The following is a 48,070-nucleotide window of genomic DNA, read 5'->3' on the forward strand; positions in this document are numbered from 1 at the left end:
CTTAAGTTTAGCAGCAGCTATCTTTATTATTATCTATAAAATAAAAAAGAGATAAATTATATTCATAGTGTACAACAAAAGAGGGCCTCATCCGGCTCTCTTTTGTTGTACACTATGAACAGATAAATATATAAGTTGAGCTTATTATGTAATGAACAGAATTCATGCATTCAACTTTTTTATTTATACTTCTCCTTAAGTGCCTGCTCTACAACATCTGGAACGAGACCAGAAATATTCCCCTGGTATTTAGCTGCTTCCTTTACCATGCTTGAGCTTAAGAAAGAATATTTTGTATTTGTCATCATAAATAAGGTTTCCACATCTTCATTTAATTTCCGGTTCATCGAAGTAATCTGCATCTCATATTCAAAATCACTGACTGCACGCAACCCTCTAATAACAGCAGTTGCACCAATTTCTCTCGCATAATCCATCAGTAATCCACTGGAAGAATCAACCCGCACATTCGGGAAATCCTTTAATGTTTCCTCTAATAACTGTTTTCTTTCTTCGACAGTAAAAAGTGGTGATTTAGATTGGTTATTAAACACTGTAACTACTACCTCTTCAAATACTTTTGCACCGCGACTGATAATATCTAAGTGCCCATTTGTAACTGGATCAAAGCTCCCGGGGCATATTGCTAGTTTTCTCATAATTCACGCTTCCTCGCTTTCCTCGATTTGGTAAATAGTAACTTGAACTAAACCGCCATAATCTGCTTGTTTGATTGCTTTTAAAGATTTATACGCATTTGGCAGCATATTAGACTTATCATGCTCACAATACACAATAGCATTCTTTTTAAGCATTTGATTATCGAGAAGGTAATCAAGTAATTTTAAATAGTCTTTATTTTTATACGGCGGGTCCAGAAGTACTAAATCGAATTGCAATTCACGTTTAGAAATTGCCTTTAAAGCGCGCTGTGCATCATTTCGATATACTTCTGCCTGCTGTTCCAGTTTTAGCGTTTTCAAATTCTCTTTAATGGTTTGTACTGCCTTTGGATGCTTGTCTACAAAAATCATCTTAGACATTTCTCTGCTCAACGCTTCAATTCCAAGTGATCCGCTTCCAGCAAATAAATCTAATCCTAATCCGCCTGAAAAAAAAGGACCCATTATTTGAAATACAGCTTCTTTTACTTTATCAGTAGTCGGTCTTGTAGATTCGCCAGCAACACTTTTTAACCCTCTTCCCTTATGTATTCCAGCTATTACACGCACTCCAGGTCACCTCAGCTCTTTTTGGCTCGTCAATAGTCTACCACGATTCTTAGCTTTAGCAAATTATTTTATTTTGATATGTATATTATTTTTTGCATTGTCTATAATAATATAATGATTCAGCTAAACATGATTTAGTTGAAACGGATAAGGCTTATTCTTCCCCATAAGCTCTTCATCCGGTTTCTCCTCTCCCTTTAGCCTTTTATTTTTATTTAAAAATAAAAGCACCTGCAGTAGTTTTCACTGCAGGTTTTTTTCTTTTTATATACAATTTATACAAGTACAGCAGGCTGTAAGACTCCTATTTCTAAAAATAAAGAAACAAGCTGTCCAAACCTGCCTAAATCCCCATTTTATAATCATATTGCTTTGCTTTATCCGGCTTTGCATTCTCATAGTTTGTCGGAATAAATGGCTTTTGGGACCGTTCCACTTTAGAAACGAAAGCAAACTGATTAAACTTTTTCTCAATAGCATCAATATCCTCACGATTAACATAAATAACCGCATATCGATGTTTTTTAGATACATGAATAAGGTGACCATGTTTTTTTAGCTGTCTGACATTTTTCATATGTTGAAACCAGACCACAATTCCCTGCCTTTCTACCATGCTGCCATCCTCCCCCTTTATTTATGATGCACAGCCGCAAGCTCCGCCACTGCCGCAGCCGCACCCGCTATCTGTCAATGCTGCACCGTCTTTAGGAGCTTTAATCTGCTCACTGACACTCTCAGCTACAAACTGGCTAATTTCATCCAAAAGTTTTTGCAGATTTCTTTCCGCAATTTTAAAAGCCGCTACTTTATCATGCATATCCATATCACGCTTTTTGGAACGCACCTGCTTCATAATATCATAATAATCCGGGTGATACCTGCCGAACCGCTGCACATCTTCATAATGCTCTTTGACATCTGCAAATGTTCTAATTAGATTCTGTGCTTCCTTATCTTCATCCAAAGCTTTCTTTGCTGATTGATATTGCTCCATTACATCGGACTGTAAAATCATCCTTCCAACAAGTTCCGATTCATCTAATATATCTACATATTCCATTGTAGCAATCATTTTCACACCTCCGCGAACAAATTAATAAATGTAATAAAAAGAGAGTATCTCTTAAGTAAGGTTTATGCCATTAACTATTAAATTAGATGTTATTCAGCTTAGCTGCATCATTAATTCTTAATAGTTATCCTTTTTATCATACCATTTTATGATTTGAAAGAAAACAGAGGTGACTTTAATCCTTCATTGATTTAGCCATCTCTGCGAACATTCTTACCATTTGTAGTTGATTCGAGAAGGTATTTACTTTTTGGGGAAATGTTTTTCCATAAAATTTCTTTGCTTCTTTTTTTAATTCCGTGAGACGATTAGGATCCCGCATCAAATAACGATACCATATCGGATGATACCGGACAAATTCTGCAATATCTGGATTTTGTTTAAGATAAGTGATTACTTCATTATCCATTTTATCCCCTCTAATCTCTTCTTAATGAAAAAGGAGCCTTGGGTGTTTTAGTAGCAGAAGGCTTTTTAATATCGCCAATCATTTCCTGGACCGTTCCAATAGCTTTACTTAACTGCTCAATTTGTCCCTGTACCTTTTCTGTATCTAAATTTTGTGTGTAATCCATAATCTGCCGGATAAGATCAGAATGATCTGTTTTCTTGCTTTTTTTGCTTTCTTGACTTTTCGGTTGTGTATCCGTATCGGGGTCTTCGGTTTTATATTCTTTCCAAAAAGGATCATCTTCATCTAAAATGGCCCACTTCTCATAAAATTCCTGCCATCCCCTGCCACTTTTTCTGATTTCCTCCAACAACTTAGGATGGCGATTCACAAAATTTTTAAATGCTGCAACACTGGGATGTAATTGATTCATTCTCTCTCACCGTCCTTTTTTTATTACAACTTCCTACAATAACTTATGTAAATTGCTTAAAAATGTGCTTATGGCTCAGAACGAAAAGCATCATTCTCTACATTAATAAAGAAGCCCCCAAAATTGGAGACTTCTTTTACTAATAAGTATATTAGAATGGCTTTCCTAAAAAGTTCTGTGTGTAATAGAATCGATATACTCCAACTCCAAGATAGCTGTATTCATCACTTAATAACGCTTCCCGATGACTTTCACTATTTAACCAGCCCTCCATTGCGGCAGGAGCATCCGGATACTGAGCAGCGATATTTTCTCCAGCTGCTACATAGGCAACCTGTCTTGCCTCCAGCCGTTCTTTCAACCCATCTCCCTCTAAGCTGACATGGGAAAAATAATCATTCTCATACATGTCTCTACTATGATCATATGCAACCACACTGACCTGGTCGTCCCACTCTAAACGAGGCAGATCACGCTGATGACGCATAATATTAGAAATATCAAAAATTTGCTGTTCCATTCCTGTCTGAATCTCCCCCCATTCTTCCTCACTGAATTGAGGCTGTTCAGGCAGTTCGCCCCGATACTCAATTTCATACGGTCTCTGTAATAAAAGTGCGTCTCCAGTAGAAATTCTTACTGAAGAAAGCGTCTCTGTAAATGTATCAAAATAAAATTGAATAAATGTATTATCGCTTATTTTGACCAAAGGTCTCGTCTGAAGATCTTCTGTTGTTAATCGGAAAGTAAACGAAGAATTATTGTCAGAATAGTCTACTTCACTTAAAAAAGGAAATTTATCCGCTATTTCCACATAACTTGCTCCTGATTCTATTGGGGAAATCTCCAAGTCTTCTCCAATAGCATAAACTGATACAATCTCATCTCCTAAAATTCCAAACTGGCCATATTGGCTTTCCGAGTTATTATATACATACCATTCATAATTATATGCACTAACATCAATCCTGTCCGGTTCTCCCAACTCATCCGTAAGCTCTGTTGACGTCTTTCCTATCCATTGATATAAATCTCCTTCTAAATTCATCTGGGGAAGCTCTGCTGCTGTTCCTTTGGATTCTATTGAATCTTCATCTTCAGTCAAATGTGTCGTTACTTCCCTTACAATTTCTTTAGGTGATGAACTTATCTGGTTAATAACAATAAATACAAGGAGTGCAATAATCATGATTATCATAATATTACGAATCATCTTCATGATTTAACCCCCATCCAGCAGACAAATATATCATTGATAATCTACTTATCTACTTTATACCCCATTATTTACTATTGTATACTTTCAAAGCAAATTGCCTGTAACTTAATATATCAATAATTCTTTATATGTACGTATTCAAAAATTTCAATGATTTTCAACCGGGCATTTAATCGCAAATCTCTTCGGTGGGACGAGTAATCGCAGTCCCAGTCCCAATTCGACGCAATAAAAAAACAAGACAACGAGTCTTCTACGGGCACACCGTTACAGGATATTGACTGCTGCCATGTAAAAGGAGTAGTTTTAGTGGTAGTTCGTTTCCTCACCGCTAATCAATTAATCACTTTTTGAACATCATATATAAGCCATTATAAAGCAAAAACACAAATAAATGTATCTAAACTATTTAATTTTAGTATGAACTGGGAATTATAAAATTAAAATGTAAGCTGATGCTTTAGAAAAAAAGAAAAATACCTGATTTATCAATTTCTTTCATGCAGCCATCTTGATAAGTATGCCCTTTCTTTACTATCATCAACGGTTTCTATTGCATCTATTACTGTTTCGTATTATCCTTAAATTAAGCAGAATATTTTTGATGAGGTGAAAGAATAATGAGATTTGAAAACACAGGGATAGAAGACACGATTATTGATGTGCAGGTATTGGATCATGTAACAGCTAATCTGGCATTTATCCGTGCTGGACAATGGGACTATGAACGCGTTACCTATGATTACAAAATTGGCTCCAACGAAAAAAACATTACATACTATATTCGCGTACAAGGATATGCTATCGATGGGGATGTCGATAAACGCAATGCTGTTATCAAATTAATGACTCCTCTACTCGGTAAACATTATTATCCTCATGGAGTAGAATATGGTGAGGAAGAGAACTTTCCTGAAAGCGTTGTAGAAAGGGCAAACACACTGCTTGCCAAACTTAGTGAAGAACTTCAGTATTACAAGAAATAAAAAACAAAATGTATATCATTAACAAAGTCTTAGTAAAAAAAAGATAGGCAAATGTAAAGGGATAACATATTAGCCAGATAAAATATGTTATCCCTTTTCTGCATCCGTTAAGCCTTGCAATTTGCTACAATGCAGAATTAACTGCATTATAAATCGTTAAAGCAAAGAAATTTACTAATTGAAACACAACAGAAAAGAGGATACGATGCTCATTTGTAAGCATTGTATCCACTCTTAATGAAATCTATATCAAGATTACCTCTGCTAATATGCTAAAACCCTAGAATGGCCTTAATCATACTCGTCGTTTCACCCGGGTCGTACATTATATACAGGAAGATATAAACGAGAACTCCCGTAATCGCGGTGAAAAACCAAATAATACTTGTTACGGGGCCGATTTTACGATGCTTCTTAATATTTCTTTTAAATGCTAAAACAAGCGTTACAACTCCAAATACAGCCCCGACAGTTGCTAAAACAATATGGAAAATCAGGAAGATTGTAAAATATGTTTTCACATTTTCAGGTCCTCCAAAGCTTGTATTTCCTATAAATACAGTTCGTGACACATAAATAATAAAGAAAAGCAATGCACTGACAGCAGCTGCTATCATTACTTTTTTATGCTGCTTTTTTTTATTTTTGATAATTAACCCCCAGCCGATTGCTACAAGTATTGCACTTAAAGCAATAAAAAAAGTACTAATTGTTGGTAGTAAATACATTTCTTTATCCTCCAATAATTCTTTAAATATGTATTTAAAAAGACTATGAAAACATTCCCGCACGCAGAAAAAAGCGTTTTTCTTTTTCTGAGGAACGCTTTTTCACTCAGGAAAATTACTCTTCAAGAAAAGTAAGCTGATTAGTTTTACTCATACTAAAATGATTACCCGGCCCGTTTTTTCAAACAGGCCATAAAATCTTTTTCATCCTATTATTTTTTGCAAACCTTTTTTGAATCCTTTTTAATGCGATTCTACTGCAGTTGGCGGCAGCGGATCTATTTTATTACTTTCCCCTCTAAACCAGGAGAAGATAACAGTTGCCAAAATAGCTCCATAAGTAAATTCCTGCATAATCTTCATTATAATACCGCCCAGCTGCTGATCTTCTAATGTGCTAATTGGCGTAAACATTTCTGGTCCAGTTAAACCAGGGGCAAGCCCCTGTAATACATTTCCCGGTACACACAGACTCATCGCCTGCATCCATGCGCCTCCTTGTGTATATGTGGCATATAGCGGTTCAGGAGCAAAAATAATCAATACACATGCCGGGGTTATTAGCACACTGTTTGCGAAAATATAGCCTATCTTCAATAGAGGCTGCATGCGGTCAAATTCCTTCAATGGAGGCAGTAACGGAAATATCATGAAAAAAGCTGCAATAAATAGCACTCCATGTACAAAGAAATGAATGACTGGCGAAGACTTCGCAAACTCAAAGAAAACAGGTACATGATAAACAGAAAATAAGCCATTAAATACTAATAATGATATTAAAGGTTTGGTTCCTATATCTACAATAGGTTTAATGAAAGGCTGATTAATTACTATTCTCCAAATCCAGACTGGTATTCCAATAATTATTAATATTGGAATTACAAGCAAAAAAATTGCCATTTGAATCATATGAGCAGTCAATGTTATATGTGAAAGTAAATCAATTGGTGCACCCTTAACTAAGTATAAACACAGCAATGCAGTATAAAAAGAAAATTGCTGCTTCACAGATGCTCTATCGTGGCCGCCAAACTTATACCGATATGGACCTGTAATTAGAAAATAAGCTAAAGCAACCAGAACTATAAAAATCATAAAGTAGGGACTCCACAAGGCCCGAAACCCAAATATTTGTATATCTAACCACATACATAATCATCTCCACTTTAGTCTGCTCTGTCTATTATACCTTAAAACAAATAAGAATTCTCTAGTAGGATTGTGACGATTTTAAAACATCTATATATATTTCTCTATCATAACTCAACTTTCGCACCTGAGAACAAGCATCTATACCTTTCTATTCCATGATGAATATGTTCTACATTATCCTGCCTGCATGTTGTTAAATCATCCTTCTATTGAAATAGAGATTGTGTATAGTTCCTGCAACCAACCACTACGCTTTCCATGGGGACGGCTTAAGCTAACTTGAAAAGAAAACCGCTTTTCAAGTGGATCTTCAACTCGCCCTGCGATGCACAGGACGTGCAAGTGCAGGCGTTGTGACAGGAGTCACGGGTTTAGCCTGCGAACCACTTAGGAGTCTGCGTGGTTGGTCTGCGCTCAGTTAGGTTTCTACAGCGAATGAAAGGATTCATATCCTGATGGAGCTGGATGAAATAATCCCTTTTTGCTTGATAAAAAGATTATTTTAGTGGTCCAAATGGATGATTTGGCAATTTAAATGATGACACAGCATGGGATAGTAAATATCGGAAATAGCTTTCATGAACAGAAAGTAATCATGGCAGAATATTTTACCGTAAACCAAGAAAAATATTTTATCTGATCTAACTTCTTTTTAGTCAGCTGTTTCAACCTGTATAGAACATCCTGCTAGCGGAGGCGGACCGTTTTGACTCCTGAAGGATTAGCACCATCTGAAGATCCACTTTTGCCAAGTGCTCTTCTTGGCAAAAGTTAGCTGAAGAGCATACCCCTAGGCAGGCTAAGGTCGCAACGTCCTGGGGCCTAAGATTACTCACCCCATCGAAAAGAGTTGTACGTCGAAAGCAAAACGGTCCGACGCAGCGGGTCCTTACACGTTACCTTCTTTCTAGATAGAGTTTATGCTTTATCAAGAGATAGATGGACGGAACAATCAACACCTATCACTATGACCAGCAAGTTACTTTTTTAGATCTATTTCCTTCAATTAAGAATTAATTCAGTAAAATATTATACTTAAAAACGCTATGATGATTTTAAATCATCATAGCGTTTTTTAATTAAAAAGAATTGATTCTTTTGCTTACCACCAAGTAATAACTGTAAATGTTAATGCTACCATTACAGTAATGAAAACTCCTCCATAGATAATCTGGGAAGGTACTTCATGCCCTTTGTCCTTTAAGTGCATAAAGTAGAAAAACTGAAAACCTACCTGAACAAAAGCAAGGAGTAATATTATTGGGATAACATAAGTAGATGGTACCTCCAGCATAACAAGGGCAAATGCAATTAATGTAAAGATGATCATTAAAGCAAAGCTGACTACCATTCTTTGCATCTCTTGTTTATTCTTTTGTTTTTGGAACGAATTAATTTTTCGTGTACTCATTTCGTCTGTCATAAATTAACTCACCATCCCCATCAGATAAACAACTGTAAAGATGAACACCCACACTACATCGATAAAATGCCAATATAGGGCGAATGTATTAAATTTAGGCGCATTATACAGATCCAATCCCCGCTTTGCATTACGCACCATTAACGTGATAATCCATGATAATCCGAATGCAACGTGTCCTCCATGGAAGCCGACTAAAGCATAGAAGGCGGACCCAAATGCTGAAGAACGGAATGTAAATCCGTAACCATGAATATAATGCGCAAATTCATAAATCTCACAAGCAAGGAAACCAATACCTAATAATGCTGTAATTCCCATCCACAGCTGCATCTTTTTAAAGTCATTATTCTTCATGTGATAAATTGCATACACACTCGTTAAAGAGCTTGTTAAAAGCAAAACAGTCATTAAGAATACCAGACCAAGACCATATAATTCCTGAGTTGTCGGCCCGCCGGCATTTGAATTCCTTAAAGCAAGATATGTGCCAAAAAGACAAGCAAATAAGACAGTCTCTCCTCCAAGGAATATCCACAATCCCATAAATTTATGTTTTCCTTCTGTAGTTGCTTTGGAAGGATCTTTTGGCATATTCTTTGGATCAATGGAATGATCATGACTCATATTAATCACCTATCCTTTCTAGTTCTTCTTTAGGGATATGGTGTCCGTGATCATCCTTTAACGAACGGGTCAACATACTGATTAATGCAATGGCCATTCCAGAATACACAGCGATTAACCAGAGTTTATTGCCTGTTTGATAAATAAATCCATAGGAAGCAATAGTCATCCCAATAGTTATAATTAAAGGAAGAATTGATCCATTTGGCATATGAATTTCATCTACTGGCTCTGCCGGGGTCATATTCTTATTTCCTTCCATTTTTTCAATCCATAATGGATCCAATCCACGAACTAATGGCAATTGTTTATAGTTATAATGGACGGGCGGTGATGAAATTGACCATTCAAGTGTACGCCCGCTTCCCCAAGCATCGCGAGGAGCTTTTTTTCCTTTGATGGTTGTTAAGATTATATTAATCAAAAATACAATAACTCCAAATGACATAAAGAAAGCACCAATGGAACTAATTAAATTACCTGTATCCAGACCTTGGTTTTCCAAGAATACCCAGTAACGACGCGGCATACCCATTAAACCTAAGAAATGCTGAATAAAGAATGTTAAATGGAATCCAACAAAGAATGTCCAAAAAGATAGCTGCCCCAGTCCTTCATGCAAATACTTCCCAAACATTTTTGGCCACCAATAATGCAGTCCGGATAATATACCAAAAACTGTTCCACCAACAATAACATAGTGAAAGTGTCCGATAACAAAGTAAGTGTCATGATATTGATAGTCAGCAACCGCTGATGCAAGCATTACACCAGTCATTCCTCCAATAGTAAATGACGGGATGAAGGCTAATGCCCATAGCATTGCTGAATTAATTTTGATGCTTCCTCCCCAAAGGGTGAACAGCCAGTTAAATATTTTAATACCTGTAGGTACAGCAATTGCCATTGTTGCAACTGCAAAGATAGAGTTTGCAACTGGCCCCAATCCGACTGTAAACATATGGTGAGCCCATACCATAAATCCTAAAAATGCAATCAAAAATGTCGCAAATACCATTGCTGTATATCCGAACAAGCGCTTCTTAGCAAATGTTGGGAAAACCTCACTAAATACTCCAAATACCGGTAAAATCAAAATATATACTTCCGGATGTCCAAATATCCAGAATAAATGCTGCCAGATTACAGCATTTCCACCTAATGCAGCATCGAAAAACGCAGAACCAAACATACGATCAAACATCATTAAGAATAATCCAACCGTTAATGCCGGGAAAGCAAATAGTATTAAGATGCTTGCTACAAATGTGGTCCAAGTAAACAGGGGCATTCTCATATAAGTCATACCCGGTGCACGCATAAGCACAATTGTAACAATAAAGTTAATTCCACCCATTAATGTTCCTGCCCCGGATAATTGCAGTCCCATAATATAAAAGTCAATACCGTGACCTGGCGATTGTATTGATAAAGGAGCATAGTTAGTCCAGCCGGCATCAGGTGCACCAGTAAACCAGCTAAGGTTTAATAAAACTCCTCCGAATAAGAATAACCAGAATCCTAAAGAGTTTAGAAATGGAAACGCAACATCACGCGCTCCGATTTGCAGCGGCATAATAAAGTTCATCAATCCTAATAATATTGGCATTGCTGCAAGAAAAATCATGGTTGTGCCATGCATGGTAATCATTTCGTTATAAAGCCCTGCACTAATAAAATTATTCTCTGGTGACATTAATTGAATACGAATAATTACAGCTTCAAGACCACCCATCAGGAAGAAGAATCCTCCTCCTGCCATATATAGAATACCTATCTTTTTATGATCAACTGTAGTCAGCCAATCCCACAAGGTAGCCCCGAAACCCCTTTTTTGAGCACTAGTCATACCCAAATTTTAAACCTCCCTTTTGTAACTGTCTTTCATGTTTTAATCTCCCGCGCTCTCAGGTGTAATTTCTGAAGGCTGCAGCTGCAATAAATATTCTGCAATACTTTCAGCTTCATCCTGACTAAGCTCCGGATACTGACCTGTCATTTTGTTTCCCGGCTTAATAGATTCAGGATCCATAATCCAATCAACCAGGTTTTCTTTGTTATGTTCTAAAATACCTGCAACCCGGGAACGATCTCCAAAGTTGGTCAGGTTCGGTCCAAAAGGTCCATTGTTCTGCGGACCAGCTTCGATACCCGAAGCAGCCGAATCTGTCGCATGGCAATTCATACAGTTATTAGCTTCGAATAGCTCCTGCCCTTCTTGAGCTACAGCGTTTTCAGGCTCTGCATCAGTATCAACATTTTGCATGTCATTAACCCACTCATCATATTCATCTGGTGAAACAGCGATGACTTTAAAGTCCATCAATGAATGTGAAGGACCGCATAACTCAGCACACTTACCCCAGTACACGCCCTCATCATAAGCTTCGATGTACATGGTATTTACGTTCTCTGCATTAACATCCATTTTCCCTGATATTGAAGGGACCCAGAATGAATGGATAACATCAGAGGAGAGCATATGTAAATAAACTCGCTCACCAGTAGGAATATACAGGTCTTGACTTGTTTGGATTTCTTCTCCGGCATACTCAAAATGCCACCAGTATTGATTTCCTTTTACGTTAACATTGATGAGTTCATCTGCCTTAGAGTCATCTGACAAATCAAATGTCGCCAGAACAGTCGGCACAGCAATAACTAATACTAAAATAATTGGAATAACTGTCCATATTACCTCCAGCTTGTGATTGCCTTCCACCTGCTCTGGAATATAGTTTTCCTGTCCTTTTTTCCTTCGAAAACGAACAAGTGTAATCACATAGATCACCATAACCACAATAAACACACCAGTCATAATTAATGTGGTCAGGAGAATTAGATCCATGGATTTTTCTGCCCCATACCCTTTAGGTTCAAGCGCAGTCAGATTTTCGATTCCGCAACCGGCAAGAAATAATGCAAGTAACATGAATACGAAAAATACTTTGGTTTTTCCCATCCAACCTCTCATGTAAGAATACCTCTCTTTCTTCTTGTTCTTTCCTTTTTATATTTAAATTTTAAGGAATAACAAATCATTAATTAAATATCGGCAGTGTGACAATAATCATTAACGGAAATAAAATGGTTAAATAATTCAAAGAAAATATAAATACTAAATTAGCCCATTTCATATCTTTTTCCGTAAATAACCCCATAAAACCTATCACGAGCCAGGCAATATTTAATATTGTTGCCACAATAGTAAATGTCAATCCCAATGCAGGCATTAAGAAAAACGGCAATGGTAAAAGACAGGCAATATATACAGCAATCTGTCTTTTAGTTATTCCCATACCTCTAATAACCGGCAACATTGGTACACCAGCTGCCTTATATTCTTCTTTCTTTTTCACTGCTAATGCAAGAAAATGCGGTGTTTGCCATATAAACATAATAAGAAACATAACAAAAGGAACCACATGAAAAGAAGGATCAACTGCTGCCCATCCAATCAAGGGAGGCATTGCACCGGATAAGCTTCCAATAGCTGTATTTAAAGTATATCTTCTCTTTGACCACATGGTATATAAGACAACGTAGCCAACCCAGCCGATAAAAGCAAATAATGCTGCATACCAGGTAGTAAACATTAATACTGCAAAGCCAAGAAAACTTATAATAATTCCTGTTGTAAGTACTGCCCGCAGCGAAAAGAATCCAGTTACAGTAGGTCTTTTCTTCGTTCGAGACATCTTAGGGTCAATATCTACATCATACCAATTGTTAATAATACATCCGCCGGCAATCACGAATGCACTTCCGATTATCATCAGAAGAAAGGTTCCCCAATAATCACTAAAGGAGGAGTTTGTTAGAGCGATGGCCACTAAAAAACCTGTTATTGCTGTAATTAAGTTTGAATTTACAATTCCGATTTTTATAAGCGCCTTCACTTCTGACAGAAAAACAGTTACTTTTTGTTTGTTTGAAATAGTCGTGTTACCAATTAATTCCGAATAAGTCATATCTACTTTATCCATAATTTCCCCCCTTCGCACCAGTAGGAAGACATAATAATAAACAGAATACACGTACTTCTTTCTATGTACTCCGTTTCCTATCTAATTATAGCATGGATTTCTTTGACAATCTAATGAACTTTTTTATAATATATTACAACAATTTGAACATCCAGCTAAATAAGAAGACCGGAAAATAGATAAAGGCAATAAATTATGTATATTTTCTATCTTTTATAAAACGTTCACTGCTTTTCTGCGTACTCATCCATACTATATTTCTAGCAAACATAAGTGAATTATGCAAGCTTTTTTTATTTGCTGATGAAAACTTTCAGAAAACATGATAGTATTAACAAGGGTCCATTCATTATACTTTTTTGCAGGCTGGATGGAGACTGACTTCATAGCATGGATAAATTCAGAGGTTGTTAGATTTTGTTCAAAATTGGAAAGCGTTTCCCTCAGTATTTTTGGTAGACTGGAGATATTGGATATTTTTACATAGAAGTGAGGTTACATAGATATGTTGAAAAAACTAAAAATACTATCTGTGATAACGACCATAGGAATGCTGCCTCTTCTTCTCGGAGGAGCACTTGTTACAAAAACAGGTTCAGCAGATGGATGCGGAGACAGCTGGCCGCTTTGTGAAGGAGAATTCCTCCCTGCAAACCTGCATTTTGAAATGATAATCGAGTTAAGTCACCGAATGGTCAGCGGCGCAGTTGGTATATTAGTACTTTTACTTGCAATACTATCCTGGAAAGCATATAGAAATCATAAAGAAGTTATTTTCTTGAGTTTTTCCGCTTTATTTTTTATTATTTTACAAGCACTTGTTGGTGCAGCAGCAGTTGTATGGGGGCAATCTGATTTCGTATTAGCTACACACTTTGGGATATCTTTAATTTGTTTCTCTTCCGTTTTTTTACTTATGTTATTATTCTTTGAAATTGATAAAAAGTTACAAACTGAAGATATCCATATTCAGAAGCCTCATAGAATTGAAATCTATGCAATTTCTATTTACACCATGTGTGTAGTATACAGCGGTGCACTGGTACGTCATACAGAATCAAATCTGGTTTGTGCGGACTGGCCATTTTGCTTCAACTCTGTCCCCTTTTCTATTGGAAGCTATACATTTAATCAGTGGGTACAAATGGGACACCGTATTGCAGCTGGAATTTTATTTTTGTGGACTATCTTTTTAGCTGTTCGCATGATAAAGAAATATGGTAATAATAATGTTATGCGCTGGGGCTGGATTATTACCCCCGTACTGATTGCGCTTCAGGTTACATTTGGTGCACTTGTGGTCTTTACACAGCTTAATCTGTTTATTGCATTAATGCATGCCCTGTTTATCACTTGTTATTTTGGAATGCTAAGTTACTTTATACATCTGTCATTCCGAAGCAGCAGAAAAGATAGAGAATAGAATTTAACAAATGCCTTCATTGTAAAAGGAAAGGAAACACTGTTTTGCAGCGTTTCCTTTCCTTTTGTTATAGTGACACAATTATCCACCTAATTAGAACCCGGGGTATTCAATTGCTTTATCAGGAATATACCTTTTTAAACCGCTCGCATGCAACTATTTATTGTACAAAATTCAACCCAAAATTGCTGTGTTCTGTCCTTCATATAATTCTCCTATAACATAACAATTCCCCTGGCAATCTTGCCAGGGGAATTTATTTTGCTTACTCAAATTCGATTAATAAATCATTTACTGCAATAGAGTCTCCCTTCTGTACATGTATTTCTTTAACTACACCATCAAGCGGCGCCTGTACAGAAGTTTCCATTTTCATTGCCTCATTTGTCATTAGATGCTGCCCTTTTTTAACCGAGTCTCCTTTTGCACAATGTACTTCAAGAACGGTTCCAGGCATAGTTGCCCCTAGATGATTTGGATTTGATTTATCTGCTTTCGGGTTCGCCGCAATAGCAGACTCTATATTATTATCACGAACTGTGATCTCCCTGGATTGTCCATTTAATTCAAAATAAACAACACGGGTACCGTCTTCTTTCGGTTCAGAAATAGTAACTAATTTAACAATCAATGTTTTACCTTTTTCAATTTCTACTTCAATCACTTCACCAAGTTTCATTCCATAGAAGAAAGTTGGCGTATCTAATACAGACATATCACCATATGTGTTCAAGAAATCTTGGTAGTCTTTGAATACTTTCGGATAAAGTGCATTAGAAATTAAATCATGGCTGTTAACCGGGCGATTCAATTCATTATACAGTGTATCACGCATCTCTTTAAAATCTACATCCTCTAACAGCTCACCAGGTCTGACCGTAATAGGCTTTCTATCTTTCAGAATCAGTTTTTGCAGTTTTTCCGGGAAGCCCTGATATGGCTGTCCAATGTAACCTTGAGCAAATTCGATTACAGAATCAGGGAAATCAATGGAGTCGCCTTTTTCATAAATTGTCTCCTCATCTAAATCGTTTTGCACCATAAACAGCGCCATATCACCCACAACTTTAGAAGATGGAGTAACTTTTACAATATCTCCAAACATATCATTCACTTTACGGAACATAGCTTTCACTTCATTCCAACGATCACCGAGTCCAACAGCTTTTGCCTGCTGCTGCAGATTACTGTATTGCCCACCCGGCATTTCATGGTGATAGATTTCTGTATGTGGTGACTTCATACCACTTTCAAAATCTTTATAGTACTCCCGGACACCTTCCCAGTACTGTCCAATTTCCTCATATCTCCCGATATTCAGTTCCGGCTGATATTCAGTTCCATCTAATGCATAATATAGTGACTGTGCACTTGGCTGTGAGGTCATTCCAGACATGGAGCCAACAGAAACATCTACTGCATCCACACCTGCTTCAATTGCTCTTGAATAAGCATAAACACCGTTTCCGCTTGTATCATGTGTATGCAAATGAATTGGAATATCCACCGTTTCTTTTAATGTGCTGATCAGCTGGTATGCAGCTTCCGGCTTAAGTAATCCTGCCATATCTTTAATCCCCAGAATATGGGCACCTGCAGTTTCTAATTCTTTTGCCATATTTTTATAATAATCAATATCATATTTCGTTCTGCCGGTATCTAAAATATCACCAGTATAGCAAATAGCAGCCTCCGCAATTTTATCTGTTTTACGCACATTATCAATTGCTACCTGCATGCCTTCTACCCAGTTTAAGCTGTCAAAAATCCGGAATACATCTATACCAGCTTCAGCGCTCTTTTTCACGAATAATTCAATAACGTTATCCGGATAGTTCTTATATCCAACAGCATTGCTGGCACGTAGCAGCATTTGGAATAATACATTCGGCATGCGTTTTCTCAGCTGCAGCAATCTTTCCCAAGGATCTTCTTTTAAAAAACGGTATGCTACATCATACGTTGCCCCGCCCCACATCTCTACAGAAAACAGGTTTGGAAGTAATTTTGCTGTCGGCTCCGCAATGTGTAATAAATCATTTGTACGGACCCGTGTAGCTAATAATGATTGATGCGCATCACGGAATGTCGTATCTGTTAATAATACCCGCTTCTGCTCCTTCAGCCATTTCGCAAGCCCCTCCGGACCACGCTCATCTAAAATTTGCTTCGTTCCGGGCTGTGTTTCTATATTTTCAATATTTGGAATAAATAATTTATCAAAATCCGGTTTTTCTTGTTTTTCGGCACCATCTACCCCATTTAAAGTCGTATTTGCAATATACGTCAGCATTTTGGTTCCGCGGTCACGCCGTACCGGGAAAATAAATAGTTCTGGTGTTTTATCAACAAAAGTCGTATCATATTCTCCTGATAAAAATTGCTCGTGAAGCATAACGTTTTCAAGGAATGGAATATTTGTCTTAATTCCTCTGATACGGAATTCTTTTAAGTTACGCACCATTTTAATGGTTGCCTGCTCAAAATCAAGAGCCCAGGTAGACACTTTAACCAATAATGAATCATAGTGAGGTGAAATAATTGCTCCCTGATATGCGTTTCCTGCATCCAGACGGACACCAAATCCGCCGCCGCTTCGATAGGCATTGATTTTACCTGTATCAGGCATGAAATCATTCAATGGGTCTTCTGAAGTTACGCGGGATTGAATTGCGAAACCTTGCGTTGTAATTTTACTTTGTTCCGGTATGCCGATTTCCTTATCATGCAATCCAAAACCATCCGCAATTTTTATCTGCGTTTGAACAATATCAACACCAGTAATCATCTCAGTGATTGTATGCTCTACTTGAACACGCGGATTCACTTCGATGAAGTAAAAATCGTTGTCAGTTACAAGAAACTCGACTGTACCTGCATTAATGTAATCAACATTTTCCATCAAATCGACAGCTGCCTGGCAAATTGCTTCTCTTAGATCATCATTTAGAGACAGGCTTGGAGCAACCTCAATTAATTTTTGATGACGGCGCTGCACGGAACAGTCTCTCTCATATAAGTGAACAATATTCCCGTGACTGTCACCAATAATCTGTACTTCAATGTGTTTGGGATTCTCTATTAATTTTTCAACATAAATTTCATCATTACCAAAGGCAGCTTTTGCTTCCGATTTTGCGCGGTCATATGCGTTCTCCACTTCATTTGCATCTTGTACAACACGCATTCCTCTTCCGCCGCCGCCAAGCGAAGCTTTAATAATAATCGGGTACCCGAACTCATCTCCAAAAGCTTTTACATCTTCTAAAGATTCAACCGGACCATCAGTACCCGGGATAATCGGCAGGTTGGCAGCCAGTGCCTGTTCTCTGGCTTTTACCTTATCACCGAACATATTCAAATGGTTGCTGTTTGGCCCAATAAAAATAATGCCCTCTTCTTCGCAACGTTTTGCAAAATCAATGTTTTCAGAAAGGAATCCATAACCCGGGTGAATAGCATCAACATTTACTTCTTTCGCTAAAGCTATGATTCCTTCAATATCTAAGTAAGCGTCGATTGGCTTTTTTCCTTCACCGATTAAATATGCTTCATCCGCTTTAAACCGGTGAAAGGAAGAAGAATCTTCGCTGGAGTAAACAGCTACTGTACGGACATTTAACTCCGTACAGGCGCGAAATACACGTATAGCTATTTCTCCTCTGTTTGCAACTAGTACTTTATTAATCTGCTTTAATTCTGTCATGCTTTACCACCTCTGTATGAATTAATAGATTTTCTTTGAAATAAGCCGGGTTTGGGTGCCAGCTCTTCCTTTTCAATTTCTTTCTTATTAACCTGCATAGCGATATTATTAAGAATCCCCATGGCTATCATCATGAACAATAATGAAGATCCTCCATAACTGATAAATGGTAAGGGAACACCAGTAATTGGCAGAACTCCGCTAATAGCGCCTAAATTAATAAAGGTTTGAATTCCTACCATCGATGCAATTCCAAGTGCAAGTAAGGAGCCAAAACTGTCCTGGCACTGTCTTGAAATATAAAGTCCTCTAAAAACAATAGCTGCTAATAGACCTAAAACAATAGCAACACCTACAAAACCAAGTTCTTCTGCAATAATGGCCATAATAAAATCTGTATGACCTTCCACCAGAAAGCCCAGTTTTTGAATACTTTGACCTAAACCCTCTCCAGTTAAACCGCCGTTACCAATTGCTACGTATGATTGAATTAATTGATAACCGTTTAAATCTGGTGAATTGAACGGCTGGTAGGCCCCTGTAAAACGCGATAGCCTTTCCTCCGTCACCATATTTGGAATTGCAAACGCCAGTAGAATAAGTCCAGTGAACACCAAAAGAAATAGATGCCTCCATTTAATACCGGAAGCAAAAATCACAGAACAAGCCATTAAAAAAATAATGGAGGCAGTTCCGATATCAGGCTGCCCTACAATCAATCCAAGAACAACAGCAGTGATAATAAGTGGTGGCAATACACCTTTACTAAATTGGTCTAAGTATGCCTGCTTTTTAGAATAAATAGCAGACAAATAAATAATTAAACCAAGCTTGGCAACCTCTGCAGGCTGCAGACTGAATGGACCAAAACGAAACCATGATCTTGCATTATTGACTGTATCTCCAAAGAAAAGAACGGCTACCAGTAAAACAATACAAGATATAATGATTATCTTCATCAGTCGTTGATAAAGCTGGTAGGGCAAAAAAGATATGACGGCAAAACCGATAAGTGCAATGATAAAGAATATCGATTGCCTTATAAGGTAATAATTGCTGTTAAAACCATCCACAACAGCTACTACCATACTTGCGCTATATACCATTACTACTCCAAAACCAGCTAATAGAATTGGGGCGATCATCAATGTGAAATCGAAGTGTTTCCAATTTTTTAACATTATATTTTTTCTCCTAGCCATTATGTAAGATTAAGAGATTTTTAACAGTATATCATAATATCTATAGAGCTGTTATTATTTATCTCTCTTTTGTCAGTATACATTTTTTAACATATGATAAACAATAGCGAGCTCTAAAAGATTTAAAAAGAGTTTCAAAACTATAGTTTATCAGCTTTAAATCTCTTTTTAGCTTACTATACGTTCTGTATTGCCCCTGTGATACTATAAAAAAACCTTGCCGCTCTTTCAATTGGCAAAGTTTTATTTTAGTACTGTCACAGTTACAGGCAGCTATAATCACAATGTACTTTGTGAAGCCTCGTGTAGTATATTAAGCTTTTTCTCCAGATTTCCTAATAGATTTCGTCCCTCTACTTCTGTAATTAATTCTAGGCGAACGGCAAAATCAATTTCTCTAGATAAGCCAAACATCTGTGTATCCAGTACGTCCTCATATACAGGACATTGTGGCATTGTTAAATTTTCTATCTGAACCTCGATTAAACGAAGTATCTTCTCAGCATCAGCTTTTAAAAGAGCGTGGGCTTTTTCACGGTGATTAATCGTTACATCAGGCATCAATATAATCCCCTCCGCATTTTATCATTCTTGATATAATATTATCGCTACAAGCGCAAAAATGCAAATCTAACTTAAGATTATTATTTATAATTGCTTTGTTTAGCCTCTATATAGTCTCAGTACTTACGCATCAATTTAATTTTAAATTTACGATGCCAGTAATATATGTCAGACGATTTCACCCAAAGCACGTCTTTTTTGCAAAACTACATTGTATGGACTGGTGTACCTAAACCAAATTCCGCAGCTTCCATCGTCATCTCACCCAAAGTTGGATGAGCATGGATAGTCAATGCAATATCTTCTACAGTCATTCCGGCTTCAATAGCCATTCCAATTTCAGTTATCATATCACTTGCACGGGCACCAGCAATTTGTCCTCCAATGATGATACCATCTTCTTTTCTGGAAACCAATTTCACATAGCCTTCTGGCGTATTTAATGATAATGCACGTCCATTTGCAGCAAATGAGAATTTCGATGCTTTTACCTCATAGCCTGCATCTTTTGCATCCCTCTCTGTTAAACCTATAGTAGCCAATTCAGGCTCTGTAAATGCAATTGCAGGGATTACTTTATAATCAATTGCTGATTTTTTCCCGCTAATTGCTTCTGCAGCAATCTTAGCTTCATAAGATGCTTTATGAGCTAAAGCAGGGCCAGGTACGATATCACCCACAGCAAAAATATTGCTTACAGAAGTTCTTCCTTGATTATTGATTTTAATCAAGCCACTGTCTTCTTTTTCAACGCCAATTTGTTCCAAGCCAAGTTCTTCAGTGTTAGGGTGACGGCCTACAGTAACAAGTGCATAATCAGCTTCAACTACTTCTTCTTTTCCTTTCGTTTCATAAGTCACTTTTACACCGTCTTTTGTTTCTTCAACATATCTTGGCATTGCTTGAGTAATTATTTTAGCACCTTTTATCTTCAAATTCTTTTTAACCATCTGTGTCATTTGTTTTTCAAATCCATCAAGTATATCTTTCGCAGCTTCTATGAATGTTACTTCTGTACCAAAATTTGCATAAGCTGTACCTAACTCGGTACCAACATAACCACACCCAATAACAATCAATTTTTCTGGAACTTCGGTTAGGCTCATGACTCCTTCAGAATCCAATACTCTTTCGGAGAATTTGAAAGAAGGAATTTCAATTGATGATGAACCCGTAGCAATAATACAATTGTTAAATTGATAGGTTTGAGTGTTTTTTTCGTCAGTAACTTTTACTGTATGCTCATCAACAAAGTAAGCTTTTCCATTAACAATATCAACTTTATTTCCTTTTAATAGAGCTTGTACACCAGAAGTAAGTTTATTTACAACAGAGCCTTTCCATTCTTGTACTTTAGAAAAATCAAGATCTACTTCTTTTGTTGTGATACCTAAATCCTCAGAGCCTTTTGCATTCTGATATTTGTATCCTGCTTCAACAAGCGCTTTAGAAGGAACACATCCTACATTTAAGCAAACACCACCTAAAGGTCCTTTTTCAACAATAGTAACCTTTTGCCCCAATTGCGCTGCACGAATTGCTGCTACATACCCGCCTGGACCAGCACCAACAATAAGTGTATCTACTTTTACTGGAGAATTTTCTGCTGCCATAACTTACGCCTCCTTCATACCATGAGGACACCTCTTCTACAGTTTGTTTGTCTGGTAGCCAGATTCTACTAGAAAGGTGTCTTTTGTATGTTTTGGTTGAATATTATTGGTTAACCAACACTCGTGTTAAAATTTATTAACTGCATTCACTGATATATGAATGCTGCATCTTTACATTAGTTTTCTTTAGAACAATGATCAGAAATATCCCTAATTGTTTTATTAGTCAATACACCTAATCATCTTTTGAAAACATTTCTTCATATTGTTCAGCAGTCATCAGTTCATCAAGTTCTGACATATTTGCAGGTTCAACAACAATCATCCATGCTTTCTCATAAGGGGATTCATTTACGAACTCAGGACTGTCATCTAGTTCTTCATTAACCTCAACTACTTTACCATTTATAGGAGAATATAATTCGGAAACTGTTTTAATAGATTCAATACTTCCAAACTTTTCACCCGTCTGGACATCATCACCGGTCTCTGGTAATTCGCAAAACACAATATCCCCTAATTCAGATTGGGCAAAATCAGTAACCCCTATTCTTACAAAATCCCCTTCCACTTTCACCCATTCATGTTCACTTGAATAATACAATTCTTCAGGTAGATTCACTGAAAATTCCTCCTTCTTTTGCCAATAGTTCATATATTCAACTACAGAAAAAAATCTCTAAAAAAGCATTCATAAGAGTAGAAACTAAAAAGAGATTGCTACACACATACCTTTTCTTTTAAGGTAATTATTGGATTGGCTCATGTATGTTTACAATCTCTTCCAATTAAAACTTAAGCTTCAACACTTGGGTGAATCTCAACAGATTCTGTAATTTCAATACTGTCGCAGACACTACGCATCATAGGGCAATTCTTATATACTATATCTAATAGTTTTTTTCCTTGCTCTTCGTTAATATCATCACTTTTAATAACAAAATGTACATGAACACCTTCTACTTTATTTCTTTCATCTGGGTTGGTTTTTACTTTTGCAGTTACAGAAATATCATCATATTTTTTTCTTCTTTTCTTTAGAACCATGTTCAATGTTAATGAACTACAGCCTGCAAGAGAAGATGCAAGTAGTTGTGTCGGGTTATAGCCAAGTCCATACTCTTCATCTAACGGTGTTACTACTTGTAATGTTCCAAAGTTTAAATCTGTGCTAAATCCATCTTCCTTCATATAATATTTCATTGTCATCGCAGTCGTACCTCCATGTTTTAAAGTTATTAATTCCTATTCTAAATCAATTTATATATAAAGCTTCCAGTTCTATAACCAGCTTCCGATTTTCTTTCAGCCAATATGTTTCTCAATATGAAAGTCTTCATTATAAGACAATCTATGCTCCATCACCTGACTGAATTTCCATTGTCAGTCTCACGTCAATATTTTTACAAACACTTTGGATGATTGGACTGTGAGAATGTATAGATTCTATAAGCTCTTCCTTTAAACTGTCTTCTATATCATTGCTTTTAATAACAAAGTTAATTTCAATAACTTCAATTCTCTTTCTTTGCTCCGGATTTCTTTCAAACTCTACATTCATTGAAATGTCATCATATTTCTTTCTCATTTTTCTCAGCAGCATTTTTAACGTTAACCCAGCACTTCCAACAACAGAAGATATAAGTAAACTAGATGATTTATAGCCCATTCCATATTCATCATCCAATTGTGTTACTATAGTAAAGTCGCCATGATTAAAGCCTTCCGTGTTTAACCCTACTTCATCCATGTGATATTTTAGTTCCATTATGATCACGCCTCCACTTTTTAAATATTTGGAATTCAATAAGTTCTAATTTTCTATTTGCACTCATCTTGTGATTACCTTTTAAATTTAGTGCATCACCTCCTATAAATTATTGCATCTTTTAAACTAGGCTATTTCAATTTTTTCATTATTTTCATCTTTAACTTTTAAGAAAGATAAAATGAAAATAACTACTGAACCGATAACACCAGATGCTACCAATAAGTATAAACCGGTATCATAATTTCCAAGGCTAATAGCATACCCCATAATCATAGGTGATAATGATGAAAACAATAGTCCTAGGCCAGTTAAAACTCCAGTTGCGGTGCCAACAGTTCTAGCAGGTACGATATCTTGCATTAATACAAATACTACTCCGTTACCCATACCGGAAAAGGCATAACCAAAAGCTATTAACACTGCCGCTACATAATTATTAGGGATAGTTACGGCAACAAAAATTAATCCAGCTGCTAACAGCATACATCCTGATAAAATAATTACAATAGCTCTCCTGCTAGTTTTATCGGTAACCCAACCAGCTATCATTTTAAAGAACATAATAAATATGAATGGCAATGATGCTAAGAATCCCATTTCCGCCCACGAAAAACCACGAGCTTCCTTCAGATAGGTAGGAAGCCATGTTTGTACTCCAAAACTAGTAAAATTCATTAGCATAAACCAAACAACAAGCAACCAATAACGAAATTTACCTCCAAAGCTCAAAAACTTATCTTTAAAAGTATCTTCTTTAGTAATTTCTTTGATTGGCTCCTTAGCCAAACCTTCTTCTATATATTCAAGTTCCTGTTTATTAACTTTTTTGTGATCTTTTGGCTTATCTGTAGTATGAAACCAAAATAGATACATCGGAATCATCGTTGCAATTATAAGAAATACATAACTTTCTCTCCAGCCTCCTATAGCGATAATAAATGCTATAATAGGCGTAGTGACTGCAAGGGCAATAGATTGACCAATTACCCATGTTGTATTGGCCTTACCACGTTCTTGTGGTGGAATCCAATTTTTTATATATACTGCAGACTGCGGATAACTAATACCTTCACCGACCCCCAAAATAATTCTCGAAATAATTATCGTTGTAAAAGTAAACGCAGTAACCCCAAGGACCAAGGATACAAGCCATAATACCATACCAAAAACCATGGCTTTTCGCGGACCCATAAAATTGATAAGAGGGGGACCTATTATACTGGCTACACCATAAGCAATCAAAAAGGTTGTCATAATCATTCCAATTTTAAACGGGTCACCAGCTATACCCATATCATTTAAAAATTTAGAATCTGCTATAAGAACAGAAACATTACTTCTATCCATGTAAGCGACAAAGACGCCAATAAAGATTGTAACCGCTAGGAAAGCTCTTTGTTTTGTCGGTTTTGATTGTTTTGTATCAATCACTTCATTGCTCATTTGGTTTCTTCCTCCTTGTATCTTCAGTCAGAATTCACAACCAACTATTGACTGTTCAACGTCAAGATACTCTATCAAATTTATATAGCCAATTCATCTAGATTTAATTTTATATGAAATCTATATAAAAATTTCGATAAATCAAATGTACCTGTTGTGATTTCATTTAGTGGTAAACATTATTTCTCCATTACTCTAGCAACTTTTGAAAAATAAGATTGCTTTATGAAAAGCAATTTTACCTTTTAAATCAATTTCTTTACAGACTCTAATCTTTAAAGCCAGTTCCATGTTATATATTAATTTTCATCCCAAGTCTGATCCAGAATTTTATATCCTGCATTCTCCAAAGCTTTTGTTACCCAACTCCGATCTGATTTCCCAGCTTTGATAAGCTCCAAATTTTTTGCTTGTTTTTCAGCTAACTCTTTAGTTTCCGCTGCAATAGTTTCCGCATATTGTGGCCTTACTGCTACTACCCCATCTTCATCTCCAACAATAATATCTCCTGGATAGATTACTGTACCGCCTACACTAACAGGCACATTTACTTCACCTGGTCCGTTTCCTTTAGCAGCTCCATTAGGCTGAATCATCTTAGCAAACACTGGAAAGTCTTTACTGTTGACTGCAGCTTTGGAATCTCTGATTGCTCCATCAACTACAAACCCTCTAATTCCTTTTTGACGGGCAATTTCTATCATATTCTCACCGCAAATTCCACGTCCTGTATATCCTTCTCCATCGACTACAATAACATCACCTTCTTTTGCTAAAGAAAGTGCCGCATGAAACATTAAATTATTTCCTCCTGGAACCTTAACCGTAACCGCTGTTCCCAATAGATTTACATCATTGAATGGCCTGATAGAAGAATCTATACATCCCATTTTGTTCATACAATCGGAAATATCCGCTACCTCGAGGTTAGAAAATTGTTCGACAAGCTCTTTTTCCGGGCGATTAACTTTAGAATAAACCCTGTTTCCAAAATTAGACATTTAAACATCACCTTCCGTTTTTATAATTATTTAAAACATAAATCCCTTATACTGTGTGTGGTTCAAAAGTTGCTAAATATTGAAAGTCTAGTTGACGCAACTTCTACGAATGATCTTTTTATGTATTGTGATGACTTCTACAAAGAATGTCACATCATGTGAGTATTCTTTGTAAAAAGTCATTAATTAGCTGCTTCTCACTAGGGACTGTAGTTAGCTATTCCATTAAAACGCTAGAGGATTTCTGAACATCATCACACATATAAACTCAAATTACGACACACAAATTAAACATCAATATCGAATCTTTTAGGACAATTCTGGTTACGCTTACAAATTAGAGAAATTAAAAATTAATAACTTCTATTCTTCAAGTTTATAACCTTTTGATTTTAAAATTTCGTCCACCCAACCATGATTATATGTTCCATTATCGAGTTGCTTCAAACTTGCTTCTTCTTTTTCCATTTTATCCTTTGCCACTTCCAGTATTTCTCTGGACTGTTCAAGTGGAATTGAGATAACTCCATCTCCATCTCCAAGAATAATATCCCCCGGATTTACAATCATTCCATCTATATTAACCGGAACATTAATTTCGCCCGGGCCATCTTTATAAGGGCCAAGATGTGTTACTCCTTTTGCATATACCGTAAATTCACTATCTCTAAAAGCATCCGAGTCGCGAATAGCGCCATTGGTGACTAGACCCTTTATTCCATTTTTAAGAGCCATTTTCAGCATAATTTCGCCTATAAGAGCGTTTGTTGTATCTCCTCCTGCATCGACAATAAGAACATCTCCCGGCGCAGCCAAGTCTAACGCTTTATGAATAAGCAAATTATCTCCCGGCCTTGTCTTTACAGTAAAAGCTGAACCAATAAGTTTTTTTCTCGTTTGAAAAGGGAATGCCAAATTAGGGCAGCCATGCAGTCTTGCCATATTATCGCTAACAATTGACGTTCCGATACCAGTAAACGCTTCTATAAGTTCCTTAGGTGCGCGTTCTTTTATTGGAAGAATCCTCATACCAATACCGCTCATTAATAAAACCTCCAGTTTAAAAGTATTAATATTTTTTAATTTGAATTAAGTTATTTATTCGATTCCCTGTTAATAACTGTGGGTTGTAATCAAACTTAGTATTTTTTGACAAGTTTCAAAAGATAGCTATTTAGTTTAAGAGACTGCTAATCCTAACTAACTAAGAATTTAACGTGTATACTGACTTTCCAAATTCCACACCATTATTAATGGAATCTGAAACCGGACATTTCTTTTCAACCATTTCCATCAGCAATTTTATTCTTTCTTCAGATTCATTACTTTTAATATGAAAATGTTGTCTTATTTTTTGAAATCCTGAACGAACATTCGGGTCAGTTCCTGAAAAACCATTTGAATCCATATCTCCTTCTATCTCTACTCTTATATCCTCAATACTAATTCTATGATGGTCTGCTAAAATAGACGTCGTTAAAGCCTGGCAAGCACCAAGACTGCAGAGCATCAGCTCCACGGGAGTCATCCCTTGGCGTTCACCTTCATCCGCTGTATCCAATACAACTTTAAACCCGCCGGCACTTGCTTCAACGCCACCCCCATTAATCTTCTTAACTATAGCTTTATCTGTTTTCATCGGCATATAAATTCCCTCCTAGTATTTTCCTGAAGTTATTATAATAAATCTCTAATTAATTATTTAAGTTCTGCAATTGAAAATTAAAACTAAAGTAATCTAACAACCTCTCGCATCTCCAACCGGATTTACGTCTCCTTTTGGTATAACGATACAAATAATTTCTAACGCATCTGTTTTAGAAGTATTCCAGAATTGATGTGGTGCACTGCTAGGGACATGCATCCATGAACCATTCTCTATATCATATTCATCTTTCCCTACAACAAATTTGCCTTCTCCTCCAACACAAAGAGCCCAATGTAACCATGGGTGATCATGAAGTGGTACCACTGCTCCAGGCTTCAGAGTTAAATGGCGCATCACATGCGAATCCCAAAAACGATCTGGACCAAATACGATTCTTTTTTCTCCACCTAGAATAAAATTCGAAATATCAACTACCGGCAAATCCTTTATTTTTCCTACATATTGTGTTTTTACTTTTTCTTTTGGCATATAATTTTCTCCTCCTAATTTAGAATAACATTCGTTATACGCAAACCCTTTCAATAAATCAAATTATTTTCATAAGGTTTATTGGTATATTGGTATTACCATTGAAAAATATATTTTTTTAGTTCTAACTTATCCCCTTTAATTCTTACTTTTATGCAATTATATAAGTTGTAACCGGATTCAATTATTTTTATTATATTCTGATTTCCCTTCTGAGAAATGGCTCATATCCATCTGAAAAGATTGTCATATTCTATATTTACATCTGAAATCAAACGGTTTCTAGCAACCTCTCGCATCTCCAACCGGATTTACATCTCCTTTTGGTATAACGATACAAATAATTTCTAACGCATCTGTTTTAGAGGTATTCCAGAATTGGTGCGAAGCGCTGCTAGGAACATGCATCCACGAACCATTCTCTATATCGTATTCATCTTCCCCTACAACAAATTTACCTTCTCCTCCAACACAAAGAGCCCAATGTAACCATGGATGATCATGAAGTGGTACCACCGCTCCAGGCTTCAAAGTTAAATGACGCATCACATGCGAATCCCAAAAACGATCCGGACCAAATACGATCCTTTTCTCTCCGCCTAAAATAAAATTCGAAATATCAACTACCGGCAAATCTTTTATATTTCCTACATATTGTGTTTTCACTTTTTCTTCTGGCATAAAAATACATCTCCTTCTAAATTATTTAACCCCTTTCATTTCTTGCCCTTTCACCCTAATCCTTTTACCTGTAACAAGTTATAATTACATTTTATTTTTATAACTTTAAATTAATTATAATAAATCAAGTATCTATTGTCAAATGGTTGTTTGGTCTTACCATAAATTTTACCCTTACTTTTAATCAACTCCATATAAATTCTGATCCAATCTGCAAATTACATGTAACTCTTTCGGATTTCACTTCATACCCTTTTCCAATTTGGAAAGAAGCGTTTTACTTCGATTACAGTCCTTGAAAGGTTAAATTACTAGATCATGTAAAATGAAGGTAAATTAAATCTACCACAGTGCGGTACACTGCGGTAGAGGCATTTTTTAATTTCTTGTTTTGAAGAAAGAGCTAGTTTGTCAGATCATCTATCATATGCATTAAGCGCATTGACAGAATGAGTGTAAGCAGAACCCGCTTTTAAAGCTGTTGCTACAAAAATGCTTTCTGCTACTTCTTCCAATGTCGCTCCTAGTTTTTTCGCTTTACCTATATGAGCTTCAATACAATAAGGGCAATCTGTTACATGAGTAACAGCTACAGCTATCAGTTCCTTCTCTTTACTGCTTAACAATCCGGATTTCATGGCTGCCGTATCAAATTCCACAAATGCACGGAAAGGTTCTGGACTTAAGTCCGCAAATTCTTTAAATCGCTCTCGAAATGAGTTTTTATAGAGTTCATCATCCTCTATATTATCAAAGGCATTTAACGCATTGACACCATGAGCAATAGAAGAGCCCGCCTTCAGAGCAGTAGCTACCAGAATCGCTTCAGATATTTCTTCTTTGGAAACATCGAGTTTCTTCGCATTACCTACATGAGCTTCAATGCAATAGGGACAACCGGTGACATGAGCAACAGCAACAGCAATTAATTCCTTTAATTTTTTTGAAAGTACACCTTCTGATAATGCGGATTGATTAAATTGATTGAATGCTTGAAATGTTTTTGGAACTAACTTTGATAACTCCTGTAACCGTTTTAGGTTAGACTTTTTATAAAGAATATCACTCATAATAATCCTCCTTGTTTTCATCCATGTTTTCAGAATAATTTGCTTCTGGTAAAATAACGTCTACAGATGTAATAATTAATTTTATAAAACAAAGCTCATACTATAATCTCTGTTGGTTTCTTGTAATTTATTTAAATTATCACTTTAGTATACGATTCGTCATTCTTCTGCTCTTCACCAATATCTATGGTTGACAAATTAGAAGTAATTTTAAAATAAACAACCATTATGAAAAAACATTTTGCTAGCTAGTTTCATTACTTTACTTATTTATTAATATCCACTATAGATTTCAGCGTTGACCCAAAATAGCCAGTTGAAGAGAAAACTTAAATCTACTCTTAATTGCTTGCGATCTCTTTAGAATAAGATTTATACTACAATATTCGGTTGTATTTCAAAGGATTCTGTAATTTCAATACTATCGCAAAGGCTTTGTATCATCGAACAGTTCTTATATACCATATCTAATATTTTTTCACCTTGTTCTTCGTTAATTTCATCACTTTTAATAGTAAAATGTATATGGACACCTTCTACTTTATTTTTCTTATCTGGATCAGTTTTAACCTTAGTAGATGCTGAAATATCATCATATTTTTTTCTTCTTTTCTTTAGTACTATATCCAATGTCAGCATACTACAGGCTGTCAAAGAGGTTGTAAGTAGTTGTGTCGGATAATAGCCCATCCCAAACTCTTCATGAAATGGTGTTACCACACGTATTGTTCCATAATTTAAGTCTGTGCTAAATCCATCTTCATCCATATAATATTTCATTGTCATTAAAATCATGCCCCCATTTTTTAATTTATTAATTTATAATCTTATTTTTTCTATATTTAAACCTTCTATTAGCTATATCAACTTCCAAATTTCTTTTAACTTATACTATTCTCAATATAAAATCTATGTTTATCCGATAACTTATGCTTCATTACCAGACTGGATCTCCATAGTAAGCTTAATATCAATATTATTACAAACACTTTGAATTATCGGACTCTCAGAGTATATAGTTTCAAGAAGCTCTTCCTTTATATCTTCTTCAACATTATTACTTTTAATAACAAAGTTTATTTGAATAACTTCAAATCTTTTATTTTTCTCGGGATTTCTTTCAAAATCTACAAGCATTAAAATATCGTCGTACGATTTTCTCATTTTTTTTAGAATCATTTTCAATGTTAAACCAACATCTCCTACAATAGATGTTACAAGTAAATTCCCTGATTTATGCCCTATTCCATACTGTTCTTCAAACGATACTACTACAGGAAAATCTCCAGATTTAAAACCTTCAGTATTAACTCCTACTTCGTCCATATGATATTTCAATTCCATTATAATCATGCCTCCGTTTTTAAATTTTCAGGAATTTAATTACTTTTTAATCGGTTTCATATATTCTTTTTAATAGTTTCCTTTTAGAGTTAATATTTCACCTCCCTCTATATAATTAAAGTTCCCCTCAATATCAAGAACCAGGCTTTATAAAATAAAATGAAACTATTACTTGTCTTACTGATCAAGAGTTCCTGTGCTAGATTCTATCAAGGGATAGATGGCTGCTTGATGAAAATAAATACTCATATCTAATAATTCAAGAATTGGTGAGGTTATTATTGATGTGTGCATTTATATTTATGTTACTTCAATTTTTTTATCATCTTCACCTTTCACTTTCAAGAAAGATAAAATGAAACTAATTATTGCAGCAATAATATTTGCAACTACTAATAAATATAATCCTGTATCATAATCCCCAAAACTAATAGCATAACCCATAATCATCGGTGATAATGATGAAAAGAAAAATCCAAAACCAGTTAAAACTCCGTGAGCAACTCCAATTGTTCTAGCAGGTACGATATCTTGTAATAAAACAAATATTACTCCATTTGCCATTCCAGAAAAAGCATAACCAAAGGCGATTAATGCAGCTGCCACATAATTATTGGGGATAGATACTGCAAAATAAATAGATCCACCTGCCAACAAAGCACTGAATGAAAGGAAAATAATAATTGCTTTTCTGCTAGTTTTATCAGTCAGCCAGCCAGCCATAATTTTAAAGAATACAAGAAATATGAATGGCAATGATGCTAAGAATCCCATTGCTCCCCATGAAAAGCCACGAGCATCACTTAAATAGGTGGGAAGCCATGTTTGTATTCCAAAACCATTAAAATTCATAAGCATATACCAAATAACAAGCATCCAGAAACGTGTTTTCCCTCCAAAACTCAAAAACTTTTCTTTAAAAGTATCATTTTTAGTAATTTCTTTAATTGGTTCCCTAGCTAACCCTTCTTCAATATATTCAAGTTCTTCTTTATTAACTTTTTTATGATCTTTAGGTTTATCTGTCGTATGAAACCAAAATAGATACATTGGAATAATAGTTGCAATTATAAGAAACACATAGCTTTCCCGCCACCCCCACGCAGCTATAATAAATGCAATGATTGGGGTTGTAGCAGCAAGTGATAAAGACTGACCTACTACCCAAGTTGTATTGGCCTTACCGCGATCCTGTGGAGGAATCCAATTTTTAATATATACAGCAGATTGTGGGTAGCTAACACCTTCACCAATACCCAATATAATTCTGGAAATAATTATGGTTGTAAACGTAAACGCAGTTGCACCTAGAATTGAGGAAACAAACCATAAAATCATTCCGAGAACCATCGCTTTACGTGGCCCCATAAAATTAATAAGTGGAGGCCCCACTAGGCTCGCTATACCAAAAGCCATCAAAAAGCTCGTCATAATCATTCCGATTTTAAATTGGTCACCTGCTATACCAAGATCATTTAAAAATTTAGGATCTGCTACGAGAACGGAAACATTACTCCGGTCCATATAGGCGACAAAGATACCAAGAAATATCGTAGTCATCAACAAAACTCTTTGTTTTGTCGGTTTCGATTGTTTTGTATCAACCATTTTATTACTCATATTATTGCTCATATACTTTTTTCCTCCCTGTACCTTCAGTTAAAACTCCCAACTAATTGTTGACTATTCATCTGCAAGATACTATAAATTATATTGTTTAATTGTTTAATTTCCAGATATGATTTATACATTGACTGCATTAAATCACTTACCTAATAATGATTGCGCTTACAAAATCAAAAACGATCCGAATCGAATATAATTATTTTCCGCCTGAAATATAATTTGAAATATCTGCTATCGGTAAATTTTTTCATGTATATTATGTTTCTATTTTTTTGCTACCATTAAAATACTACTTTGAGATTATAATAATAGCCTTCAAATGAAACCCCTTTCAATACTTTTAACCGATTATTCGAAATTATCTCATATACAGGTGCAAAGGTATGTTGGTATGACCAATAAAATAATATAGGATAAACATTTAATACTCTTTCTAAACTCTGTTCTTTATTAGTAAGGTTATATAAGAAGTAACCTCATTATGATTATTTTTACTGAATTATTTTTCAAAAATTCATGCTCCAAAATAAATTTTCTGAGATCAAGTGTTAGTAAATTTTTATTTTCTTATATTCTTTTTTTCAATTTCATAAAACACACCTCTCTTAAATTATTTAAATGCCTATTCAATACTCGGCTACCTAGTTTCCCTCTTTCATTTATTATCAAAATTATAATATATTCATAACCTTATATAAATTATAATAAATCAAAAAAATATTGTCAATTGGTTTTTTGGTATTACCAATCAACTTATATATATCCTTTATTTTTCGTCCTCAACTAAAGTTGCTATTCCTTATAAAATATCGGGCAAACTTATTTACTTGAAAAAAGCGGTGGTAAAAGCGGTGATTATAAGAGATGATTTAGAGGGGGACTCCACTGTCCCCTTTTTTCTATGTGCAAACATGAATAATTGACTCAAAATTAATCATTTGGTTTCATCCGATTAATAATAAACAGCAGTAAAAAAGATAAACCAATGCTAATTAAAACATAATACCAGGCAAGTGGAATTCTTCCCGTTTCTATAGCTAAATAAATCGCTGTTGGGATCGTTTGGGTTTTTCCAGGTATATTCCCAGCAAACATCAATGTGGCTCCGAATTCTCCAAATCCTCTTGTAAATCCAAGTACTGCACCTGTAGTAAGGGAACGGTACGACAAAGGCAGAATAATCTTTATGAGGGCGGCCCAATCGTTTGCTCCATCCACTTTTGCTGCTCCTATAATATCCTTATCGACCGATAAAAATCCTGTTTTAATAGATTGATAGATCAACGGAAATGAGACAACAACTGCGGCAATGATCGCTGCTGTAGATGTAAACAATATACTCTTGCCGGCTATTCCCTCTATTATTTGACCTATCCAGCTATTTGTACCAAACATAATGATAAGAAAAAAGCCTACGACTGTCGGTGGTAACACCAATGGCAGAAAAAAGACCGTCTCTATAATCGCCTTTCCCTTTCTATTTTTACGAACTATCCAAAAGGCCGCTAAAATAGCTAAAAGAAAAGCAATAACTGTTGCAACTGTTGCCACATAAAATGATAACTGGACAGGATGCCATGACCATTGCATGTTACTCACCTACTTCACAGGCTGGAACCCGTAATTTTCAAATACTTCATTGGCTGTTTCGCTTGATATAAACTGATAATAAGCATCTTTTGCCTGCTGCACTTCTTCCTCCTGATCTTCATTTTGAAGTGTCGCAATATAATATTCAATTGGGGAATGCAGGTTTGAATCAAAGGTTTGGATAACTGTTACACCATCTTCATCTATTACATCACTGGCATACACAAGACCGGCATCAGCAGCATCTTCTTTTACTAACGTAAGCACATGAGTAACATCCTTCGTGTATACTAGCCGGCTCTGTTTATCCAGCTGCTCCCATACTCCTAATTCCTGCAATGCTTCTTTTGCGTAAGAACCTGCCGGAACTGCTTCCGGGGTGCCGACTGCCATTACTTTATCTTCACCAGCCATAAAATCGTCCAGGGATTCTATGTCCTCTTTATTTGATTTGATTAAAACGAGTTGATTTGTAAGTATTGCCTTCCCTTCATCGACCATGTCTTGATCAGCTAATTTGTCATAGTCAATACTTGACGCAGAAAGAAAAATATCAACCGGAGCTCCTTGTTCAATTTGTTGTCGCAATGAACCAGAACCGCCATAATTATAAGAAATATGAATGTTAGGGTGCTCCTCTTCAAACATTTCAGTCAGTTCTGTTAAACTCTCTGTCATACTGGCTGCGGCAGAAATATTTAAGTCCACCTCATCCGCATTATTTTTAGAGCATCCTGCTGCAAATAGAAACAAGATAAAGATACAAATAAACATATAATACTTTTTCATGCTAAACATTCCCTTATTAGTGTTCTAAATCCTTATGAATTTCTCTAACCATATGACCAATTTCCGGCAGAATTATTTTTTCCATTGCTAAAGCTACCGCACCAGTTGACCCGGGAATGGAAAAAATAACGCAATGATTACGGACTCCACAAATTGCTCTTGATAAGATACTGGCTGTCCCAATATCATTTTGAAAGCTCAAATGTCTAAACAGTTCCCCAAAACCGGGAAGCTGTTTTTCAAATAAAGGCTCGATAAATTCAATCGTGACATCTCGACGGGATATTCCTGTCCCGCCATTTACAATAACCGCATCTATTTTTTCGTAGCTAATCGCTTTTTCTGCAGTCCTTCGAATTTGATCTCCATCATCAGGAATGATTTCGTAAAAATTCACTTGATGTTGATGCTTTGTTAATAAATCGATGATTTTCTTCCCGCTCTTATCAGTTTCTTTATTCCTTGTATCGCTGACTGTGATAACAGCACACGATATATGTTTAGCTGCATGTTTTCGATGAGTTGTGAGCATTTTAAAACTCCTCTATTTATTTTCATTTTTTTGATCCACAATCCACCTGTTATAATCCTCCCGCCGATTGACATTATAAAAGCACCTTTCCTCTTCTATAGGGACATATATTACATGTAAATTCTCCAGTAATTGATGTGCGGATAGTAACTCTTTTTGAAGCTGGTCCAAGATAACTTCTTTTACACTGTGATGATAGATTGCAATAAGCGGTTGGATTTCTCCTGAAACAACTGGCACAATCGCAGCAATCCCATCTTTTTTGTAGGATAACAGCGTATGAAAAACAGCCGTATTTATAAATGGCACATCAATTGGAGCCGTCATATACCAATCTGCTGATATATATTTCATCCCCGTACAAATCCCGGCTAATGGGCCAAGTCCTTTAACATTCTTTTGATCTGTTATTATCGTAAAAGTATCTTCTTCCGCATGGAAAGATGCCTTTAATTCAGTATTAGTTACTATAACTATCGAATCCACGATTTCCCTCATCGAATCCACGGAATATTGATAGAAGTACTTTCCATCCATTTGAAGAAATGCTTTAGGACTGCCAAACCTTCTCGATTTTCCCCCAGCCAGAAGAATGCCTGCTATTTTTTCCATACAATGCACCTCATTGAACAATTTTCACAAATTCATAACAAAAGAAAGGAAATTAACAAAAAAATATATACAAGAAAGTAGGCTAATACGTAAACAAGCACGTTATTACAAGCAAAAAACGGGGTGAAGTATTAGTTATTCAAAAATGCTTCTTTTTTTAACTGGCTCTCCAACCACTTACAAATTCCATTCATATCACGTTGTTTAAAAACTGGAAAAGGATAGGCTCTTTCAAGAGGTACTCGGGTGATAACAGCTTTTACGTTTTCAACTTTATCTAATAGTTCGAGATCCTTTTCATTGCTTATGAGTACCACCTTTGGAAAGGAGTAGGCTTTAAAACCCTCAATGATTAGTAAATTTACATGCATAAACTCATAAATTTGAATCATCTCATCCAACGTCCAATTTTCTTTTGTCAGCTGGAATACACCGTCTCCTTCTACTCCAGAAATAAGTGCACCTGCTTGTCTATGTTTTTCACTATCTGTCTCGTATATTCCCTCTGGAACACCGCCATGACCATGATGCTTTAAGGATGCAGTCCGGAACCCTTTTTGGGCTGCATGCTCGATCAGCTTTGCTGCAAGCGTTGTTTTTCCGCTATTTTTATATCCTACAATCTGAATAATATTCATTTATCCACCACTGACTGGGGGAATGAAAGCTACGGTATCTCCAGATTTCACGATATCATCTTCCATTGCGTATTCCTCATTTACTGCTGTCATGACATGATCCATTTCAAATAACTCATATGCTGTTTTGAGCTGCTCTTTTAACACTTTAATCGTTATGGTGTCACATTCATACACCAGACTGCTTTTTCCCAATTTTTCCTGTAAGCCTGCAAAAAGTAAAATACGAATCATTTTTTCACATCCTCCATATCCGGACTTCCTTCAGGGTAAGCAACCTTTTCTAATTGGTCCCCTATCCAGGTCTCTCCATCTTCCCAATGTTCTTTTTTCCAAATAGGTACAATTTGTTTCATTCTTTCTATCGCATATTCATTTGCTTCATAGGCTTCCTTTCGATGTGGAGATGAAACACAGATAACTACAGCGATATCTGAAATATCCAGCTCGCCAATTCGATGGGTAATGGCTGCTTTCAAATTCGGCCATTTCTCTTCCATTTCCTCACCAATCATTTGCAGCATTTTTACGGCCATCGGCTGGTAAGCTTGATATTTTAAATACATTGTCCGTTTACCACTTGTCCACTCGCGTACGGTACCAATAAAAGTAGTAATTGCTCCTGCTTCTCTTCGTTCTACTTTCTTAATGATTTTCTCTACTTCTATCGGCTCCTCAACAATCTCATATAATGGATGATTCATCTTTTCTCTAATCCTTTCTGGAATTGACGTCCCTTTCCATAAATTGTTCCATGGTCAGCCCTTCCTGATCTTCTAATAAAAGGACAGACACATCTCTTCCTGCTTCATATCCTCTGGTTCCTCCTGGCAGCAGAATTAAAATATTAGCTCCTGCTAAGGACGAAACAACATTTGATTTATCCAATCCAACTGGTGTGGCGATTAAACGACCATCTTGATAGCTTATATGCCCTCTTACAAAACGATCAAATGGATTGGATTTTAGAAAATCTGCACCAAGTGTTGCTGTTTCTTTCTTTAAAAATGGATAGCTGCTATGCAAAAATGTCCGGATAGCAGGCCGGGCATACAGTTCAAAACCGACATAGCATGCGGATGGATTTCCGGATAGCCCGTATAATAATTTTCCATTCTTTTCAGCTACCGTTGTCACACTTCCAGGCCTCATTTTGATTTTATTGAATAAAACATGACAACCAAGCTTTGCATAAATATCTGGTAAGTAATCATAATCACCAACAGATACACCGCCAGTAGTAATCAGCATATCGACCTCGTCAATCGCTTCTTTCACTTGGTTATAGCACACTTCCAAATCGTCACTAAACTGTCCAAAGTATAAAGCCTCTCCACCAGCACGAGTAATTTGTGATTGAATCATATAGGCATTGCTGTTTCGAATTTTACCGGCCTCCAAAGCTTGATCCACCTCTAATAATTCGCTGCCGGTTGCAATTACTCCAATTTTGGGCTTCTTTGCTGCCGGTACTTTTTTATAACCAAAGGTTGCAAGAAGTGCTACAATGCCGGGAGTGATATAGGTTCCCTTTTTGGTAAGTATGCTTCCTTTTTGAGTATCCTCTCCCGTAAAGGAAATGTTGGTTCCTGCTTTTATATTTCTTTTTATCTGGATGTATTTTTTTCCGTTTCTTACTAATTCGTTTACCTCTTCCAGCATCACGACAGCATCACATCCATCAGGAATCTGTGCCCCGGTCATGATCCGAACCGCTTCACAAGCTGCTACTGGACGTTCAAAGACGCTCCCCGCACCAATTTCTCCTGCTATCTCCAGTTCGACTGGATGATTACGGGAAGTATAATCCGTATCTGCAGCACGTACAGCAAAACCATCATATGGAGAGCGGTCAAATGGCGGAACATGATGGTCAGCGATTAAATCTTCTCCCAGAAAACGGCCATAGCTTTTTTCAATTGGAATGTATTCCACGCTTCCCGCTTTTGCAAAACGTATCATTCGTGAGATGGCTTCATTTACGTTAATCGGTTTTCTTCTTTCTACCATAGTTAATCACCTTCATCCTGCTAATTGATAATAGATGCTTTTCGCTTTTTCGATTGAATTAGTTCCATGAATCAATGTTCTTCCATCTTGAAAGAAAACCAGACGATAGATCTCATATTCAACGGATATTAAAAAATCATTTGCTTTCATTGTTCCAATTCTTTTTAGCCGTTCCTTCAACAAATGAAAATCAGGCTCTTGGCGGCTTCTGATTTGGACCGTATTTCTGCCGCAAAGCACCTCTGATTTTGTACGGTATGAATCATTTAATGATGGATAGCTTGGATTTTCTCCACATGAAGGACAAGTCCTTTTTTTCGCCCGCTCCACTTTCATCGTATGGTACTGATTATTCCATAAATCAAAAGTTAGAAGTGACGTACGCAGAGCCTCTTTATCTCCAACAAGAATCTTCAGTGCTTCTGTCGTTTGATGAGCAACCACCATCTGTACAGCCGGTGATATAATTCCTGCTGAATCACAGGTTGCACCATGGATAGGAATCGCATCAAGTAAACACCTGAGGCACGGGGATTCATTTGGAAAAATGGTATAACTCATTCCCGTACTTCCAACACAAGACCCGAATATCCATGGTATTCGATTTTTCTGCAATAAATCATTCAGCATAAAACGGGTATCAAAATTATCCGTAGCATCAATCACTAAATCGATGCCTCGTAATAACGGCTTTAAAGCAGCTGCATCAGCATCCAGCACATAGGCTTCTATCTCCACCTCCAAATTGATTTCATGCAATCTTTCTTTTGCTGCAACAGCTTTTGGAATTTGATTTAGGGCATCTGCTTCCGTATAGAGCTGCTGCCTTTGAAGGTTACTCCATTCGACATAGTCCCGATCGACAAGTAACAATTCACCGATACCTGCCCGAGCCAGATTTTCCGCATTTGCTGAACCTAGTGCGCCACAGCCAACAATAAGCACACGTTTATTTGAAATTTCCCGCTGCCCTTCTTCTCCAATTGGAGAAAATAACATTTGACGAGAATATCGCTCCATCTTTATCACTGTCCTTTAACCGCCAATGTAAGACATTTCAATTTTACTTCTGTTTTTTGCGGATTCTTCTGTCCGTTCATCGGAGTAGCGATCTGTTCGATTGCTCCATACGGAAACCACTGCATCTTTTATTTCTTCATCACTCATACCGGAACGTAACATTTCTCTATAATCAAAACCCTTTTCAGCAAATAAACAGGTATACATTTTTCCATCTGCTGCAATCCTTGCTCTGGTACAGGTGGAACAGAAGGACTCTGATACCGATGTAATAAACCCGACCTCTGTATTCGTCCCCCGATAACGATAGCGTTTGGCAACCTCACCAAGGTATGCCGGTTCCACAGACTCCAGATCAAAATGTTGCTTTAGTTCTTCGAAGATTTGTTTTTTGGTGATAACCTTACTAAAATCCCAGCCGTTTGACTGACCAACATCCATAAATTCAATATATCTCAACGCGATTCCCCGCTCTTTAAAATAGGCTGCCATCGGAATAATTTCTTTATCATTCATTCCTTTTTTTACAACCATATTCACTTTCACTTCCAGGCCCGCTTCCTTCGCCTTCTCAATCCCTGTTAAGACACGCTCCGGTTTGATCCCACTATCATTTATTGATTGAAATAATTCTTCATCTAATGCATCTAAACTGACGTTGACACGCTGCAGACCGGCAGCCTTTAACTTTTCTGCCATATGCCCCAATAACGAACCATTTGTCGTTAAACCGATATCTTCTAAACCGTCAATTTCCGTTAATTTCTTTATTAAAGTGGGTAAATCTCTTCTTAAAAGAGGCTCTCCCCCAGTTAATCTTATTTTTCGAACACCTAAATCTACATAAATTTGAGCTAAGCGTTCGATTTCCTCAAAGCTTAATAGCTGCTCCTTCGGCATAAAGATAAAATCCCTGCCAAAAATTTCTTTCGGCATACAATACGTACATCTAAAATTACAACGATCGATCACAGAAATACGAAGATCCTTTAGCGGGCGGCCTAATTTATCTGTTATAACGGACATGTTGGCTCCCTCCTTTTGTCTATCATAGATTCTTGGCATTCGCCGAACTATCTGTTGCTGACAAGTTATGCATTTCCTATATACTAATTTTTACTTTTATCATTAAATCAGATCAGCTTCATTATTTGGATATTTTTCATTTTCCACTCTTTGAATACCCTTTCATTTTATTCTTCATTTATTAGTAGAATTGTAAATATTAATTATACTTTGAAATTTGTTAACACTATAGTTTATCAAAAAATAATTACAAATTGGTATTTTGGTCTTACCATTAATTAATAAAGTTTTTCAACGAAAGTGGTCCAGTGCAAGCTTCTAAAACAAGAAAAAACTAGTAGAGGAATTTGTGTACAACTCCTTAAGCTACTGCATCTTGCTTTCACTAACAGTTCCTACTGCCAAACCTGTATTATTCTTTTATCACTAAGTTCTCTTCCATGCAGTATGCACACAAAATGCTATCTAAAAGTTAAATTTCAAATAGAGTTTTTAAAAATATCCCACATCCCAGTATACACTTGTTCTTTATCGCTTAGTCAGGAGTTCATGAATTTCAGGGGCGTGGCCTTTGTAAGGTTCAATGTCTACCAGACAGCTATGAGCACTAGGCCCTTGGGATAATGAAGATGTACCTTTGTCTACCGTTAAGACATTTGGATTGCCATGATATTCAAGGCTATCTGGTCCATCGAATTCGTTTGGGCAATACCAGGCACCGGTAGGCAATCTTATCACACCTTGCATAATATGATCTGAGAGATGTGCGCCTGCCAGGCAGGCACCACGATCATTAAAAATCCGTACAAGCATTCCGCTAGTGATTCCCCGTATATGTGCATCTTCAGGATTTAAAGTCACCGTTTCCCGACCATTTGTCTTATCCTTACGGCTGAAATCACCGAAATCGAATTGGCTGTGAAGCCTATTGTGCGGTTGCGGAGAAATCATATGTAACGGATAATGTGCTGCGCGCTGCGCTCCAAGCCATTCACTTTTTTCAAACCAGACTGGATGTCCAAGGCAATCGGTATAACCGAACGAATCAATATTGCTTGAAAAAATTTCAATTTTTCCCGATGGTGTTCGCAGCTGATTGCGGTTTGGATCATCAATAAACCTCGCTATAAAATTGTCCCGTTTAGATATCTTCATTTGAGATTCAAGATTAACAGGATCACCCTTCTCCCAAAAATCTTCAAATGTTGGTAGTTTTATCCCTGCTTTTTCCGCGTTATCAAAGCTCTCATGGTAAATTGCTTCTACCCACTCCATTTCATCGCGGCCTTCCGAAAATTCATTTAGAACGCCTAATCGCTCAGACAACCCACAGAAAATTTCATAATCACTGCGTGATTCACCAAAATTCTCCGACACCTGCTTCGATGGTGAAATATAGGAATCGCTGCGGCAAACGATATCGTTGCGTTCAAGAAAAGTATTTGCTGGAAACACAATATCTGCATGACGTGCTGTAGCTGACCAAACTGACTCATTGACAATCACAGTCTCCGGTTCACGCCAAGCTCTACGGAGTTTGTTCAAATCCTGATGATGATGAAACGGATTGCCGCCTGCCCAATACACAAGCTGGATATCAGGATAAGTTCTATTCTCCCCATTGTAAGTGTACGTTCCCCCTGGATTCAGTAGCATATCTGCAATGCGAGCAACAGGAATTGACTCCGAGATTGGATTTTTGCCTTGAGGAAACCTGCCCCATTTAAATGGAACTTTGTGATAGAGACCAACACCATTACTTCCCCATTTAAGTCCGACTCCCCCGCCCGGTTTCCCAATGGAGCCAAGCATCGCAGCAAGCACGACAGCCATCCAAAAAGGCTGTTCGCCATGCTCTGCTCTTTGCAGCGAAGGGCTTATCGTGATTAATGGGCAAACTGCGCTTGTAAGTTTATCTGCCAATCGTTCAATATCACTGGCTGGAATACCTGAAATTGATGCTGCCCAGTCCGCATCCTTCACAACATTGTCTGAATGACCAAGTAGATATTTTTTAAATTCATCATAACCGACCGTATAACGATTAATAAAGTCTTGATCAGCACTATCCGAAGTTTCGAGATGATGGGCAATTGCCAACATAATAGCAACGTCCGTACATGGTTTTGCTGTAATCCATTCCGCTTTAAGATTAGGTGGTGAATCGGGCCTGAACGGGCTAATTGAGATAACTTCCGTACCTGCAATGCTAAGGTTCTCAAAAGTGGTCTTGTCCCGGTGATCCCCTAAACCACCTGACAAAACCTGATTATTAAAATTCCCTATTCCTCCGAAAGAGATGCATAAATCGCAATGCTTGACAATTTCATCATACTTTACAAGATAGTCTCCTGCAGTTGCCAAATCAACACCAAGCACGTGAGGAATAATGACCTCAGCAGCAGCATGTGAATATGTATTCACTGATGCCGTATAGCCCCCAATTCTATTCAGAAATCTGTGAACTTGACTTTGTGCATGATGAAATCTCCCTGCACTACTCCATCCATATGACCCTCCAAAAATTGCTGAATTCCCATATTTTTCTTTAACCTTTTTAATCGAGGAAGATCCCAGGTCAAGGGCCTTATCCCAACTTACTGGAACAAACGAGTCCATCCCCCGGCTCTGTCTATTATTAGAATCACCTTTCAAATATCCTGATCTGACCATTGGCTGACTAATCCGGTAATCAGAATCCTTAGCATCATACAACAAATTTCCAATAGGTGAGGGATTAGAGTCATTTTGCGAAGGCTCCACCCCCACTACAGCACCATCCTCCGTCTCAACCCAGTAAGCTCCCCAATGCGTACCCACAAGCTCTTTTTTACTGTTTTTCATTCATAAAACCCTCCTCTTAAAAACAAACTTATCCTTCTTTTTCCCATAAAGAAAGACAGACTCTTAATTAACTTTTTATTTAATTAGGTTATACAAAAATGTAATCGCATTCAATTGTCTTTATTACAATTTATTTATTCTTCTAGAAAATTTTAATATTTATAGCTTTTTATAAACCAGGAATATTGTCTAACGGTATTTTGGTCTTACCATTTATTAAACATTTCACTTTTATTTTTCTCTATCGACTAAAGTAGATATTCCTTCTGCAAACTCTATATGATTTTTCATTGCCAGCCTTGCTTCTTCTGCATTTTTATTGCTTATCTCTTCAAAAATCATTTTATGTTGTTCTACCATTCTCTGGTGTAATCCTATATCCATTATTTTATTTGTTAACTCAAACATTTGCTTATCAATTAAATTAGATATCATTTCTAGTACATATTTAAAAAAAATATTTTTAGCTGCGCAAGCTATTGTGTAATGAAATTCATAATCATATTTTTTGAATTCCAGTGAATCAGCTGCTTTACTGAGGTTTTCAAGAGTATTTCCAATTGATTTTAAATCTTTTTCATCTCTTCTCAACGCCGCATAATAACACATTTCCGTTTCTATTGATTTTCGAATTTCCAATAACTGGCTTGTTTCAGAAGGAGATGTAACCATTACCATTGATAATGTTTGAAAAATTTGTTCAGGATTAACTTGCTGGATGATTGTTCCTGTTTTCGGAGAATTTTTAATTACTCCTAAGACTTGTAATATACGTAAAGCTTCACGCAATGACGGTCGACTAACACCAAGTTGTTCTGCCAATTCCCTCTCCGGTGGCAACGAATCACCAGGCACAAGTTTTCCGTCTACAATTCTTTTTATTATTTGTTCTAGCACATTTTCATATACTTTTTTTGTTTCTATCTTATCAAACAACAATTATCCGCCTCTTCTCTTTCTAAAAATTTCTGATACTTAGTTTAGATTACTTTTCATTTTTTGCTTATCTGTTAATAATATTATCTATATTTGCTTCTTTAATTAATTATAAAGAATCTAATTATTAAAGTCAATTCAATGTCTACGATGGGTTGAGACAAACACTTGTCAGAGTTTTTAAGTTCCTTATTTTTTATTGTTAAGTTCCTTGTTTTAAAATGATTTCAGTTTTATCCTTCCTATTTCTTAATTTATTTTGCCATACTTTCACTTTCCTATCACCTAATTTCTCTCTTTAATTCACGATTCAAAACCTCACCTATGCGTTTCATCCCTTCATTAATCCTATCTACAGGCATATTTGAGTAATTTAAACGCAATGTATTTTTCTTTCTGCTATTCGGAAAGAATGATGCGCCAGATACAAATGCAACATTACTTTCTAGGCATTCAACAAGTAATTTCTCCGAATCAACAGATTCAGGCAGCTCTACCCAAATAAATAAGCCGCCCTCTGGGGTACTATATTTTATATTTTTCGGAAAAAATTGTTCTATACAAGATAACATAGCTGTACATCGTTCTTTATAAACAGCCTTAATTCTATTGAGGTGCTTTTCCATGTCGTAATGTTTCAGATATTTTGCTGTCATTCTTTGAGCAAAACTGTCCGTATGCAAGTCTGCTGTTTGTTTAAACGAAACATACTTCTCTATAAAAGTTTCATCCGCACAAATCCATCCAAGCCGAAGACCGGGGGCAAAAATTTTAGAAAAAGAACTAATATAGATAACTCTATTGTCTGTATCAAAATGTTTCACAGACGGAATGGTCTCTCCAGCAAATCTTATTGCTCCATAGGGATTATCTTCTACAATCAGGACATCGTATTGATTAGCAAGCTCAACCATTTTCTTTCTTCGCTCAAGCTTTAATGTACGACCTGTAGGATTTTGAAAGTCAGGAATTGTATAGATGAATTTTGCATCAGGGTATGCCTGCAATTTTTTCTCTAACTCTTCCATCACCATCCCATCGTCATCCATGGCTACTTCAACAAAGGTAGCATTATATGATTCGAATACATTAATAGCAGCCAGGTAAGTCGGACTTTCACATATAATAATATCTTCTGCATTAATAAATAATTTTCCGGTAAGATCAATGGCCTGCTGAGATCCTGATGTGATCAGGACATTTCCAATAGCAGCACTTATACCGATACCCTTCATTCTCTGAAGAATCATTTCTCTTAAAGCAATATCACCTTCAGTCGTGCTATATTGAAGCGAAGCTGCACCTTCCTCATTTAATACTTTATTGCATACATCTTTAACAGCTTCTACTGGAAACAATTCTGGAGCTGGAAGTCCTCCTGCAAAAGAGATGACTTCTGGTCTTGCGGTAATTTTTAATATTTCACGCGTCTCTGATGGTTTAACAAAATGTGTTCTTTCCGCAAATTTATTTTTCATTTACAACCAGTCCTTTTTTATTTTTATAGATTTACGTTTGTTTTCACCCTTAAGTTAACCGTTTTAATTCGATGATTGATTTTCTTATACTGAGTTTTCAAACTACTCTATTTACCACGAACAAAAACCATACAAATAAATAATTGTATGGCAAAAAATGTTTTAGAATGACTTTTAAGATATTAATACACGGTTACTCTTTAAACATAGTCTATCTCTCCATGAATGATTAAAGGATAATAAAAATATTCAAATAATAAATATTTTTATTATCCTTTATTTCTATTTCAAATTATTCAGAAGTCATATTCAAGCCACCACTATTCGCTATCGATTACGCAACACTATATATTTTTACTTCAGGATCAGCACTTAACAATGGTTTAAGACCGACAAAAACATCATTTTTGAACATTTCACTTTCGAGATAACCTTGCGCAGATTCCACACTATTAAACCCATGAAGAACTTGAACATCTTCATCACGTACAAGTAAATCTTTAGAAACAGCTCCACTGATCTTGTCTAGAAAAGACCGACGATAATCACTATATACTTTGACTGCGGCTGGACGATTTTCTTCATTAATTACCATTGTGATTTCTAAATATGCTTTTGCACTCATCTTCATAACCTCCGTTTAATATGTTTATTTAATTCTAATAAAACATGCTCTTTTTATATTTCTAAGTAGCTCCTCCTTTTACCTTTATATCCCAATTGTTCCTCTTAAATACTTTTAACGTTGCTAATATTATATTGAATTTTAAAATAATTGTCAATGGTTTTTTGGTATTACCATTTAAATTATCATTAGACTTATCTAAATTTTTCTTTCAATTTCAAATCTAAATCCCCAGTACCTTGATCTTTCAGCATTTTCTAGTCCTCATTTATGCCATGCACCTTGCTAGTTACTATAAACATTTATTATTAGTTGAGCCAGATATCAATTTATAATAAATGAAAGTAAACACAATCTCTGTTATCCTATAATAGGAATATTTGTAGATTATAATCTTTTAAAGGGGGCTTTTATAGATTATTATACTAATGTCTTAAAACAGTGCTTCATTTTTTTCTGTATTAAGTTCTAAATAACTTCGTACATACTGTAATAAACTTAGGGGGATAAAATAACATGATTGTAATGATTAAAGGAAATGTCGGATATCCTATCACACTTGATCCTACTGTATGGATTTTTGATGATAGAAAAATTGAATTGGAAAAAGCTTTTATAGAAAGAGAAGACGATAAAGGCAGTGAGTCCATTTTTCAGAAGCCGCCCGTTAACAGAAGCATCTCCAAAATGGAAGGAGAGGAATATTTAAAAAACAGTTATGTGATTCCATTGCATGACTTTTTAAATAATGCTGAACCTGAGGCTAATGCTAAAGAAGCGGAATTCATTAAAAACAATGGAGATAATGAAAAAATATCGTTAGAAGATGCAAAAAACGGGTACTTACTTTTTTCAAGAAAAGGCAAGCCGTTACGTGAGGATGGTCCTGTACACTTTTATTATAAAGATGGCTCTAACCAGGATAATCCAATTAAACATATTAAGGAAATTCATATACATTAAATTATAGTTCTTCGTATACCAAATAATTTAAAACTTCTATTGCAGAGAAATGTTTTCCTTATTTCTATGCACTAGCGTTGCATAAATATAATAAGAATATTCTGTAAAGTATTTCATAGTCATTTTCGCCAAAAAATCAACAACCTAATAAAGGTGACACTGTCCATTTGGGAA

At 36.2% G+C, this 48,070-nt stretch carries 49 protein-coding genes (1 of these 49 running past the window's edge); 4 read left to right on the forward strand and 45 right to left on the reverse strand.

The annotated features are described in order from the left end of the window. Positions 1-55, forward strand: partial view of a dipicolinic acid transporter SpoVV gene (gene spoVV, locus IEX29_RS22310; protein ID WP_188737391.1) — the 3' end only. The gene continues 1,154 nt to the left of window position 1, outside the view; only the last 55 of its 1,209 coding nucleotides appear in the window; the start codon falls outside the window, past its left edge; its stop codon occupies positions 53-55. A 124-nt stretch (positions 56-179) separates the two neighbouring features. Here the strand turns inward: spoVV and coaD are convergent, their stop codons facing one another. The 7 genes from coaD to IEX29_RS22345 all read right to left on the reverse strand — a co-directional run bounded on the left by coaD (position 180) and on the right by IEX29_RS22345 (position 4,350). Continuing rightward, on the reverse strand, positions 180-659 hold the full coding sequence (gene coaD, locus IEX29_RS22315; RefSeq protein WP_188737393.1) for a pantetheine-phosphate adenylyltransferase: 480 nt from the start codon (positions 657-659) through the stop codon (positions 180-182). 3 nt (positions 660-662) lie between these two features. Further along, entirely contained in the window at positions 663-1,232 is a 570-nt protein-coding gene (gene rsmD, locus IEX29_RS22320; protein ID WP_188737395.1) for a 16S rRNA (guanine(966)-N(2))-methyltransferase RsmD, read from the reverse strand. A 343-nt stretch (positions 1,233-1,575) separates the two neighbouring features. Then, positions 1,576-1,848, reverse strand: a complete 273-nt coding sequence (locus tag IEX29_RS22325; protein WP_042535218.1) for a YlbG family protein — start codon at positions 1,846-1,848, stop codon at positions 1,576-1,578. 21 nt (positions 1,849-1,869) lie between these two features. Next, positions 1,870-2,307, reverse strand: a complete 438-nt coding sequence (locus IEX29_RS22330) for a YlbF/YmcA family competence regulator (RefSeq protein WP_188737397.1) — start codon at positions 2,305-2,307, stop codon at positions 1,870-1,872. 175 nt (positions 2,308-2,482) lie between these two features. Beyond that, positions 2,483-2,716 carry a YlbE-like family protein gene (locus tag IEX29_RS22335; RefSeq protein ID WP_188737399.1) on the reverse strand — a complete coding sequence of 78 codons (234 nt, stop codon included), beginning with the start codon at positions 2,714-2,716 and terminating at the stop codon, positions 2,483-2,485. A gap of 10 nt (positions 2,717-2,726) precedes the next feature. Next, positions 2,727-3,131 (reverse strand): spore coat protein YlbD, encoded by a 405-nt coding sequence (ylbD, locus tag IEX29_RS22340; protein ID WP_188737401.1) that lies wholly within the window; start codon positions 3,129-3,131, stop codon positions 2,727-2,729. A 151-nt stretch (positions 3,132-3,282) separates the two neighbouring features. Beyond that, on the reverse strand, positions 3,283-4,350 hold the full coding sequence (locus IEX29_RS22345) for a CAP domain-containing protein (RefSeq protein WP_188737403.1): 1,068 nt from the start codon (positions 4,348-4,350) through the stop codon (positions 3,283-3,285). 620 nt (positions 4,351-4,970) lie between these two features. On the opposite strand from IEX29_RS22345, the gene IEX29_RS22350 reads away from it, so the two are divergent. Next, a complete protein-coding gene (locus tag IEX29_RS22350) occupies positions 4,971-5,336 on the forward strand; it encodes a YugN family protein (RefSeq protein ID WP_188737405.1) in 366 nt (121 codons plus the stop codon). Positions 5,337-5,608: 272 nt separating this feature from the next. Here IEX29_RS22350 and IEX29_RS22355 read toward each other — a convergent pair whose 3' ends face one another. The 7 genes from IEX29_RS22355 to cyoE all read right to left on the reverse strand — a co-directional run bounded on the left by IEX29_RS22355 (position 5,609) and on the right by cyoE (position 13,252). Then, positions 5,609-6,064 carry a DUF420 domain-containing protein gene (locus tag IEX29_RS22355; protein WP_188737407.1) on the reverse strand — a complete coding sequence of 152 codons (456 nt, stop codon included), beginning with the start codon at positions 6,062-6,064 and terminating at the stop codon, positions 5,609-5,611. A 243-nt stretch (positions 6,065-6,307) separates the two neighbouring features. Then, positions 6,308-7,213, reverse strand: coding sequence for a cytochrome c oxidase assembly factor CtaG (gene ctaG, locus IEX29_RS22360; protein WP_188737409.1), 906 nt, complete (start codon positions 7,211-7,213; stop codon positions 6,308-6,310). Positions 7,214-8,318: 1,105 nt separating this feature from the next. Further along, complete coding sequence (gene ctaF / locus IEX29_RS22365; protein WP_373290715.1) at positions 8,319-8,627, reverse strand: cytochrome c oxidase subunit IVB; 309 nt, start codon at positions 8,625-8,627, stop codon at positions 8,319-8,321. A 15-nt stretch (positions 8,628-8,642) separates the two neighbouring features. Then, complete coding sequence (locus tag IEX29_RS22370) at positions 8,643-9,266, reverse strand: cytochrome (ubi)quinol oxidase subunit III (RefSeq protein WP_188737411.1); 624 nt, start codon at positions 9,264-9,266, stop codon at positions 8,643-8,645. Between the two features lies 1 nt (position 9,267). Next, entirely contained in the window at positions 9,268-11,115 is a 1,848-nt protein-coding gene (gene ctaD, locus IEX29_RS22375) for a cytochrome c oxidase subunit I (RefSeq protein ID WP_373290716.1), read from the reverse strand. Between the two features lie 42 nt (positions 11,116-11,157). Continuing rightward, positions 11,158-12,240 (reverse strand): cytochrome c oxidase subunit II, encoded by a 1,083-nt coding sequence (coxB, locus tag IEX29_RS22380; RefSeq protein WP_188737416.1) that lies wholly within the window; start codon positions 12,238-12,240, stop codon positions 11,158-11,160. A gap of 67 nt (positions 12,241-12,307) precedes the next feature. Then, positions 12,308-13,252, reverse strand: coding sequence for a heme o synthase (cyoE, locus tag IEX29_RS22385; protein WP_188737417.1), 945 nt, complete (start codon positions 13,250-13,252; stop codon positions 12,308-12,310). A gap of 505 nt (positions 13,253-13,757) precedes the next feature. Between cyoE and IEX29_RS22390 the strand changes: the two genes are divergently transcribed. Continuing rightward, entirely contained in the window at positions 13,758-14,675 is a 918-nt protein-coding gene (locus IEX29_RS22390) for a COX15/CtaA family protein (RefSeq protein ID WP_188737419.1), read from the forward strand. Positions 14,676-14,940: 265 nt separating this feature from the next. Here the strand turns inward: IEX29_RS22390 and pyc are convergent, their stop codons facing one another. The 31 genes from pyc to IEX29_RS22545 all read right to left on the reverse strand — a co-directional run bounded on the left by pyc (position 14,941) and on the right by IEX29_RS22545 (position 46,933). Beyond that, positions 14,941-18,381 (reverse strand): pyruvate carboxylase, encoded by a 3,441-nt coding sequence (pyc, locus tag IEX29_RS22395; RefSeq protein ID WP_188737421.1) that lies wholly within the window; start codon positions 18,379-18,381, stop codon positions 14,941-14,943. Then, positions 18,378-19,562 carry a putative lipid II flippase FtsW gene (gene ftsW / locus IEX29_RS22400; RefSeq protein WP_308423663.1) on the reverse strand — a complete coding sequence of 395 codons (1,185 nt, stop codon included), beginning with the start codon at positions 19,560-19,562 and terminating at the stop codon, positions 18,378-18,380. Before ftsW ends, pyc begins: the two co-directional genes overlap by 4 nt. Positions 19,563-19,862: 300 nt before the next feature. Next, the gene (locus IEX29_RS22405) at positions 19,863-20,144 is read right to left on the reverse strand and encodes an Fpa/YlaN family protein (protein WP_188737423.1); all 282 of its coding nucleotides are present in this window, start codon (positions 20,142-20,144) and stop codon (positions 19,863-19,865) included. Between the two features lie 209 nt (positions 20,145-20,353). Then, positions 20,354-21,760: a dihydrolipoyl dehydrogenase gene (lpdA, locus tag IEX29_RS22410; RefSeq protein WP_188737424.1), complete on the reverse strand. Its 1,407-nt coding sequence runs from the start codon at positions 21,758-21,760 to the stop codon at positions 20,354-20,356. Positions 21,761-21,995: 235 nt separating this feature from the next. Beyond that, positions 21,996-22,382: a glycine cleavage system protein GcvH gene (gene gcvH, locus IEX29_RS22415; protein WP_188737426.1), complete on the reverse strand. Its 387-nt coding sequence runs from the start codon at positions 22,380-22,382 to the stop codon at positions 21,996-21,998. Positions 22,383-22,555: 173 nt separating this feature from the next. After that, positions 22,556-22,969, reverse strand: coding sequence for an OsmC family protein (locus IEX29_RS22420; protein WP_229720338.1), 414 nt, complete (start codon positions 22,967-22,969; stop codon positions 22,556-22,558). A gap of 142 nt (positions 22,970-23,111) precedes the next feature. Continuing rightward, a complete protein-coding gene (locus IEX29_RS22425) occupies positions 23,112-23,528 on the reverse strand; it encodes an OsmC family protein (protein WP_188737428.1) in 417 nt (138 codons plus the stop codon). 126 nt (positions 23,529-23,654) lie between these two features. Beyond that, positions 23,655-24,974: an MFS transporter gene (locus IEX29_RS22430; protein WP_188737429.1), complete on the reverse strand. Its 1,320-nt coding sequence runs from the start codon at positions 24,972-24,974 to the stop codon at positions 23,655-23,657. 299 nt (positions 24,975-25,273) lie between these two features. Further along, positions 25,274-25,975 carry an RraA family protein gene (locus IEX29_RS22435; protein WP_188737432.1) on the reverse strand — a complete coding sequence of 234 codons (702 nt, stop codon included), beginning with the start codon at positions 25,973-25,975 and terminating at the stop codon, positions 25,274-25,276. 363 nt (positions 25,976-26,338) lie between these two features. Then, a complete protein-coding gene (locus IEX29_RS22440; protein WP_188737433.1) occupies positions 26,339-27,019 on the reverse strand; it encodes an RraA family protein in 681 nt (226 codons plus the stop codon). Between the two features lie 160 nt (positions 27,020-27,179). Beyond that, positions 27,180-27,620: an OsmC family protein gene (locus IEX29_RS22445; protein WP_188737435.1), complete on the reverse strand. Its 441-nt coding sequence runs from the start codon at positions 27,618-27,620 to the stop codon at positions 27,180-27,182. 93 nt (positions 27,621-27,713) lie between these two features. Continuing rightward, complete coding sequence (locus IEX29_RS22450; protein ID WP_188737437.1) at positions 27,714-28,112, reverse strand: cupin domain-containing protein; 399 nt, start codon at positions 28,110-28,112, stop codon at positions 27,714-27,716. A 282-nt stretch (positions 28,113-28,394) separates the two neighbouring features. After that, complete coding sequence (locus tag IEX29_RS22455; RefSeq protein WP_188737439.1) at positions 28,395-28,793, reverse strand: cupin domain-containing protein; 399 nt, start codon at positions 28,791-28,793, stop codon at positions 28,395-28,397. Between the two features lie 416 nt (positions 28,794-29,209). Next, positions 29,210-29,863, reverse strand: coding sequence for a carboxymuconolactone decarboxylase family protein (locus tag IEX29_RS22460; protein ID WP_188737441.1), 654 nt, complete (start codon positions 29,861-29,863; stop codon positions 29,210-29,212). 372 nt (positions 29,864-30,235) lie between these two features. Then, complete coding sequence (locus tag IEX29_RS22465; protein WP_188737443.1) at positions 30,236-30,649, reverse strand: OsmC family protein; 414 nt, start codon at positions 30,647-30,649, stop codon at positions 30,236-30,238. A gap of 141 nt (positions 30,650-30,790) precedes the next feature. Continuing rightward, on the reverse strand, positions 30,791-31,207 hold the full coding sequence (locus IEX29_RS22470; protein WP_188737445.1) for an OsmC family protein: 417 nt from the start codon (positions 31,205-31,207) through the stop codon (positions 30,791-30,793). A gap of 300 nt (positions 31,208-31,507) precedes the next feature. Continuing rightward, positions 31,508-32,839, reverse strand: coding sequence for an MFS transporter (locus IEX29_RS22475; RefSeq protein WP_188737447.1), 1,332 nt, complete (start codon positions 32,837-32,839; stop codon positions 31,508-31,510). A 924-nt stretch (positions 32,840-33,763) separates the two neighbouring features. Beyond that, the gene (gene modB, locus IEX29_RS22480; RefSeq protein ID WP_188737449.1) at positions 33,764-34,423 is read right to left on the reverse strand and encodes a molybdate ABC transporter permease subunit; all 660 of its coding nucleotides are present in this window, start codon (positions 34,421-34,423) and stop codon (positions 33,764-33,766) included. A 9-nt stretch (positions 34,424-34,432) separates the two neighbouring features. Then, complete coding sequence (modA, locus tag IEX29_RS22485) at positions 34,433-35,212, reverse strand: molybdate ABC transporter substrate-binding protein (RefSeq protein ID WP_188737450.1); 780 nt, start codon at positions 35,210-35,212, stop codon at positions 34,433-34,435. 16 nt (positions 35,213-35,228) lie between these two features. Continuing rightward, positions 35,229-35,744: a MogA/MoaB family molybdenum cofactor biosynthesis protein gene (locus tag IEX29_RS22490; protein WP_188737452.1), complete on the reverse strand. Its 516-nt coding sequence runs from the start codon at positions 35,742-35,744 to the stop codon at positions 35,229-35,231. Positions 35,745-35,756: 12 nt separating this feature from the next. Next, positions 35,757-36,356 carry a molybdenum cofactor guanylyltransferase gene (locus IEX29_RS22495; protein WP_188737454.1) on the reverse strand — a complete coding sequence of 200 codons (600 nt, stop codon included), beginning with the start codon at positions 36,354-36,356 and terminating at the stop codon, positions 35,757-35,759. A 131-nt stretch (positions 36,357-36,487) separates the two neighbouring features. Then, positions 36,488-36,994, reverse strand: a complete 507-nt coding sequence (gene mobB / locus IEX29_RS22500; RefSeq protein ID WP_188737456.1) for a molybdopterin-guanine dinucleotide biosynthesis protein B — start codon at positions 36,992-36,994, stop codon at positions 36,488-36,490. Further along, positions 36,995-37,228, reverse strand: a complete 234-nt coding sequence (moaD, locus tag IEX29_RS22505; protein ID WP_188737458.1) for a molybdopterin converting factor subunit 1 — start codon at positions 37,226-37,228, stop codon at positions 36,995-36,997. Beyond that, positions 37,225-37,698, reverse strand: coding sequence for a molybdenum cofactor biosynthesis protein MoaE (locus IEX29_RS22510; RefSeq protein WP_188737459.1), 474 nt, complete (start codon positions 37,696-37,698; stop codon positions 37,225-37,227). Before IEX29_RS22510 ends, moaD begins: the two co-directional genes overlap by 4 nt. A 7-nt stretch (positions 37,699-37,705) precedes the next feature. Then, entirely contained in the window at positions 37,706-39,004 is a 1,299-nt protein-coding gene (locus IEX29_RS22515; protein ID WP_188737461.1) for a molybdopterin molybdotransferase MoeA, read from the reverse strand. A 12-nt stretch (positions 39,005-39,016) separates the two neighbouring features. Continuing rightward, positions 39,017-40,024, reverse strand: coding sequence for a MoeB/ThiF family adenylyltransferase (locus tag IEX29_RS22520; protein ID WP_188737463.1), 1,008 nt, complete (start codon positions 40,022-40,024; stop codon positions 39,017-39,019). Between the two features lie 15 nt (positions 40,025-40,039). Beyond that, entirely contained in the window at positions 40,040-41,050 is a 1,011-nt protein-coding gene (moaA, locus tag IEX29_RS22525) for a GTP 3',8-cyclase MoaA (protein WP_229720339.1), read from the reverse strand. Positions 41,051-41,578: 528 nt separating this feature from the next. After that, positions 41,579-43,894, reverse strand: coding sequence for a molybdopterin-dependent oxidoreductase (locus tag IEX29_RS22530; RefSeq protein WP_188737466.1), 2,316 nt, complete (start codon positions 43,892-43,894; stop codon positions 41,579-41,581). A 231-nt stretch (positions 43,895-44,125) separates the two neighbouring features. Then, entirely contained in the window at positions 44,126-44,830 is a 705-nt protein-coding gene (locus tag IEX29_RS22535; RefSeq protein ID WP_188737468.1) for a FadR/GntR family transcriptional regulator, read from the reverse strand. Between the two features lie 281 nt (positions 44,831-45,111). Next, the gene (locus tag IEX29_RS22540) at positions 45,112-46,308 is read right to left on the reverse strand and encodes an aminotransferase-like domain-containing protein (protein ID WP_188737470.1); all 1,197 of its coding nucleotides are present in this window, start codon (positions 46,306-46,308) and stop codon (positions 45,112-45,114) included. A 334-nt stretch (positions 46,309-46,642) separates the two neighbouring features. Beyond that, positions 46,643-46,933, reverse strand: coding sequence for a hypothetical protein (locus IEX29_RS22545; protein WP_188737472.1), 291 nt, complete (start codon positions 46,931-46,933; stop codon positions 46,643-46,645). Positions 46,934-47,449: 516 nt separating this feature from the next. Here IEX29_RS22545 and IEX29_RS22550 point away from each other — a divergent pair. Further along, on the forward strand, positions 47,450-47,896 hold the full coding sequence (locus IEX29_RS22550; RefSeq protein ID WP_188737474.1) for a hypothetical protein: 447 nt from the start codon (positions 47,450-47,452) through the stop codon (positions 47,894-47,896). The last annotated feature ends 174 nt before the right edge of the window (positions 47,897-48,070 follow it).

Origin of the sequence: Oceanobacillus neutriphilus (genome assembly GCF_014645515.1) — a bacterium.
Taxonomy (GTDB): domain Bacteria; phylum Bacillota; class Bacilli; order Bacillales; family Amphibacillaceae; genus Oceanobacillus; species Oceanobacillus neutriphilus.

What these genes read in the sequence shown, in the direction of transcription:
- coaD (WP_188737393.1), bottom strand. Translation starts at nt 659, where the DNA reads ATGAGAAAACTAGCAATATGCCCCGGGAGCTTTGATCCAGTTACAAAT.
- IEX29_RS22325 (WP_042535218.1), bottom strand. Translation starts at nt 1,848, where the DNA reads ATGGTAGAAAGGCAGGGAATTGTGGTCTGGTTTCAACATATGAAAAAT.
- IEX29_RS22330 (WP_188737397.1), bottom strand. Translation starts at nt 2,307, where the DNA reads ATGATTGCTACAATGGAATATGTAGATATATTAGATGAATCGGAACTT.
- IEX29_RS22335 (WP_188737399.1), bottom strand. Translation starts at nt 2,716, where the DNA reads ATGGATAATGAAGTAATCACTTATCTTAAACAAAATCCAGATATTGCA.
- ylbD (WP_188737401.1), bottom strand. Translation starts at nt 3,131, where the DNA reads ATGAATCAATTACATCCCAGTGTTGCAGCATTTAAAAATTTTGTGAAT.
- IEX29_RS22345 (WP_188737403.1), bottom strand. Translation starts at nt 4,350, where the DNA reads ATGAAGATGATTCGTAATATTATGATAATCATGATTATTGCACTCCTT.
- IEX29_RS22350 (WP_188737405.1), top strand. Translation starts at nt 4,971, where the DNA reads ATGAGATTTGAAAACACAGGGATAGAAGACACGATTATTGATGTGCAG.
- IEX29_RS22355 (WP_188737407.1), bottom strand. Translation starts at nt 6,064, where the DNA reads ATGTATTTACTACCAACAATTAGTACTTTTTTTATTGCTTTAAGTGCA.
- ctaG (WP_188737409.1), bottom strand. Translation starts at nt 7,213, where the DNA reads ATGTGGTTAGATATACAAATATTTGGGTTTCGGGCCTTGTGGAGTCCC.
- ctaF (WP_373290715.1), bottom strand. Translation starts at nt 8,627, where the DNA reads ATGAGTACACGAAAAATTAATTCGTTCCAAAAACAAAAGAATAAACAA.
- IEX29_RS22370 (WP_188737411.1), bottom strand. Translation starts at nt 9,266, where the DNA reads ATGAGTCATGATCATTCCATTGATCCAAAGAATATGCCAAAAGATCCT.
- ctaD (WP_373290716.1), bottom strand. Translation starts at nt 11,115, where the DNA reads ATGACTAGTGCTCAAAAAAGGGGTTTCGGGGCTACCTTGTGGGATTGG.
- coxB (WP_188737416.1), bottom strand. Translation starts at nt 12,240, where the DNA reads ATGAGAGGTTGGATGGGAAAAACCAAAGTATTTTTCGTATTCATGTTA.
- cyoE (WP_188737417.1), bottom strand. Translation starts at nt 13,252, where the DNA reads ATGGATAAAGTAGATATGACTTATTCGGAATTAATTGGTAACACGACT.
- IEX29_RS22390 (WP_188737419.1), top strand. Translation starts at nt 13,758, where the DNA reads ATGTTGAAAAAACTAAAAATACTATCTGTGATAACGACCATAGGAATG.
- pyc (WP_188737421.1), bottom strand. Translation starts at nt 18,381, where the DNA reads ATGACAGAATTAAAGCAGATTAATAAAGTACTAGTTGCAAACAGAGGA.
- ftsW (WP_308423663.1), bottom strand. Translation starts at nt 19,562, where the DNA reads ATGTTAAAAAATTGGAAACACTTCGATTTCACATTGATGATCGCCCCA.
- IEX29_RS22405 (WP_188737423.1), bottom strand. Translation starts at nt 20,144, where the DNA reads ATGCCTGATGTAACGATTAATCACCGTGAAAAAGCCCACGCTCTTTTA.
- lpdA (WP_188737424.1), bottom strand. Translation starts at nt 21,760, where the DNA reads ATGGCAGCAGAAAATTCTCCAGTAAAAGTAGATACACTTATTGTTGGT.
- IEX29_RS22420 (WP_229720338.1), bottom strand. Translation starts at nt 22,969, where the DNA reads ATGACAATGAAATATTATATGAAGGAAGATGGATTTAGCACAGATTTA.
- IEX29_RS22425 (WP_188737428.1), bottom strand. Translation starts at nt 23,528, where the DNA reads ATGGAACTAAAATATCACATGGATGAAGTAGGGTTAAACACGGAAGGC.
- IEX29_RS22430 (WP_188737429.1), bottom strand. Translation starts at nt 24,974, where the DNA reads ATGAGCAATGAAGTGATTGATACAAAACAATCAAAACCGACAAAACAA.
- IEX29_RS22435 (WP_188737432.1), bottom strand. Translation starts at nt 25,975, where the DNA reads ATGTCTAATTTTGGAAACAGGGTTTATTCTAAAGTTAATCGCCCGGAA.
- IEX29_RS22440 (WP_188737433.1), bottom strand. Translation starts at nt 27,019, where the DNA reads ATGAGCGGTATTGGTATGAGGATTCTTCCAATAAAAGAACGCGCACCT.
- IEX29_RS22445 (WP_188737435.1), bottom strand. Translation starts at nt 27,620, where the DNA reads ATGCCGATGAAAACAGATAAAGCTATAGTTAAGAAGATTAATGGGGGT.
- IEX29_RS22450 (WP_188737437.1), bottom strand. Translation starts at nt 28,112, where the DNA reads ATGCCAAAAGAAAAAGTAAAAACACAATATGTAGGAAAAATAAAGGAT.
- IEX29_RS22455 (WP_188737439.1), bottom strand. Translation starts at nt 28,793, where the DNA reads ATGCCAGAAGAAAAAGTGAAAACACAATATGTAGGAAATATAAAAGAT.
- IEX29_RS22460 (WP_188737441.1), bottom strand. Translation starts at nt 29,863, where the DNA reads ATGAGTGATATTCTTTATAAAAAGTCTAACCTAAAACGGTTACAGGAG.
- IEX29_RS22465 (WP_188737443.1), bottom strand. Translation starts at nt 30,649, where the DNA reads ATGACAATGAAATATTATATGGATGAAGATGGATTTAGCACAGACTTA.
- IEX29_RS22470 (WP_188737445.1), bottom strand. Translation starts at nt 31,207, where the DNA reads ATGGAATTGAAATATCATATGGACGAAGTAGGAGTTAATACTGAAGGT.
- IEX29_RS22475 (WP_188737447.1), bottom strand. Translation starts at nt 32,839, where the DNA reads ATGAGCAATAATATGAGTAATAAAATGGTTGATACAAAACAATCGAAA.
- modB (WP_188737449.1), bottom strand. Translation starts at nt 34,423, where the DNA reads ATGCAATGGTCATGGCATCCTGTCCAGTTATCATTTTATGTGGCAACA.
- modA (WP_188737450.1), bottom strand. Translation starts at nt 35,212, where the DNA reads ATGAAAAAGTATTATATGTTTATTTGTATCTTTATCTTGTTTCTATTT.
- IEX29_RS22490 (WP_188737452.1), bottom strand. Translation starts at nt 35,744, where the DNA reads ATGCTCACAACTCATCGAAAACATGCAGCTAAACATATATCGTGTGCT.
- IEX29_RS22495 (WP_188737454.1), bottom strand. Translation starts at nt 36,356, where the DNA reads ATGGAAAAAATAGCAGGCATTCTTCTGGCTGGGGGAAAATCGAGAAGG.
- mobB (WP_188737456.1), bottom strand. Translation starts at nt 36,994, where the DNA reads ATGAATATTATTCAGATTGTAGGATATAAAAATAGCGGAAAAACAACG.
- moaD (WP_188737458.1), bottom strand. Translation starts at nt 37,228, where the DNA reads ATGATTCGTATTTTACTTTTTGCAGGCTTACAGGAAAAATTGGGAAAA.
- IEX29_RS22510 (WP_188737459.1), bottom strand. Translation starts at nt 37,698, where the DNA reads ATGAATCATCCATTATATGAGATTGTTGAGGAGCCGATAGAAGTAGAG.
- IEX29_RS22515 (WP_188737461.1), bottom strand. Translation starts at nt 39,004, where the DNA reads ATGGTAGAAAGAAGAAAACCGATTAACGTAAATGAAGCCATCTCACGA.
- IEX29_RS22520 (WP_188737463.1), bottom strand. Translation starts at nt 40,024, where the DNA reads ATGGAGCGATATTCTCGTCAAATGTTATTTTCTCCAATTGGAGAAGAA.
- moaA (WP_229720339.1), bottom strand. Translation starts at nt 41,050, where the DNA reads ATGTCCGTTATAACAGATAAATTAGGCCGCCCGCTAAAGGATCTTCGT.
- IEX29_RS22530 (WP_188737466.1), bottom strand. Translation starts at nt 43,894, where the DNA reads ATGAAAAACAGTAAAAAAGAGCTTGTGGGTACGCATTGGGGAGCTTAC.
- IEX29_RS22540 (WP_188737470.1), bottom strand. Translation starts at nt 46,308, where the DNA reads ATGAAAAATAAATTTGCGGAAAGAACACATTTTGTTAAACCATCAGAG.
- IEX29_RS22545 (WP_188737472.1), bottom strand. Translation starts at nt 46,933, where the DNA reads ATGAGTGCAAAAGCATATTTAGAAATCACAATGGTAATTAATGAAGAA.
- IEX29_RS22550 (WP_188737474.1), top strand. Translation starts at nt 47,450, where the DNA reads ATGATTGTAATGATTAAAGGAAATGTCGGATATCCTATCACACTTGAT.